General features: G+C 62.2%; 58 protein-coding genes and 1 tRNA gene (1 of these 59 only partly in view). 33 read left to right on the top strand and 26 right to left on the bottom strand.

Features of this window, described 5'->3' with window-relative positions:
* Nucleotides 1-201, top strand: partial view of a DUF6949 family protein gene (locus LB568_RS12655; RefSeq protein ID WP_013895780.1) — the 3' portion only. The gene continues 141 nt to the left of window position 1, outside the view; only the last 201 of its 342 coding nucleotides appear in the window; its start codon lies beyond the left edge, outside the window; the stop codon is at nucleotides 199-201.
* Nucleotides 202-221: 20 nt separating this feature from the next.
* Nucleotides 222-749, top strand: coding sequence for a gamma carbonic anhydrase family protein (locus LB568_RS12650; protein WP_224730295.1), 528 nt, complete (start codon nucleotides 222-224; stop codon nucleotides 747-749).
* Between the two features lie 43 nt (nucleotides 750-792).
* Here LB568_RS12650 and LB568_RS12645 read toward each other — a convergent pair whose 3' ends face one another.
* The 4 genes from LB568_RS12645 to LB568_RS12630 all read right to left on the bottom strand — a co-directional run bounded on the left by LB568_RS12645 (nucleotide 793) and on the right by LB568_RS12630 (nucleotide 3891).
* The gene (locus tag LB568_RS12645; RefSeq protein WP_224730294.1) at nucleotides 793-1398 is read right to left on the bottom strand and encodes an ankyrin repeat domain-containing protein; all 606 of its coding nucleotides are present in this window, start codon (nucleotides 1396-1398) and stop codon (nucleotides 793-795) included.
* A 234-nt stretch (nucleotides 1399-1632) separates the two neighbouring features.
* Nucleotides 1633-2241 (bottom strand): transglutaminase-like cysteine peptidase, encoded by a 609-nt coding sequence (locus LB568_RS12640; RefSeq protein ID WP_013895777.1) that lies wholly within the window; start codon nucleotides 2239-2241, stop codon nucleotides 1633-1635.
* Nucleotides 2242-2522: 281 nt separating this feature from the next.
* Nucleotides 2523-3140: a PilZ domain-containing protein gene (locus tag LB568_RS12635; protein ID WP_013895776.1), complete on the bottom strand. Its 618-nt coding sequence runs from the start codon at nucleotides 3138-3140 to the stop codon at nucleotides 2523-2525.
* Nucleotides 3141-3258: 118 nt separating this feature from the next.
* Nucleotides 3259-3891 (bottom strand): PAS domain-containing protein, encoded by a 633-nt coding sequence (locus LB568_RS12630; RefSeq protein WP_140573532.1) that lies wholly within the window; start codon nucleotides 3889-3891, stop codon nucleotides 3259-3261.
* 393 nt (nucleotides 3892-4284) lie between these two features.
* Here LB568_RS12630 and LB568_RS12625 point away from each other — a divergent pair, with 393 nt between their 5' ends.
* Both LB568_RS12625 and LB568_RS12620 read left to right on the top strand, forming a co-directional pair.
* On the top strand, nucleotides 4285-5040 hold the full coding sequence (locus tag LB568_RS12625) for a rhomboid family intramembrane serine protease (protein WP_224730293.1): 756 nt from the start codon (nucleotides 4285-4287) through the stop codon (nucleotides 5038-5040).
* Between the two features lie 87 nt (nucleotides 5041-5127).
* The gene (locus LB568_RS12620) at nucleotides 5128-5559 is read left to right on the top strand and encodes a CBS domain-containing protein (protein WP_013895773.1); all 432 of its coding nucleotides are present in this window, start codon (nucleotides 5128-5130) and stop codon (nucleotides 5557-5559) included.
* A 46-nt stretch (nucleotides 5560-5605) separates the two neighbouring features.
* On the opposite strand, the gene LB568_RS12615 is transcribed toward LB568_RS12620, so the two are convergent.
* Complete coding sequence (locus tag LB568_RS12615) at nucleotides 5606-5863, bottom strand: YjhX family toxin (RefSeq protein WP_013895772.1); 258 nt, start codon at nucleotides 5861-5863, stop codon at nucleotides 5606-5608.
* Between the two features lie 281 nt (nucleotides 5864-6144).
* Between LB568_RS12615 and gatB the strand changes: the two genes are divergently transcribed.
* From gatB to LB568_RS12600, 3 genes are all read left to right on the top strand, one after another.
* Complete coding sequence (gene gatB, locus LB568_RS12610) at nucleotides 6145-7644, top strand: Asp-tRNA(Asn)/Glu-tRNA(Gln) amidotransferase subunit GatB (protein ID WP_224730292.1); 1500 nt, start codon at nucleotides 6145-6147, stop codon at nucleotides 7642-7644.
* A gap of 4 nt (nucleotides 7645-7648) precedes the next feature.
* Nucleotides 7649-8140 (top strand): GNAT family N-acetyltransferase, encoded by a 492-nt coding sequence (locus LB568_RS12605; protein WP_224730291.1) that lies wholly within the window; start codon nucleotides 7649-7651, stop codon nucleotides 8138-8140.
* A gap of 156 nt (nucleotides 8141-8296) precedes the next feature.
* A complete protein-coding gene (locus LB568_RS12600) occupies nucleotides 8297-8995 on the top strand; it encodes an AIM24 family protein (protein ID WP_224730290.1) in 699 nt (232 codons plus the stop codon).
* Nucleotides 8996-9083: 88 nt separating this feature from the next.
* Here the strand turns inward: LB568_RS12600 and panC are convergent, their stop codons facing one another.
* Nucleotides 9084-9935 carry a pantoate--beta-alanine ligase gene (gene panC, locus LB568_RS12595; protein WP_224730289.1) on the bottom strand — a complete coding sequence of 284 codons (852 nt, stop codon included), beginning with the start codon at nucleotides 9933-9935 and terminating at the stop codon, nucleotides 9084-9086.
* Nucleotides 9932-10798, bottom strand: a complete 867-nt coding sequence (gene panB, locus LB568_RS12590; protein WP_224730288.1) for a 3-methyl-2-oxobutanoate hydroxymethyltransferase — start codon at nucleotides 10796-10798, stop codon at nucleotides 9932-9934. The genes panC and panB overlap by 4 nt, the downstream gene beginning before the upstream one ends.
* A 232-nt stretch (nucleotides 10799-11030) precedes the next feature.
* Here panB and LB568_RS12585 point away from each other — a divergent pair, with 232 nt between their 5' ends.
* The 3 genes from LB568_RS12585 (at nucleotide 11031) to LB568_RS12575 (ending at nucleotide 12631) form a co-directional block, all read left to right on the top strand.
* Nucleotides 11031-11429: an NADH:ubiquinone oxidoreductase subunit NDUFA12 gene (locus LB568_RS12585; protein ID WP_224730287.1), complete on the top strand. Its 399-nt coding sequence runs from the start codon at nucleotides 11031-11033 to the stop codon at nucleotides 11427-11429.
* A gap of 158 nt (nucleotides 11430-11587) precedes the next feature.
* Nucleotides 11588-12166: a DUF2155 domain-containing protein gene (locus LB568_RS12580; RefSeq protein WP_140573548.1), complete on the top strand. Its 579-nt coding sequence runs from the start codon at nucleotides 11588-11590 to the stop codon at nucleotides 12164-12166.
* Nucleotides 12167-12241: 75 nt separating this feature from the next.
* Nucleotides 12242-12631: a hypothetical protein gene (locus LB568_RS12575; protein WP_224730406.1), complete on the top strand. Its 390-nt coding sequence runs from the start codon at nucleotides 12242-12244 to the stop codon at nucleotides 12629-12631.
* A 3-nt stretch (nucleotides 12632-12634) separates the two neighbouring features.
* Here LB568_RS12575 and aat read toward each other — a convergent pair whose 3' ends face one another.
* The 6 genes from aat to LB568_RS12545 form a co-directional block, all read right to left on the bottom strand.
* A complete protein-coding gene (aat, locus tag LB568_RS12570) occupies nucleotides 12635-13252 on the bottom strand; it encodes a leucyl/phenylalanyl-tRNA--protein transferase (RefSeq protein ID WP_224730286.1) in 618 nt (205 codons plus the stop codon).
* A 12-nt stretch (nucleotides 13253-13264) separates the two neighbouring features.
* Complete coding sequence (gene accC, locus LB568_RS12565; RefSeq protein WP_023764297.1) at nucleotides 13265-14608, bottom strand: acetyl-CoA carboxylase biotin carboxylase subunit; 1344 nt, start codon at nucleotides 14606-14608, stop codon at nucleotides 13265-13267.
* 10 nt (nucleotides 14609-14618) lie between these two features.
* Nucleotides 14619-15077: an acetyl-CoA carboxylase biotin carboxyl carrier protein gene (gene accB / locus LB568_RS12560; protein ID WP_013895761.1), complete on the bottom strand. Its 459-nt coding sequence runs from the start codon at nucleotides 15075-15077 to the stop codon at nucleotides 14619-14621.
* A 26-nt stretch (nucleotides 15078-15103) separates the two neighbouring features.
* Nucleotides 15104-15538, bottom strand: coding sequence for a type II 3-dehydroquinate dehydratase (gene aroQ / locus LB568_RS12555; RefSeq protein WP_015318037.1), 435 nt, complete (start codon nucleotides 15536-15538; stop codon nucleotides 15104-15106).
* Nucleotides 15539-15683: 145 nt separating this feature from the next.
* Nucleotides 15684-16505, bottom strand: coding sequence for a DsbA family protein (locus LB568_RS12550; protein WP_224730285.1), 822 nt, complete (start codon nucleotides 16503-16505; stop codon nucleotides 15684-15686).
* A gap of 64 nt (nucleotides 16506-16569) precedes the next feature.
* Nucleotides 16570-17961 (bottom strand): M48 family metalloprotease, encoded by a 1392-nt coding sequence (locus LB568_RS12545; RefSeq protein WP_224730284.1) that lies wholly within the window; start codon nucleotides 17959-17961, stop codon nucleotides 16570-16572.
* Between the two features lie 147 nt (nucleotides 17962-18108).
* Here LB568_RS12545 and LB568_RS12540 point away from each other — a divergent pair, with 147 nt between their 5' ends.
* The gene (locus tag LB568_RS12540; protein WP_224730283.1) at nucleotides 18109-19257 is read left to right on the top strand and encodes a pyridoxal phosphate-dependent aminotransferase; all 1149 of its coding nucleotides are present in this window, start codon (nucleotides 18109-18111) and stop codon (nucleotides 19255-19257) included.
* Nucleotides 19258-19261: 4 nt separating this feature from the next.
* A complete protein-coding gene (locus LB568_RS12535; RefSeq protein WP_224730282.1) occupies nucleotides 19262-20263 on the top strand; it encodes a glutaminase in 1002 nt (333 codons plus the stop codon).
* 104 nt (nucleotides 20264-20367) lie between these two features.
* Here the strand turns inward: LB568_RS12535 and LB568_RS12530 are convergent, their stop codons facing one another.
* On the bottom strand, nucleotides 20368-23361 hold the full coding sequence (locus LB568_RS12530) for an Rne/Rng family ribonuclease (protein ID WP_224730281.1): 2994 nt from the start codon (nucleotides 23359-23361) through the stop codon (nucleotides 20368-20370).
* A gap of 651 nt (nucleotides 23362-24012) precedes the next feature.
* Here LB568_RS12530 and LB568_RS12525 point away from each other — a divergent pair.
* From LB568_RS12525 to LB568_RS12505, 5 genes are all read left to right on the top strand, one after another.
* The gene (locus tag LB568_RS12525; protein WP_224730280.1) at nucleotides 24013-25272 is read left to right on the top strand and encodes an N-acetylmuramoyl-L-alanine amidase; all 1260 of its coding nucleotides are present in this window, start codon (nucleotides 24013-24015) and stop codon (nucleotides 25270-25272) included.
* A 213-nt stretch (nucleotides 25273-25485) separates the two neighbouring features.
* The gene (locus tag LB568_RS12520) at nucleotides 25486-27930 is read left to right on the top strand and encodes a penicillin-binding protein 1A (RefSeq protein ID WP_140573560.1); all 2445 of its coding nucleotides are present in this window, start codon (nucleotides 25486-25488) and stop codon (nucleotides 27928-27930) included.
* A gap of 150 nt (nucleotides 27931-28080) precedes the next feature.
* A protein-coding gene (gene prfB / locus LB568_RS12515) for a peptide chain release factor 2 (protein WP_150111225.1) occupies nucleotides 28081-29212 on the top strand; the annotation gives its coding sequence in 2 pieces (ribosomal slippage) (nucleotides 28081-28146 and nucleotides 28148-29212; 1131 coding nt in all).
* A 33-nt stretch (nucleotides 29213-29245) separates the two neighbouring features.
* Nucleotides 29246-29668, top strand: a complete 423-nt coding sequence (locus LB568_RS12510) for a GFA family protein (RefSeq protein ID WP_224730279.1) — start codon at nucleotides 29246-29248, stop codon at nucleotides 29666-29668.
* Nucleotides 29669-29980: 312 nt separating this feature from the next.
* Nucleotides 29981-30358: a hypothetical protein gene (locus tag LB568_RS12505; RefSeq protein ID WP_224689758.1), complete on the top strand. Its 378-nt coding sequence runs from the start codon at nucleotides 29981-29983 to the stop codon at nucleotides 30356-30358.
* Between the two features lie 76 nt (nucleotides 30359-30434).
* On the opposite strand, the gene LB568_RS12500 is transcribed toward LB568_RS12505, so the two are convergent.
* Nucleotides 30435-31304 (bottom strand): NmrA/HSCARG family protein, encoded by an 870-nt coding sequence (locus LB568_RS12500; RefSeq protein ID WP_224730278.1) that lies wholly within the window; start codon nucleotides 31302-31304, stop codon nucleotides 30435-30437.
* A 104-nt stretch (nucleotides 31305-31408) separates the two neighbouring features.
* Here LB568_RS12500 and LB568_RS12495 point away from each other — a divergent pair, with 104 nt between their 5' ends.
* From LB568_RS12495 to LB568_RS12480, 4 genes are all read left to right on the top strand, one after another.
* Nucleotides 31409-32299: a LysR family transcriptional regulator gene (locus tag LB568_RS12495; RefSeq protein ID WP_224730277.1), complete on the top strand. Its 891-nt coding sequence runs from the start codon at nucleotides 31409-31411 to the stop codon at nucleotides 32297-32299.
* A gap of 106 nt (nucleotides 32300-32405) precedes the next feature.
* On the top strand, nucleotides 32406-32774 hold the full coding sequence (locus LB568_RS12490) for a GFA family protein (protein WP_013895747.1): 369 nt from the start codon (nucleotides 32406-32408) through the stop codon (nucleotides 32772-32774).
* A gap of 154 nt (nucleotides 32775-32928) precedes the next feature.
* Nucleotides 32929-33579 carry an OmpA family protein gene (locus LB568_RS12485; protein WP_013895746.1) on the top strand — a complete coding sequence of 217 codons (651 nt, stop codon included), beginning with the start codon at nucleotides 32929-32931 and terminating at the stop codon, nucleotides 33577-33579.
* 239 nt (nucleotides 33580-33818) lie between these two features.
* Nucleotides 33819-34424: a hypothetical protein gene (locus tag LB568_RS12480; protein ID WP_013895745.1), complete on the top strand. Its 606-nt coding sequence runs from the start codon at nucleotides 33819-33821 to the stop codon at nucleotides 34422-34424.
* A gap of 84 nt (nucleotides 34425-34508) precedes the next feature.
* Here the strand turns inward: LB568_RS12480 and LB568_RS12475 are convergent, their stop codons facing one another.
* The 3 genes from LB568_RS12475 to glf form a co-directional block, all read right to left on the bottom strand.
* Nucleotides 34509-36119, bottom strand: coding sequence for a DEAD/DEAH box helicase (locus LB568_RS12475; RefSeq protein WP_224730276.1), 1611 nt, complete (start codon nucleotides 36117-36119; stop codon nucleotides 34509-34511).
* A 192-nt stretch (nucleotides 36120-36311) separates the two neighbouring features.
* Complete coding sequence (locus tag LB568_RS12470) at nucleotides 36312-37085, bottom strand: NAD kinase (RefSeq protein ID WP_041164248.1); 774 nt, start codon at nucleotides 37083-37085, stop codon at nucleotides 36312-36314.
* Between the two features lie 598 nt (nucleotides 37086-37683).
* Entirely contained in the window at nucleotides 37684-38868 is a 1185-nt protein-coding gene (gene glf / locus LB568_RS12465; protein WP_224730275.1) for a UDP-galactopyranose mutase, read from the bottom strand.
* Between the two features lie 249 nt (nucleotides 38869-39117).
* On the opposite strand from glf, the gene LB568_RS12460 reads away from it, so the two are divergent.
* From LB568_RS12460 to LB568_RS12445, 4 genes are all read left to right on the top strand, one after another.
* Nucleotides 39118-40041 (top strand): hypothetical protein, encoded by a 924-nt coding sequence (locus LB568_RS12460; protein WP_013895741.1) that lies wholly within the window; start codon nucleotides 39118-39120, stop codon nucleotides 40039-40041.
* Nucleotides 40042-40440: 399 nt separating this feature from the next.
* Nucleotides 40441-41475 carry an extracellular solute-binding protein gene (locus LB568_RS12455; RefSeq protein ID WP_224730274.1) on the top strand — a complete coding sequence of 345 codons (1035 nt, stop codon included), beginning with the start codon at nucleotides 40441-40443 and terminating at the stop codon, nucleotides 41473-41475.
* A 111-nt stretch (nucleotides 41476-41586) separates the two neighbouring features.
* The gene (locus LB568_RS12450) at nucleotides 41587-43014 is read left to right on the top strand and encodes an amidase (protein ID WP_224730273.1); all 1428 of its coding nucleotides are present in this window, start codon (nucleotides 41587-41589) and stop codon (nucleotides 43012-43014) included.
* 46 nt (nucleotides 43015-43060) lie between these two features.
* Nucleotides 43061-43777, top strand: a complete 717-nt coding sequence (locus LB568_RS12445) for a TetR/AcrR family transcriptional regulator (protein WP_224730272.1) — start codon at nucleotides 43061-43063, stop codon at nucleotides 43775-43777.
* A gap of 18 nt (nucleotides 43778-43795) precedes the next feature.
* Here LB568_RS12445 and LB568_RS12440 read toward each other — a convergent pair whose 3' ends face one another.
* Genes LB568_RS12440 through LB568_RS12420 form a run of 5 tightly spaced genes read right to left on the bottom strand, consistent with a single transcriptional unit; the run spans nucleotide 43796 to nucleotide 48355 of the window.
* Nucleotides 43796-44557 carry an MBL fold metallo-hydrolase gene (locus LB568_RS12440; RefSeq protein WP_013895737.1) on the bottom strand — a complete coding sequence of 254 codons (762 nt, stop codon included), beginning with the start codon at nucleotides 44555-44557 and terminating at the stop codon, nucleotides 43796-43798.
* A gap of 2 nt (nucleotides 44558-44559) precedes the next feature.
* Nucleotides 44560-45624, bottom strand: a complete 1065-nt coding sequence (locus LB568_RS12435; protein ID WP_013895736.1) for an ABC transporter ATP-binding protein — start codon at nucleotides 45622-45624, stop codon at nucleotides 44560-44562.
* Nucleotides 45621-46403 (bottom strand): ABC transporter permease, encoded by a 783-nt coding sequence (locus LB568_RS12430; protein ID WP_013895735.1) that lies wholly within the window; start codon nucleotides 46401-46403, stop codon nucleotides 45621-45623. Before LB568_RS12430 ends, LB568_RS12435 begins: the two co-directional genes overlap by 4 nt.
* A gap of 2 nt (nucleotides 46404-46405) precedes the next feature.
* The gene (locus LB568_RS12425) at nucleotides 46406-47257 is read right to left on the bottom strand and encodes an ABC transporter permease (protein ID WP_013895734.1); all 852 of its coding nucleotides are present in this window, start codon (nucleotides 47255-47257) and stop codon (nucleotides 46406-46408) included.
* A gap of 6 nt (nucleotides 47258-47263) precedes the next feature.
* Nucleotides 47264-48355 (bottom strand): spermidine/putrescine ABC transporter substrate-binding protein, encoded by a 1092-nt coding sequence (locus LB568_RS12420; RefSeq protein WP_013895733.1) that lies wholly within the window; start codon nucleotides 48353-48355, stop codon nucleotides 47264-47266.
* A gap of 90 nt (nucleotides 48356-48445) precedes the next feature.
* Between LB568_RS12420 and LB568_RS12415 the strand changes: the two genes are divergently transcribed.
* Both LB568_RS12415 and LB568_RS12410 read left to right on the top strand, forming a co-directional pair.
* Nucleotides 48446-49060, top strand: a complete 615-nt coding sequence (locus tag LB568_RS12415; protein WP_013895732.1) for a TetR/AcrR family transcriptional regulator — start codon at nucleotides 48446-48448, stop codon at nucleotides 49058-49060.
* Between the two features lie 127 nt (nucleotides 49061-49187).
* The gene (locus LB568_RS12410) at nucleotides 49188-49757 is read left to right on the top strand and encodes a DUF2569 family protein (RefSeq protein ID WP_013895731.1); all 570 of its coding nucleotides are present in this window, start codon (nucleotides 49188-49190) and stop codon (nucleotides 49755-49757) included.
* 62 nt (nucleotides 49758-49819) lie between these two features.
* On the opposite strand, the gene LB568_RS12405 is transcribed toward LB568_RS12410, so the two are convergent.
* Nucleotides 49820-49895, bottom strand: a tRNA-Thr gene (locus tag LB568_RS12405).
* Between the two features lie 157 nt (nucleotides 49896-50052).
* Here LB568_RS12405 and LB568_RS12400 point away from each other — a divergent pair.
* From LB568_RS12400 to LB568_RS12390, 3 genes are all read left to right on the top strand, one after another.
* A complete protein-coding gene (locus LB568_RS12400; RefSeq protein WP_224730271.1) occupies nucleotides 50053-50220 on the top strand; it encodes a hypothetical protein in 168 nt (55 codons plus the stop codon).
* 209 nt (nucleotides 50221-50429) lie between these two features.
* Nucleotides 50430-50630 carry a hypothetical protein gene (locus tag LB568_RS12395; protein ID WP_224730270.1) on the top strand — a complete coding sequence of 67 codons (201 nt, stop codon included), beginning with the start codon at nucleotides 50430-50432 and terminating at the stop codon, nucleotides 50628-50630.
* A 202-nt stretch (nucleotides 50631-50832) separates the two neighbouring features.
* Nucleotides 50833-51144, top strand: coding sequence for a BA14K family protein (locus LB568_RS12390; protein WP_140573598.1), 312 nt, complete (start codon nucleotides 50833-50835; stop codon nucleotides 51142-51144).
* 69 nt (nucleotides 51145-51213) lie between these two features.
* Here the strand turns inward: LB568_RS12390 and LB568_RS12385 are convergent, their stop codons facing one another.
* On the bottom strand, nucleotides 51214-51672 hold the full coding sequence (locus LB568_RS12385) for a hypothetical protein (RefSeq protein WP_224730269.1): 459 nt from the start codon (nucleotides 51670-51672) through the stop codon (nucleotides 51214-51216).
* A 115-nt stretch (nucleotides 51673-51787) separates the two neighbouring features.
* Between LB568_RS12385 and LB568_RS12380 the strand changes: the two genes are divergently transcribed.
* A complete protein-coding gene (locus tag LB568_RS12380; protein WP_224730268.1) occupies nucleotides 51788-52147 on the top strand; it encodes a hypothetical protein in 360 nt (119 codons plus the stop codon).
* Here LB568_RS12380 and bhcR read toward each other — a convergent pair whose 3' ends face one another.
* Nucleotides 52148-52969 (bottom strand): HTH-type transcriptional regulator BhcR, encoded by an 822-nt coding sequence (gene bhcR / locus LB568_RS12375; protein WP_224730267.1) that lies wholly within the window; start codon nucleotides 52967-52969, stop codon nucleotides 52148-52150.
* Between the two features lie 213 nt (nucleotides 52970-53182).
* Between bhcR and gcl the strand changes: the two genes are divergently transcribed.
* Both gcl and otnI read left to right on the top strand, forming a co-directional pair.
* The gene (gene gcl / locus LB568_RS12370; protein WP_013895724.1) at nucleotides 53183-54964 is read left to right on the top strand and encodes a glyoxylate carboligase; all 1782 of its coding nucleotides are present in this window, start codon (nucleotides 53183-53185) and stop codon (nucleotides 54962-54964) included.
* Between the two features lie 10 nt (nucleotides 54965-54974).
* On the top strand, nucleotides 54975-55755 hold a 781-nt coding region (gene otnI, locus LB568_RS12365; RefSeq protein WP_224730266.1), incomplete at its 3' end, for a 2-oxo-tetronate isomerase.

The following is a 55755-nucleotide window of genomic DNA, read 5'->3' as shown; positions in this document are numbered from 1 at the left end:
TCGCTGGCGGCGACCGCCGGCGCCGGGCCATTCATGTTGGTCAACGATGCCCTGGATGCCCGACGCCAGAACCGCATTTCGACAGTGGCGCTCTTGTCGTGCGGTTGCACCGCGATTGCCTGGTCCCTGGCGCTGGGCATCGTCGTGCTTGCCATTGCCTCATGGACGATCCGTCTCCTAGGGTCCGGCATTCCAGCTTGAATGCGATTCGGAGGCCGACAATGCCGCTTTATGCGATCGATGGAACGGAGCCCAGTTTCGTGGACGCCGGCTCGAACTGGATCGCACCCGATGCGACACTGATCGGCAATGTCAGGGTCGGCCGCAACGCAGGGTTCTGGTTCGGCGTCGTCATCCGCGGCGACAATGAACCTGTTGTCATCGGCGCCGACACCAATGTGCAGGAACATACGGTCATGCACACCGATCCCGGCTTTCCGCTGACCATCGGCGAAGGCTGCACGATCGGCCACCGGGCGGTGCTGCATGGCTGCACGATCGGCGACAACAGCCTGATCGGCATGGGCGCCATCGTGCTGAACGGAGCGAAGATCGGCAGGAATTGCCTGGTCGGTGCCGGCGCGCTGGTCACCGAAGGCAAGGAATTCCCGGACAATTCGCTGATCGTCGGCTCACCGGCCAAGGCGATCAGGGTGCTGGACGACGCGGCAGTCGCCAGGTTGCGCGGGTCGGCCGCGCACTACGTCGCCAACGGCAAACGCTTCAAGGCAGGGCTGAAGAAGGTTTGAGGCCAGTCTGGCTTGTTCCTGTTGCCGACAGTCGCAGCCCAATTCACCGTCCGCTAGAGCCGCGCCCGGCTATCGCACCACGCAACAATGAGGCGCCGGCTTTAAAGCCTGCATTGTCGGCCTCCTCGATGGCTGTCGTATAGTTGTCGATGCGGGTTTCGAGCATCGGGTCGGCGCCTGCCGCCAAAAGCAGGCGGATTGCGTCGGCGCTACGAATGACCACTGAATAGTGAAGCGGTGTCCAGTCGTTCACGCCCCGCATGTTGGGATCGGCGCCACCGTCGATCAACAGTCTGACGATTTCCAGTCGGTCGGTGCGGTCGGTGGACAGCGCGGCAATGATTGCCGGAAAGCCACCGTGATCCTGATAATTCGGATCGGAGCCCGCATCCAGCAAGGTCGAGATGAAGCCGACCGGGCTCCAATAGATCGCATATTCCAGCGGGTGGCCGAGGCCGAGTTCAAACGGCATGCGTTCGTTGAACCAGCGCGGCGAGTCGCCCAGGGCTTTGCCAAGGCCATCGAAGTCACCGGCCTTGAACGCGTCGCCGATCGCCTTGAACAGACGATGGCGCTCGCATCGATCTTCCGGGATTTCCAACATCACCGTGATCCAGGTGGCGAAATCAATGGCGTATAGTGCCTCCACCTGCTGCTCGTGGAAAGGTGGGTCGGGATGACACCATTGGCTCGACCGATCTTCAGGGCCGCCAAAGGTGATGGGTTGCTCAAGCGACCGCCAGAAATGGCGGAGCCGGCCCGGGGACGGGGCCGGCTCCTATAACCCGGTCGTTGGGGACGGGGAGGGTGGGGACTCGACCGGGTTTCTCCTGAAGCGCGTCCCATTCGTGCGACGCGCTTGATCTCTGTTCTCTGTGCGCCCTTAGCGGACGCTGGCGACCGCGTCGGAGCGGCCGTCGTTGATCGTCACCCAAACGCCGGAATTCTCGGTCGATTGGCGCTTGAGATAGGTGTAGTCGGTGTCCGTCCAGGACAGCACCTTGGTTTGCAGATTGTCGAGAATGAACTCGCCGAGGCTGGTGCGCACGGTCAGCACGGCATGGCCGTCGCCGTTCGGCTGGCGGGCGACCGTCATCAGCAGGTCGCCGGCCGGCACGCCGATATCCATCAGCGCGCGGCGCTTTTCCAGCGCGTAGTCCTCGCAGTCGCCATAGCCATTGTCGGGATAGGCCCAGTATTCCTCGACACCGTAGTTTTCCATGTCGGTGCGCGGCTTGACGCGGGTGTTGACCGAATTGTTGATGTTGATGATCGTTGCCCAGAGCTTGCGGGTCAGGTCGACCGGCGCTCCCTTGGGCGTCTTCTCGTTGCATTCGCCGGGAATGCGCTGGCAGAATTCATAATGGCCAACAGGCTGTGTGGTGCGGCCGCCGGTGTGCATATAGGCCGGTCCCGCGGCATATGCTGATCCCCAAGCGGAAAGCTGCATCGCCATTGCCAGCAGCAATAGCTTGCCCCTCGTTTTTTTCATTTTCTAGTCTCCCCGTTCGAAGGAGACATTGCCACAGGTGGATTTATTTGACGCAAAGGCGCGAAGTAGATATTAAGTAAAACGCCTATAGAATAAACATAAAATTTGAATCATTTGAGTATTGAATTGTTTGGATTGCGGAAACCTGTCTTTCGGGGGCGCAGGCTGTCGACAACCGCGATCTTGGGCTGTCCGGCAGGATCTCAGTTGCTGTGGCGCTGAACAAAAAACCGGCCGCGAAGGGCCGGTTCGATTGGGGCGTCCTGGCCTGGCCGACCCGGTCAGGCGCGCGGTGTGTTGAATTCGGAATCGAGCGTCTCGGGGCGCTGGATGACGGCGAATTCGATGGCGACGCCATCCTCGAAATGGCGAACGATCTGCCCGCGCATGGTGCCGAGCGTGACCTGGACGCCGATCGCCGGTTTGACGTCGATCTCGACCGCCGCACCCGACAGCGACAGGTCGATGATCCGGCACTGATACTGGCGGCCGTCGGTGAGCTGCAGCACGCTGGTCGGATTGCGCGGCGCGACGCGCTCGTGGCGGCGGTCTTCCGGCAGGTCGAGCTCGTGCTTGTTGGCAAGCCAGGTCAATTGCGCGGCAAGCTTGTCCTTCTTGCGGTCGGACGCAATCACCGTCATCGCAAAGCCGTCCTGCAGGGTGCGGGTCACGACACCTTCGATGCGGCCGATATGGTCGATATAGGCAATGACTTTCTCGCCGGGCATACCGATGCGATCGGTGCGAAACGCGACGTTGCCGGGCGACATGTCGACGACCTGGCAAGGGTGTTCGGTGCGGTCTTCCAGCATGAAGCGCCCGTATATCTTTACCCGGACGCGCTGAAAGTTACGCCTTTCAGCTTGGGACGGCGCGTAGTCGACCGCCGCTGACCTCATGTCTGCCTACACCCCGTTTGGCATTCCGCGCGTCGATGCGAGGAACTTCATCGTAGAACTACAACAAAGCGGGTTAACAAAGGGGAAAAGTGAGCCCGTCGGGCCGGCAGATCGTCAACTATTCCTCACGTCCGCCGTCGAACACGACGAGATGGCGGATGCGGCGCGCGCGGCCGAGTTCCGAGATCGTTTCGGGCGTGTCGATCTCGTCGGGAACGAGCGACGGAACGCTGATCGCAGGGCGGTTGTTGAGGAGTTCCTTTTCCGGGTCGATGACGCGGATCGAATCGATCAATGCGTCGGTGATCGGATCCGCGCCCAGCCAGAACGGCTTCTCCACGGCGCTGATCACGCCGAGGCAACGCGGGTTTTCGACACCGCCGTCAAGCGGCAGGGCAAGCAATTCGAACTTGTTGGAGCGGCCGTTGCGGCTGAAGCCCTCGAAAGCGATCAGCACGACCGATTTCTGGTCGAAGACGCCATGGATCAGCCGCGATACCAGCCGCTGGTCCTTTTCGCGCCACAGCGACGGGAACGAGAACCCTTTGAGTTCGCGGCCATAACAGGCGCACAGCCTGGTGCCGGCCAGGCGAAACACGGGTTGCCCGCGCGTGTCCCGTTCCAGGATGAACGTATCGGCAAGCAGCGCTTTGATGTCGGCCGGCTCGACCTCCGACCGCTTCGGAGCGGGGCGTCCGTCACGCAGGCGGTTCCAATAGTGGAACAGCGTGATCGATCCGTTCTGGTTCATGCTATGCAGCTCCGCGCGTTCTGTCGTCTGATGTCCCATCGGTGAACAGAAGGGCGCCCTCCGATGACCTACATGCGTTGCCGAGCAGGAAGCGTGCCAGCGTCGTTAACACTTGTTCACGGGTCGGGGCCGTTAAGGTTAACAAGTGGTTTACGTTGCGCCCGGGCGAGCCCTGTGGCACACCAAAACCACTCCAGAAGCGGTCGTTTCGCGACGATCGGCAGCACTTCAGTCAAGAGTTTTAGGGGAGCAGGGGGCTCGACCGGCCGTTCAAGGGAAACCTTGGACGGCTTCTTTTTTGATTCGCGCTGGGGCGATTCGCCCTTTGTGAGTTGGCTGCCAGTGGTCTAGATGCTCGCCCGACTGAATTCCCTGGATCGAGTGCTGGCGCTTATGAGCGAACCCGAAAGTCCCCCCGAAATGGAACAGGCCGGCCTGGAGCCGGAGCGGCGTCGCGAGCCGGTGTTCAACCTGCCGCCGGTGGTGCTCGCGATCATCGGCATCTGCGCGGCTGTCTTTCTGCTGCAGCAGTATGTGCTGAACGACACGCAGCAGATGACGCTGTTGTATGACGGGGCCTTCATTCCCGTCCTCTACACCGGACAATACGGCTTCGACTGGTTCCTGTTCACGCGGCCCTTCACCTATGCCTTCATGCATGGCGGCTTTGCCCATATCGCCATCAACATGGTCTGGCTCGCGGCTTTCGGCTCGCCGCTGGCCAATCGTCTGGGCGCACTCAGGTTCGCGCTGTTTTTCGCCGTGACAGGGCTGGCTTCCGTGGGCCTCTTCTGGGCGATGCATCCCTACGGACAGGCGCCGCTGGTCGGCGCTTCCGGCGCCATATCGGGCATGATGGGTGCCGCGGCGCGTTTTGGCTTCCACACCGACCGTTCGGCCGGCAAGGCGGCTTTCGCGGGCCCGGTGCTGCCGGTCTCGATCGTGCTGCGCTCGCGCGGCGTCGTCATCTTCCTTGCCATGTGGATGATCATCAACCTCGCCACCGGCCTTCTTGGCTTCGCGCCGGGAACAGATGGCCAGATTGCCTGGGAGGCTCATATTGGCGGCTTTATCGCGGGCTTTTTCGGCCTGCGGTGGTTCGACAGAGGATGGCAGGCACCGGAATGGGAGAGCCTCGACCGCACTTGAAATGCAACCGATCACGGCGCACGATGTTCACTCTTGCGTGAGGCCGGTCTGGGCAGGGAACCGGCAGGCGAAGCAGAGGAGGACGCCATGACGGTTAAGGCAATTCTGGAAAGAAAAGGCCATGACGTGTTGACGCTCGGGCCGAACGAAAAGCTGAGCGAAGCCATCCGCATCCTGGCCGAACACAAGATCGGCGCGTTGGTCATCACCAACGGCGATCACAAGATCGTCGGCATCCTGTCCGAACGCGACATCGTGCGGGTGGTCGCCAGGGAAGGTGGCGCCGCGCTCGACATTCCCGTGCGCTCGGCCATGACGCCGAAGGTGAAGATCTGCAACGAGAACCACACCGTCAACGAGGTGATGGAGATCATGACCAGGGGGCGTTTCCGCCACCTGCCGGTGGAAAAGGACGGCCTGCTCGATGGCATCGTATCCATCGGCGACGTGGTCAAGCGCCGCATCGAGGATGTCGAGCGTGAGGCCGAGGAAATACGCGCCTACATCGCCACCGCCTGAGCGGCGAAGGAAACCGCCGGTCGGTATTCCGGCCGGCGGCACAAGGCTACCTGTTGTCGAGTTCGGAGCGGACGAGTTCAAGTCCGCGCCTTGTGATGCGGTAGGGACCGCCACCCGACGACGAAACCGCCTTCTTGCGTTTCAGTTTTCGAAACAGGTCGAGATCGACGCCCGGATAATGCCAGCCGTCACGGGTCAGGCATTTGACGGAGGCGATCCGCTTCTTCTGGTTCTTTTCGATTTCAATGCGTCCGCCCTGCGCAAGCAGGTGCAGGATGCGCTGTTCAGTGCGCGAAATATCCATGGGAGAGTTTTCCGGGAAAACAAAAAAAGCCGCCGCCGCGGAGCTTCGCGGCACGGGGTTTCAGGTTTTCTGCCCTGCCTCGCTACGAGGTCAGGGCCTTACCGGGACTGAGCGTAAGTGGACATCCACTCTCCATTGGAATGGGAGTCCCATAGGCGAACAGGTCAGAAAAGGCCAGCCTGCGGCTTTGCGCTTGTCTCGCCGGGCGGTTTGCACTAGCGAAGGCCAACACCCAAATTCGCGAAAATCGCAATATTCGCGAGCTAGAAGCGCAGGCTACCATGACACTCATCGATACCCGCACGCCCGACGCAAAACGCCTGATCCCCGGCGCTATCGGTGACTGGGAGATCATCATCGGCCTCGAGGTCCATGCGCAGGTGACCTCGGAAGCAAAGCTGTTTTCCGGCGCCTCGACCACTTTCGGCGCGGCCCCCAACGCCAATGTCAGCCTGGTCGATGCGGCGATGCCCGGCATGCTGCCCGTCATCAACGAGGAATGCGTCAAGCAGGCGATCCGCACCGGCCTCGGCCTGAAGGCGCAGATCAACCACAAGTCGGTCTTCGACCGGAAGAATTATTTCTATCCCGATCTGCCCCAGGGCTACCAGATTTCGCAGTTCAAGCAGCCGATCGTCGGCGAGGGCACGGTGATCGTCTCCGTCGGTCCTGATCGCCAGGGCGAATTCGAGGACATCGAGGTGGGCATCGAACGCCTGCATCTGGAACAGGATGCCGGCAAGTCGATGCACGACCAGCATGCAACGATGTCCTATGTCGATCTCAACCGCTCGGGCGTAGCCCTGATGGAAATCGTCTCCAAGCCCGACATGCGCTCCGCCGACGAGGCCAAGGCCTACGTCACCAAGCTGCGCACCATCGTGCGCTATCTCGGCACCTGCGACGGCAACATGGACGAAGGCTCGATGCGCGCCGACGTCAATGTCTCCGTGCGCAAGCCCGGCGGCGAATTCGGCACACGCTGCGAGATCAAGAACGTCAACTCGATCCGCTTCATCGGCCAGGCCATCGACTACGAGGCGAGGCGCCAGATCGCCATCCTCGAGGATGGCGGCAAGATCGACCAGGAGACGCGCCTGTTCGATGCCGTCAAGGGCGAGACGCGCTCCATGCGCACCAAGGAAGAGGCGCACGACTACCGCTATTTCCCCGATCCCGATCTTCTGCCGCTCGAGTTCGACCAGGCCTATGTCGATGCGCTGGCCAAGGAGTTGCCGGAATTGCCCGACGCCAAGAAGGCGAGGCTGATCGCCTCGCTCGGCCTCTCGACCTATGATGCCTCGATCCTGGTCTCGGAAAAGCCGATCGCCGACTATTTCGAGAAGGTGGCCGCCGGCCGCGACGGCAAGCTCGCCGCCAACTGGGTCATAAACGATCTGCTCGGGCAACTGAACAAGGCCGGCCAGGATATTGAAAACGCTCCGGTTTCGCCCGACCAGCTTGGTGCTGTCATCGACCTGATCAAGGACGGCACGATCTCCGGCAAGATCGCCAAGGATCTGTTCGAGATCATCTGGAACGAGGGCGGCGATCCGCGCCAGCTGGTCGAGAGCCGCGGCATGAAGCAGGTCACCGACACCGGCGCCATCGAGAAGGCCGTCGACGAGGTGATCGCAGCCAATCCCGACAAGGTCGAGCAGGCGCGCGCCAAGCCGACGATGGCTGGCTGGTTCGTCGGCCAGGTGATGAAGGCAACGGGCGGCAAGGCCAACCCGCAGGCGGTCAACGACCTCGTCAAGGCCAAGCTCGGCATCGAGTAGGGCCATGTTCGTTCGCACCGCAGGGGATCGTGACCTTGCTGCCATCCGGGCGTTGCTGGTCGAAACCTGGCACGCGACCTATGACGCCATCTACGGCTCCGCGCGGGTCACCGCGATAACCGAGGAATGGCATTCGATCGCCGCGCTGAAGGCGCGGCTGATCAAGCCGAACAGCGAATTCCTCGTCGCCGATGACGGCAAGCGCATTGGCGGCGTGGCTTTTGCCGAAAGCGTCGATGGCGGAGAACTGGTTGTCCTGAAACAGCTCTACGTGCTTCCAACCCTGCAGGGCAGGGGCATTGGCGGCATGCTCCTCGACGAGGTCATCGAATGCTTCCCCGAAGCCCAGGCCGTCCGTCTGGAGGTGGAGAAGCGGAACACGCACGCCATCGCCTTCTACGAGGCGAATGGCTTCGTGCGGTCCGGCGATGCCGGCGAACGCGCACGCGCCACTGGTGAGGCGACGCTCGTGTATCACCGGCCGCTCGCCGGCTGATTCCTTCCGGCGGACCGGCCTGGATCACCTTCGCGCGAGCGGCGTTGTGGAGGGGCTGTTTTCGTTTGACGCCCCTTGGCTCCGGCCCCAAAGCTGCCTCAGCTGACCGTGCGGAAGCCGGAATGAACCGGCACGCAAGGCGGCGTTGGGGGGATCATGCCAAGCTTGCCGGAACTGATGCCGACACAGGTGTCGGACGAAACTTTTGGTGGCGTCACCTATCATATAGCGGGCGAGCTGGTGCCCGTGCTTTCCGTCGATGTGACGCAGATGCCGGTCTATTTCGAGCACCACATCCTTTTGTGGAAGAACTCCACCATCACCATCGGGCTGAAATCGCTGAAGGGCGCGCTGAAGCGCATGATGGCCGGCATGCAGATCTTCGTCACCGAGGCGTCGGGGGCGGGCATCATCGCCTTCAGCCGCGACGGGCCAGGCCACATCGTGCCGATCCATCTCAGGCGCGGCGAGGAGATCCAGGTGCGCGAACACCAGTTTCTCGCCGCTACCGGCAATGTCGACTACACGTTCGAGCGGGTGCGCGGCCTGGCGACGATGCTGTTCGGACAGAGCGGTTTTTTCATCGACCGTTTTCGCGGCGATGCCGGCGACGGCATCGTCTGGCTGCACGGCTACGGCAATGTCTTCGAAAAGACGCTTGCACCAGGCGAGACCATCGACATCGAGCCGGGCGGCTGGCTGTTCAAGGACACCTCGGTCAAGATGGAAACCAAGATCGACCGCCTGTCGAGCGGCTTCTTCGGCGCCAACGTGAATTTCATCGTCAACCGCTTCACCGGCCCGGGCCGGGTGGGAATCCAGTCGATGTACCTGCATATGCCGACCGAGGAATAGGCGGCGATCGGAGTTTCAGGCCCCGCAGCGTGAGCGCAAGGGCGGCGACAATTCGCGGATCATGCCGCACTGGCCGTCGGTTGTTACATCAGGCGGAGGCAATTTCCACATTGTCGATCAGCCTGGTTTTTCCAAGCCAGGCGGCGGCCAGAACGCGGCCCGCGCGGTCGCGCCGCCATGGCCCGAGCGTCAGGCTCTCACGGGCCTCGACATAGTCGACCGTCTGGAAGCCGGCGGCGATCAAGGTGCTGCGGGTTTCGGCGATTGTGTCTTTCTGGCCGGCGCCCGCCGCCAGCGCCGCTGCTGTCTTGCGCAGGACCACGTTGAGCTGGCGAGCGATCTGGAGTTCGGCCTCGCCGAGATAAGCGTTGCGAGACGACATGGCGAGGCCATGCGGATCGCGTATGGTCGGTGCGCCAATGATTTCCACGGGCAGGTCGAGGTCTCGGCAGAGCTGCCTGACGACGCAAAGCTGCTGATAGTCTTTTTCGCCGAAGACGGCAAAGTCGGGCGCTGCCTGCAGGAACAGCTTGGCCACTACGGTGGCGACGCCATCGAAAAAGGTGGGGCGAAAATCCGATTCGAGCCCGGCGGAAGGGCCGCCGACCGAAATCCTGGTGGCAAAGCCGGCGGGATACATCGCATCGACAGTCGGTGTGAAGGCAAGATCGGCCCTGGCCGTCGCCAGCATATCGAGATCGCGGGCGAGCTGGCGTGGGTACTTGTCGAGATCCTCGCTCGGTGCGAACTGCGCCGGGTTGACGAAGATCGACACCACGCAGCGCTCGGCTCTTTCGCGTGCGATCCTGATCAGGGAGAGATGCCCTTCATGCAATGCGCCCATGGTCGGCACCATGGCGACGCGAAGCCCATCGCGCCGCCAGTCACGGATCCGCGCGCGAAGGGCGGCAACGCTGTCGACGACGTCAGGCCGGCTCATGCGTCATCTCCGCCACTTGTGTTCGTGCGGGAAAAGAGTTTTGAACTCGAAAAGACATGGGCAGGACCGGGAAATGTCCGGCTTCGCACCTCTAATGCGTAGCGCGCGGCGGCATGCGCGATCACGCTGCGCAGATCGGCATATTCCTTGACGAATTTCGGCACGCGATCGACGGTCAGCCCGACCATGTCGTCGATGACCAGGATCTGGCCGTCGCAGTCGGCGCTGGCGCCGATGCCGATGGTCGGAATGGCGATGCGGCGCGTGATGTCGGCGGCGGCCGCCTCGATGGTGCCTTCGATGACCACCGAGAACGCACCGGCCTTTTCGACTGCCAGCGCGTCCGCCACCAGCGCCGCGACATTCTCGTCAGTGCGGCCCTTGATCTTGTAGCCACCCTCCTTCTCGACCGATTGCGGCAGCAGGCCAATATGGCCCATGACCGGAATGCCGGTGGCCACGATCGCGGCGATCCGTCCGGCCATGTCGACGCCGCCTTCCAGCTTGACTGCCTGGCAGCCGGTTTCGTCGACGATGCGCCGCGCCGAGGCAACGGCCTGTGCAGCTGAATCCTCATAGGTGCCGGCCGGCATGTCGACGACCACGCAGGCCCTGGCGGAGCCGCGCATCACGGCCTGCCCATGCGCGATCATCATCTCGAGCGAGGCGCCCAGCGTCGTCTGATGGCCATGCAGGACCATGGCGACGCTGTCACCGACCAGAAGCAGGTCGACATGGGGATCAAGCAGGCGGGCGACGGGATAGGTGTAGGCCGTGAGGCAAACGAGAGGCGTACCTCCCTTGCGCTGGCGAATCAGGCTTGGACTGATGCGGCTGTCGGTGGTCGGCAATTCCGTGGCCAATCGTCACCTCCGTTGGGCTCGCGGTCAGTTTGGATACTGCCGCGCGGACCGCGCCGAGCTTTAGAAACACCGGGAAGACTTGGCAAGCGCGCATCCCGTTATGTGGAAAGATCACAAGTCGGTGTCGATCCCGGGCGCGCCATTTGCGCGCTCTGCGTGGCAAAACCCTTGCCTTCCCGAAGGCCTGACGCCATAAGCAGGAAACAGGCGCCGCCAGCGCGAGGGTTCTGAGATGAAGACTTTCCTGACGCAATTTTTCACCTGGTGGAACAGCCAGACGCTGGGAACGCGCCTGCACACCTGGCGGTACGGCAAGAAGGTCGGCCAGGACGAGACGGGCAACGTCTATTACGAAGGCGGTATCGATTCGGAAGGCCGTACGCGCCGCTGGGTGATCTACCGCAACTATTCGGAAGCTTCGGCCATTCCGCCCGGCTGGCACGGCTGGATCCATCACCGTGTCGACGTCGCGCCCTCTAGCGAGGACTACAAGCCGCGCGATTGGCAGAAATCGCATCAGTCCAATCTGACCGGAACGCCGGCGGCCTATCGCCCGAAGGGCTCGGTGTTGACCAACCAGCACCGCCCGCAGGTTACCGGCGACTACGACGCCTGGACGCCCGGGTCGTAACGGCCCGGCTCGTAACGGCGCCCCGACTTGTCACAGCACGAAGTGCAGGCCGGTCCTTTATCGCCACAATTGGTGTTTAGCTGCTTGCTCATCAGAAAACGGCGAATAGCCTTGGCGATCGACGGAATCACCTGGGCGCGAACCACCGGTACCCTTGCATGAGCTTTTTCAACCGAATCTCGACAGGCGGTCTGACGGTAGCCGCCAGCCTCGCCGTCAGCACCGCCGCCTTTGCCGCTTCGCCCGCACCCGCGGCACCCGCGCCGGCTCCGCCCGCGGGATCGGACCGCATCACCAACCCGGTTGCCGAGTTCGCCGGCATCGACAAGATCACTGGCCGCATCATCACCTTCGATGTCTATATCGACGAGACGGTGCAATTCGGCGCTTTGCAGGTGACGCCGCGTGTCTGCTATTCCCGGCCGCAGAACGAGGAGCCGAAGACGGACTCCTTCGTGGAGGTCGACGAGATCACGCTGGACCGCAAGATTCGCCGCATCTTCACCGGCTGGATGTTTGCCGAAAGCCCGGGTCTTAACGCCGTCGAACATGCCGTCTATGACGTCTGGCTGAAGGCGTGCAAGCAGAAGTCCGATGTGCCGGCGCCGGATGCCACTAAACCGGACGCCACCAAGGCCGACGCTTCGAAGCCGGCTGCCGCCAAGCCGAACGCTGAGGTCAGCCCGGATGTGGAACAGCCCGATCCCACGGAGCCGGACACCACCGACACAAACTGATCCCCGGGAACCGTCATGGTCATCATGCGTTGGGCCACGGACGACCGCGCATCGATGCGCCCGGAGGACAGTCCGATGTCGGACAGCAAGCGGATCACTGCCAGCAAGAAAGAGTTGCTCGAACTCGAAAAAGGCTTCTGGACGGGCGATGCCGCTTATTATGCGGCCAATGTCGACACGGAGTGCCTGGTGGCATTTCCGCGGATGGCACGAGCGATGGACAATGCCGATCTGGCCAAGACGGCGACCAATCCCAACCGATGGCGCGACCTCGATATCGAGCTCAAGGGCATAATCGAGCCGGGCAGTGACGTCATCATGCTGACCTACGAGGCGCATGCGACGCGGGAGAATGGCGAACCCTATGCCGCGCTGGTCAGCACCGGCTACGTCCATCGCGTCAACGGCTGGAAGATGATGTTCCATTCGCAGACCCCGATCGAGGCCACGGCCGATAAGGCTTGATCCCTACGGAAAGAAGACCGCTTCGCCCTTCAGGGCCTCGGCCAGCATCTTCTCGTATTTGCCGCGCGGCACGTCGACGGCGCCGAAGCGCTTGAGGTGCTCGGTGGTGAACTGTGTATCGAGCAGCGCGAAGCCGCGCGTCTTCAAGCGTTCGACGAGATGCACGAGGCAGGTCTTCGACGCGTCCGTCTCCTTGGAAAACATGCTTTCGCCGAAAAACACCCGCCCCAGCGACACGCCATAGAGGCCGCCGACCAGCCGCTCCTCGCGCCAGGCCTCGACCGAATGGCAATGGCCCATGCGGTGCAGTTGTACATAGGCTTCGCGGATCGGCGCGTTGATCCAGGTGGAGCGGCGCTCTTCGCGCTTTTCGGCGCAGCCGTCGATCGTCGCCTCGAAGTCGAAGTCGAAGCGGATGTCGAACAGGTTTTTGCGGACTGTCTTCCTCAGGCTCTTCGGCGTGTGGAATCCATGCAGCGGAATGATGCCACGCGTTTCCGGCCGCACCCAGAACACCTCCGGGTCGGCAGCGCTTTCGGCCATGGGAAAGACGCCCGAGGCGTATGCCTTGAGCAGGAGGTCCGTGGGGATGCGATAGCCAGGCGCGTAAGGGCGGGTCATCGCGTCCCCGGACTACTCTTCCTTGGCCAGGTATTTTTCCAGCCAGTGGATGTCATAGTCGCCATTGGCGATGTCGGCATTGCCGACCAGATCGCGAAACAGCGGCAAGGTTGTCTTGATGCCGTCGACGACGAATTCGTCGAGCGCGCGGCGCAGCCGCATCATGCACTCGACGCGATTGCGGCCATGCACGATCAGCTTGCCGATCAGGCTGTCGTAGTAGGGTGGGATCCTGTAGCCGGAATACACGCCGGAATCGACGCGGATGCCGAGGCCGCCAGGCGTGTGGAAATGCGTGATGGTGCCTGGCGAGGGCGTGAAGGTACGCGGATCCTCGGCATTGATGCGGCACTCGATGGCGTGGCCGTTGAACTTGATGTCTTCCTGCTTGACCGAAAGTCCGCCGCCGGAGGCGACCCGGATCTGCTCGTGGACGAGATCGATGCCGGTGATCGCTTCCGTCACCGGATGCTCCACCTGCAGGCGCGTGTTCATCTCGATGAAATAGAACTCGCCGTTCTCGTACAGGAATTCGATCGTTCCGGCGCCCGAATAGCCGAGATCGGCAATGGCCGTGGCGCAGATGCTGCCGATACGGGACCGCTCCTCGGCGTTGAGAGCCGGCGAATTGGCCTCTTCCCAGACCTTCTGGTGGCGCCGTTGCAGCGAGCAGTCGCGCTCGCCGAAATGCACGCCGCGGCCAAAGCCGTCGCCGAACACTTGCACCTCGATGTGACGCGGCTTCTGCAGGTATTTCTCTATGTAGACGGCGTCGTCGCCGAAGGCGGCGCCCGCTTCCGAGCGCGCCGTCTGCAAGGCGACCTCGAGGTCGGCCTCGGTATGGGCAACCTTCATGCCGCGTCCGCCGCCGCCGGCCGATGCCTTGATGATCACCGGATAGCCGATCTCCGCGGCGATGCGCTTGGCTTCCTTTTCCTCGGTCACGGCGCCATCGGAACCCGGCACCACCGGAATGCCGAGGCGCTTGGCGGTGCGCTTGGCCTCGATCTTGTCGCCCATGATGCGGATATGGTCGCCGGACGGGCCGATGAAGGTGATGTTGTGGGCAGCCAGGATATCGGCGAACTTGGCGTTCTCCGACAGGAAGCCGTAGCCTGGATGCACGGCGTCGGCGCCGGTGATCTCGCAGGCCGCGACGATCTGGTGGATGTTGAGATAGCTGTCGCGCGACGGCGGCGGGCCGATGCACACGCTCTCGTCGGCAAGCCTGACATGCATGGCGTCGGCGTCGGCGGTCGAATGCACCACCACGGTCTGTATGCCGAGTTCCTTGCAGGCGCGCAGCACCCGAAGGGCGATTTCGCCGCGATTGGCAATGAGGATCTTTTGGAACATCCGGCCCGCTCTACTCGATCACGACAAGCGGCATGCCGTATTCGACCGGCGTCGCGTCCTCGAACAGGATCGCCGTCACCGTGCCGGCGCGCGGCGAGGGGATCTGGTTCATCGTCTTCATCGCTTCGATGATCAGCAGCGTCTGGCCTTCCTTGACCTTCTGGCCGATCTCGATGAACGGCTTGGCGTCCGGTGAGGGCGCCAGGTAGGCGGTGCCGACCATCGGTGAAGCCACCGCGTTCTTCGACACATCCGCGGCCGCCGGGGCCGAGGCCACGGGCAGAGCGGCTGCCGCTGGCGCATAGGCGGGTTGGGGGGCCGCAATCGCGTGGACGGCGGGCGCCTGCCGCGACACGCGCACCTTCAGGTCGCCCAGTTCAACCTCGATCTCGGTCAGGTTGGTGTCGTTCAGTATGCCCGCCAGATCGCGGATCAGCTGCTGGTCAACACCGGTCTTCTTTATCGACATTTTCGAGCCTTCTGTTTGTGGGCCGGTCATAGGCGCGCGGCCAGCGCCTGCAGCGCCAGCGTGTAGCCGAGCGGCCCAAAGCCACAGATCATGCCGACGGCGACCGGCGCGACCATGGAGACATGGCGGAATGGTTCCCGCGCGTGGATGTTGGAAAGATGAACTTCGGCGACCGGCAGCGGCGCGATCGAGCGGATGGCGTCGTGGATCGCGATCGAGGTGTGGCTGTAGGCGCCTGGATTGATGACGATGCCGGCAGCCTTGTCTCCGGCTTCCTGGATCCAGTCGACGAGGTCGCCCTCGTGGTTGGACTGGCGGAAATCGATCTCGATCCCAAGCGACGCGCCCGCCTGCTTGCAGTCGTCGGCGATCGCGGCAAGCGTCTTGCCGCCATAGATGCCCGGCTCGCGCTTGCCGAGCGCGTTGAGATTGGGACCGTTCAGGACGAAAACCGTTTTCAAAAAAGCCGACCTTTTTCGGCGCCGGCGTCAAGCCGGCGCGCTGGGCCTCTATACCGGGCATAGTCGCCCGCGGAAAGAGCGCAAGTGCGTTCTTTCACTGTCCACAACAGGCCGAAATGCACCCGTGATGAAAATCGGCGGCGGATCAAAGCGCGGCTTTCGCCGCCTCGATCTTCTCCGCCAGCACATCCTGTCCGAGAGCCCCGAACACGACCTCGTTGCCGACGACGTAGGACGGCGTTCCGGTGATCGACAGCTTGTTGGCCAGATCGTAGGTCTTGGAGAAGGCTTCGGGGATCGAAGGATCCTTCATCTTCTCGCGCAACGTCGCCTCGTCGGCGCCGAGCGAAAGCGCGATCTTGATAGCGGCCGCCTCGGTGGCGCGTCCCTGGCCACCAAGCAGCGCATTGTGGAACTCGCCGTACTTTTCCGGCATCATCAGGTGGAACGCCATCGAGACGACGCTCGCCTTCTGCGAATCCGGGCCGAGGATCGGGAACTCCTTGAGCACGAAGCGCAGGTCCGGATCGGTCTTGGTCAGCGCCCGCATGTCCTCGATGGCGCGTTTGCAGAAGCCGCAATTGTAGTCGTAGAACTCGACGATCGTCACCTTGCCGTTCGGATTGCCGACGACGCCGTCGAAGGCGGAGTTGAAGATCTGGTCCTTGGCGTTCTTGATGACGCCGAGATGGGCGATGCGCTGCTCTTCCTTCTGCTTGGCCTCGAGCGCGTCCTGCACTTCGAGCAGCACCTCGGGGTTCTTCAAGAGGTAGTCGCGGATGATGCCTTCGACCTCGGCGCGGTCGATCTTGGTGTCGGCGCCCGCCATCTGGACAGGCTCAGCCGTCTGAGCAGGCTGGGCCGTGCCGGCCTTGGCGATCTGCGGGTTGCCGGCGACGAAACCGAAAGCGAGCATCGCAAGGGCTACAGCGATTCCCGTGGTGCCCAACAGCAGTGCCTTTTTCATTGTTCTCGTTCCTTTTGCCTGTTTCCCGGTCTGGCTATGTCGCAGCGCATGGCCGGAGGGTTCACTAGATCTTGCCTGATGATTTGTAGTTTATGATGTCCTGGGCGCGAATCCAGCGCGGCTCGCCGCGCTTCATCTGCTGTTGTGCCCGCATGGCGAATATCTTCGCATCCTTGTAGTTACCGGAATAGAAATGACCTTCGGCAGTGGCGAGCTCGGCGCCCGGTATGTCCCCCAACTCGCCATAGGCCTGTGCCAGATAGCGGTATCCGATGGAATTTTCCTTGTCGCGCCCCAGACCATTGTTGATCTGCGCGACGGCTTTCCTGAGCGAATCGGGTGTGCCGATGGCCATCAGCGCCTGTCCTAGCGAGACCGGCAGCAAGCCGGACCGCGCCGAATCGAGGCTGACCGCCTTGGCGTAGGCTTCCGCCGCATCCTTGGGGTTGTTCGCCTTCATCAGTATGTCGCCGCGCAACTCCTGGAAGTAGGCATTCCTGGGCTGCGCCTTGATCAGGGCGTTGGTCTTGGCGAGCGCTGCGGCGATATTGCCGTAAAGGTAGGTTGACTGGGCATCGCCATATAGCCCGGCCAGCGTTCCTTGCATCTTTCGCATCAGCCGTGACCCAGCCGCCTGGCCTTCCATGTAAACGGCAATCTTGATCCGCATCATGTCATGGCGCTGCTGCAGCGCCGGCGGATCGACCTTGCCGACATTGGGGCTCTGCTTGACCAGCACTTCGAGATTGGCGATGCGTTCCTGCGGCATCGGGTGGCTGATACGATAGGGATCGACCTGCGTGCCGGACAAGGACAGCGCGCTCTGGAAGCGGGCAAATGTCTTCAGCATACCCATGCCGGACTGGCCGGTGGCGTTCAGATAGGTGATCGCCGAGCGGTCGGCGGTCGTCTCTTCGGTGCGCTGATAGGCGAGGATGCTGCGCTGCGCCATCTCGCCGCCGCCAGCCGCCACGCCCATGCCGGCGCCGGCAAGGCCGCGGCTGTTGGTGGTGGCGCCGGCAACAATGGCGCCGGCGCCGAGCAAAGTGGCTATGATGGCCATGGTCTTGGCGCGTTCGAGCTGGTCGCGCAGTTTCTGCTGGTGGCCGCCGGCGATGTGGCCGGCCTCGTGGGCGATGACGCCAATGATCTCGTTCGGCGTTTCAGCCATCATCAGCGCGCCGGTGTTGATGAACAGCCGGCGTCCGGTAACGAAGGCGTTGAAGCTGGAATCGTTGACCAGAACGATGTCGATGCCGTCATTCGCCAGCCCGGCCGCCCTGAAGATCGGCCGCGCATAGTCGCGGACCAGGGCCTCGATCTCGGCGTCGCGCACCACCGGCACGGACTGGGCAAAGGCGGTGACCGAACTCGCCACCGCGACAGCGAGGCCGAGCGAAAGTGTCGCGAAAACACGCGCCACCTCTGCAATGGTCGATCTGGGTCGGCTCAACATGACGTGTCAACTGGTAGACGAGCGGGCGAAAGATGAAAAGTCGGCACCGGAAAAACTTCCTCAACTTGTGATCCTCACACCAATCGGGCATTTGTGCGGCGCATGCGTCCAGGGCATGCCGTGCTCAACCGTCGGGATAGGGATAAAATGGTCGTTTCGCTCTCACGCCGTGGCAATGTCGAGCCGTTCCACGCCATGGATGTGCTGGCCGAAGCCAACCGGCTGAAGGCCCACGGCGCGCCGGTGATCTCCATGGCGGTCGGCCAGCCATCCGATCCGGCGCCCGCACGGGTTCGCACCGCAGCGGCCAGGGCCCTGCAGGAAGGCCGCATCGGCTACACCGACGCGCTGGGTCTGGCCGGTTTGCGCAAGGCGATCGCCGGGCATTACGCGGATCACTACGGGCTCGATGTCGAGCCGGGGCGGATCGCGGTAACCACCGGATCGTCGGCGGCCTTCAATCTCGCCTTCCTGGCGATGTTCGATTCGGGCGACCGCGTTGCTATCGCAGCACCAGGCTACCCCGCCTATCGCAACATCATGGCGGCGCTCGGCATCGATGTCGTCGAGATCGAGCTTGGAGACGCGGCTTACCTGCATGCCGGCCATCTGGAGGCCGCGCATCGCCAGAAGCCGCTGAAGGGCGTCCTGTTTGCAAGTCCGGCCAATCCGACCGGCGCCGTCATACCGGCCGGCGAACTGTCGGCGCTGGTCAATATGGCCGAGACACTGGGGATCGCCGTCATTTCCGACGAGATCTACCACCGGCTGACCTATGGCGCCCCCGACACCACGGCGCTCGCCTTCGGGGACAGCGTGACGGTGATCAACTCGTTCTCGAAATATTATTGCATGACCGGCTGGCGTATCGGCTGGATGGTGCTGCCGGAGGAGCTGGTGCGGCCGGTCGAGCGGATCGCCCAGAGCCTCTACATCTCGCCACCGGAGCTGTCGCAGATCGCCGCGATCGAGGCCTTTGCCGCGACGGAAGAACTGGAGGCGGTCAAGGCCCGCTATGCCTGGAATCGCAAGCTGCTGATGAAGCGCCTGCCGGAGCTCGGCTTTCCGCTGGCCGCCCCCATGGATGGTGCCTTTTATGCTTTTTGCGATGTCACCCGGCACAGCAACGACAGCATGGCGTTCGCGCGCAAGATGCTGGCGGACGCCCATGTGGCGGCGACGCCCGGCCGCGACTTCGATACCCAGGCGGGGCACCGCACGATGCGGTTTTCCTATGCCGGCAGCCATGACGACATGGTCGAGGCCATGGCGCGCCTCGAACGCTGGTTGAGGTAGCGCCATGCCGGAACTCGAACAGGCCCCCAAACTTGATCAGGCCCTCAAACTTGATCAGGCCCTCAAACTTGATCAGGCCCCCAAACTTGATCAGGCATTGGCCGAGGTCGCCGCCGAAATGGCCGAGCGCACCGACCGCGGCGATGTCGCGACCTACATTCCCCAACTGGGCAAGGTCGATCCGAGGAAATTCGGCATTGCCGCCGTCACCAATGGTGGCCGCGTGCTGGTGGCGGGAGATGCCGACCAGCCGTTCTCGATCCAGAGCATCTCGAAGGTCTTCACCTTGACCCTGGCGCTCGGCAATGTCGGCGATGCGCTGTGGAAGCGGGTGGGGCGCGAGCCGTCCGGCAATCCGTTCAACTCCATCGTGCAGCTCGAGCACGAGAACGGCATTCCGCGCAATCCGTTCATCAATGCCGGCGCCATCGTCATTTCCGACATCCTGCTCGCCGGCCACCAGCCGCGCGAGGCGATTGGCGAGATCCTGCGTTTCATCCAGTTCCTGGCCGACGACGAGACCATCATCATCGACCGCGAGGTCGCCGCGTCCGAGCGCGCCACCGGCTATCGCAACTTTGCGCTCGCCAACTATATGAAATCCTTCGGCAATCTCCATCATGCACCGGAGCTTGCGCTAGGCGTTTATTTCCATCACTGCGCCATCGCCATGAGTTGCCGGCAACTGGCGATGGCCGGCCGCTTCCTCGCCAATGGCGGCAAGAACCCGGCGACGGGGCATTCCGTGGTGTCGGCCGAGCGAGCACGGCGCATCGGCGCCATGATGCTGACCTGCGGCCATTATGACGGCTCCGGCGATTTTGCCTTCCGTGTCGGCATTCCCGGCAAGAGCGGCGTCGGCGGCGGCATATTGGGCATCGTGCCGGGTGTCGCTTCGCTTGCCGTCTGGTCGCCCGGCCTCAATGCCAACGGCAACTCCAAGCTCGGTTCGATCGCACTGGAAAAGCTGGCCAGGATGATGAACTGGTCGATCTTCGCGCCTTAGCGTTTCCCGCTCTATCGGAACACCGGATGTGAAAAATCCCGCGCCATCTTTTCGATCGCGCGGGATTTTTCTTGTCAGAGAATCAGCTCAACTAATTGAAAGGCCTAGAAAAAGCCCTTCCGCTGCCACCAGCCGGCACGCTTCGGCTTTTCTTCGGTCTTGGCCTCATCGGCGACGCTCGAAGAGACTACCGGCACGACCGGAGTATCCGCAGCCACCGCCTTGCGCCGCGACGGGCGGGCCTTCGCCGGCTCCTCTTCGGCAACGGGCGGCTCGGCAACGACGGTCGCATCGGCCACAGGAGCGGGCTCGACGGCAGCTTCCGGAGCTGCCTCGGTCACCGCCTCGGCGGGGACTTCGGCCGCGGCCTTCTTTGCCCTTGAAGCGCGCTTCTTCTTCGGCTTTTCGGCTGGAGCGTCGTCGTTCGACGGTGCGGAAGCCGCGGCTTCTTCAACCGCTACGGCTTCGCTAGCGACCGTCTCAGCTTCAGCGGCATCGACCACCGAGGCGTCGGCGGCTTCGCCGGCCTCGGCCTCGGTCTCGCCTTCACCGTCCTCGCGACGATTGCGCTTGCCGCCGCGCTTGCCGCGCCGGCGCTTCTTGCCCTGGCTGTCATCGGAAGCCTGTACCGCCTCGTCGGACGCGCTGGCAGAGATCGCAGCGGCATCGTCCGTTTCGGTGTCGTCATTGTCCGCCTCATGTGCCGATTCGGCGAAATCGCCGGCCGGTGCGGAGATGGACGAGCCGTCCGTCGGGGTGCCATGTTCGCGGTCGCGATCCTTGCCGCCGCGCCGTCTGCGGCGCTTGCGGCGCTTGCGGTCGCGGCCTTCGCCGTCCTCGCCCGACCTCGGCTCGCCCGTCCTGGGTTCGCCAGACCTTGGCTCACCCGACCTTGGCTCACCCGACCTGGGCTGCTGGTGCTGCGATGGCTGGGCGTGCCTTGGCTGCTCGGCCTGAGCCGGTGCTTCCTCGTCTTCCTCGATGACGACCTCGTCCTCGGGTTCTTCCGGCTCGACATAGGCCGGCAGGCTGCGCAACTCGACAAAGCCTTCGGGCTTTTCGGCCAGCGCGCCGCGGAAGATCGCATAGTGCTGGGCGCCAACCGCATCGTCGGCCTCGATGGTGATGGTCAGGCCGAAGCGGCTTTCGAGTTCCACCAGCGTGCCGCGCTTGTGGTTGAGCACGTAGAGTGCGGTCGCCGCCGGCGTGCGTACCGTGATGTGGCTGCGCGAATCCTTGAGCAGGAATTCCTCGATCGCCCGCACCACCATCAGCGCGACCGAAGAATCGGAGCGCACATGGCCGGTGCCACCGCAATGCGGGCAGGGCTTCATGGTCGATTCCAGCACGCTGGCGCGGATGCGCTGGCGCGACATTTCCATCAGGCCGAAATGCGAGATGCGGCCGACCTGGATGCGCGCACGGTCGTTCTTGAGGTGATCCTTCAACCGCTTTTCGACGGAGCGGTTGTTGCGGTTCTCCTCCATGTCGATGAAGTCGATGACGATCAGGCCGGCAAGGTCGCGCAGCCGGAGCTGACGCGCGACTTCCTCGGCCGCTTCCAGATTGGTGTGGAGCGCCGTATCCTCGATCGAGTGCTCCTTGGTGGAGCGGCCCGAATTGACGTCGATGGCGACCAGCGCTTCGGTCTGGTTGATGATGATGTAGCCGCCGCTCTTCAGCGTCACCTGCGGCTGCAACATGCGGTCGAGCTGCGCCTCGATGCCGTTGCGCACGAAGATCGGCGTCGTGTCGCGGAACGGCTGAACCACCTTGGCGTGGCTCGGCATCAGCATGCGCATGAAGTCCTTGGCCTCGCGGTAGCCTTCGTCGCCGGAGACGAGAATCTCGTCGATATCCTTGTTGTAGAGGTCGCGCACCGAGCGCTTGATCAGGCTGCCTTCCTCATAGACGAGGGCAGGGGCGGTGGACTGAAGCGTGAGATTGCGCACGTTCTCCCAAAGCCGCATCAGATATTCGTAGTCGCGCTTGATCTCGGCTTTGGTGCGGCTTTCGCCGGCGGTGCGCAGGATGACGCCCATGCCTTGCGGCACTTCGAGATCGGCAACGACCTCCTTGAGGCGCTTGCGGTCGACCGCGCTGGTGATCTTGCGGGAAATGCCGCCGCCGCGCGCCGTGTTCGGCATCAGCACGGAATAGCGACCGGCAAGCGACAGATAGGTGGTGAGTGCGGCGCCCTTGTTGCCGCGCTCTTCCTTGACGACCTGCACCAAAAGGATCTGCCGGCGCTTGATCACTTCCTGGATCTTGTACTGGCGGCGCACCGGCTTGCGGCGGTTGCGCACTTCTTCCAGCGCATCTTCGGCACCGACCGATTCGATCTCATGATCGTCCGGGTGCGAGGACGACACCTCTTCGAGCATGCCGCGATCATTGTCGGCGGAGGTGGCTTCGCTGCCCTGGTCCGCCTGCGAGACGGGCTCGGAAATCACATCGGCTTCGACGGAGGCGGCGATCGAAGTGGGGCCGCCTTCGCGGGTTTCACTTTCCTCCTGCTCGGCAGAAGCCTCGTCATGCGAGGATGCATCGGCATCCGCCGACGTATCCGCCGCGTGTTCGACGGTCTCGGAAACGTTGGAGGTGTCCTCGGCGACGGCATCGGCGCCATTGTCGCCGTTTTCTCTTGCCTCGTCAGCGGCTTCGTTTGCCTCGCCGGATTCGGCTCCGCCTGCATCGCGCGGGTGCTCGCCGCGGTCGCGGCTCTTGCCGCCGCGCCGGCGTCCGCGCCGGCCGCGATCGCGGCTCTGGCGATCCTCGCCTTCGCTATCCTCGTTCTCCTCGTCCTCGGCCTCCTGCGCTTCCGCGCGCAGCAGCGCCTGACGGTCGGCGACCGGGATCTGGTAGTAGTCGGGATGTATTTCACTGAAGGCGAGAAAACCGTGACGGTTGCCGCCATATTCGACAAAGGCTGCCTGAAGGGAAGGTTCGACGCGCGTTACGCGGGCGAGGTAGATGTTTCCTTTGAGCTGCTTCTTGTCCTGGGATTCAAAGTCGAATTCTTCGATACGGTTACCGCGTACAACGACAACTCGTGTTTCCTCCGGGTGGGAGGCGTCTATCAGCATTTTGTTGGGCATTATTTCGTTTCCCCCCGGCAGCCGTCAGCCGCAGCTGGCGGGGCAACGCCCGCTGCTGTGTGTCTGGATGAATATGGGTGCCGGATAATTGAACGTCCGCCGGACGCTGCCTGCGTGTCATGGCGGTGCCGCCCGCTGCCATATTGGCGCGGTTTGATGCGGACCTTTCCATGATTGCGCTTGAAGCCATCGTCACCAGCAGAACCTTTGAACCAAAGCCCGGAAACCGGACCAGCTTGTTTGCTCGTACAGAGCCGGCGCGGGAACAAACCCGGCCGTTTTCCTCACGCAGGCGATTCCCCCGCCACGGGCGCACACCTGCGAAATTCGTCGCGATCACCTGAAGCCTTTTCGCGTGAAGCGAAAGGAGCCGCCTTTCATCTGACCCTGTAGCAGGAAGCTGCGGAGGAGGGCGGTTCCAGGATTGCAGTGATCCACTATCGCTTTTATGATTTGGCGGGGTGGAAGGCAACCCCGATTTCCGATGCCGGCAAAAAGCAGTTCCGTAGCGTAAACCTGGCTCCAGCCCTGCATGAAAAGGCTTGGTTAACCTTCTCTGGATACCAATCGTTAATCGAGTTCGCGGCCTAACCGGCACTTCGACGAAACGAGCGGGCGCCGGGCGCCAAACCGGGAGCGACTGGAAGAGAGATGGGACTGGCAGACCTCGCAGACAAGGGATGTCGTGTCGGCGGCCGGATTCTCGGCGCCTTCTGTTTCTTGCTGCTGGTGGTTTGTTCCCCCCTTTCCCCAGTCGCCAATGCCGCCGATGCGCCGCTGGTGGCGAAAGGCTACAAGATGGCGGGCGATGCCACCAAGATGCGCATCGTCATGGAATTCGATCGCGAGCCTGACATCAAATGGTTCCTGCTGCGTGCTCCCAATCGTCTGGTCATCGACCTGGCGAACACCAGACTGGCCATCGATGCCAAGGATCTGAAGCCGCGCGGTCTGGTCAGGGGTGTGCGCCTGGGCGAACTCGGCGACGGCGTTTCGCGGCTGATCCTCACCGGCAAGGGGCCGTTCGCCGTCGACAAGCTCGATGTGCTCAAGGACGAGGACGGCACCGGCTACCGCATAGCCATCGACATGTCGGCGGCCTCCGCGCGCGAGTTCGATGCAGCCCTTGCCAACCAGGCGCTGACCACCGGCTCCACGGTTTCGACCGACAAGGGCGGGCGGGTCGGCACCGGGCCCGTCTCCAATCCCGGGCACCGCTTCACGGTCGTCATCGATCCCGGTCACGGCGGCGTCGATGGCGGCGCCGAGGGCCTGAATGGCACCATCGAGAAGAACGTCACGCTCGCCTTCGCCACGGAGTTGCGCGACAAGCTCGCCGCGGCCGGCAAATACGATGTCTTCATGACCCGCGACAGCGATGAATATTTGCGCCTGGACGACCGAGTCCGCATTGCGCGGCAGCATGAGGCCGATCTGCTGATTTCGATCCACGCCGACACCATCAGCGTCAAGGGCATCCGCGGCGCCACCGTCTATACGGTTTCCGACAAGGCGTCGGATCCCGAGGCGCAGGCGCTGGCCGACCGTGAAAATCTCTCCGACCAGTTCGCCGGCATGGTGATCAAGGACGATAAGAAGGAGGTGACGGACATCCTGATCGACCTGATCCGCCGCGAGACGCACACCTTTTCAATGAGTTTCGCCCACACATTGGTCGGCCAGCTTTCGACCAGCGTCGGCCTCATCAACAATCCGCAGCGTTCCGCTGGGTTCAAGGTGCTGAAGGCGCCAGACGTGCCATCGGTGCTGGTCGAACTCGGCTATCTCTCGAACGCCAAGGACGAGGCGCAGCTGCTCAACGCCGATTGGCGCGACAAAGCCGCGCAAAGCATCACCAACGCCGTCGCGCTTTTTGCTTCCGCCCGTGCCGGAACCGGAACCGGAGGCTGACATGCCTGGCCACGCCTGCAACCAGAGGCGGCGTTGCTGTATGACAACACCCGATGCCTTTATTTCCAGCACGCGGCCACGAAACAAGGCCTTGCCGTATTTTGTCCACATGGCGGCGACATGGGTTTTCGATTACGGTTTGGGCCCGGCACGAAAGCTTGCGCGGAAGGCGGCTTCGTTTAGGAAATTCCCGAACCAAGGACTGGAGCGGGTATGATTCGTCTCATTGGCTATTTCTTCGGCATCGGCACGACGCTGGCCCTTCTGGTCGCGGCGGGCGTTGCGATTTACATCGGCCATGTGGCAAAGGATCTGCCTGACTACGAAGTGCTGGCCAAATACGAACCGCCGGTGACCACCCGCATCCATGCCTCGGATGGCTCTCTGATGGCGGAATATGCGCGCGAACGGCGCCTGTATTTGCCGATTCAGGCGATCCCCGATCGCGTCAAGGCTGCCTTCCTGTCCGCCGAGGATAAGAATTTCTACAATCACCCTGGCGTGGACATAACGGGATTGGGCCGGGCGGCGCTCACTTACGTTTCGGGTGGACCGATGCAGGGCGGTTCGACGATCACCCAGCAGGTTGCCAAGAACTTCCTCCTGACCAACGAGCGCTCCCTGGAACGCAAGGTCAAGGAGGCCATCCTTTCGTTTCGCATCGAACAGGCCTATTCCAAGGATCGCATCCTTGAACTCTATCTCAATGAGATTTTCTTTGGCTTCAACGCCTACGGTGTCGCTGGCGCCGCGCTGACCTATTTCGACAAGTCGGTGAACGAATTGACCGTGGCCGAGGCCGCTTATCTGGCATCGCTGCCGAAAGGCCCAGCCAACTACAATCCCTTCAAACATGCCGATCGGGCGCTTGAGCGGCGAAACTGGGTCATCGGCCAGATGGTCGAGAACGGTTACGTGACTCCCGAAGAGGGTGCGAAAGCGAAGGCCGAGCCACTTGGCGTTGCCCCGCGCCGCACCGGCTCCTACCTTTTCGCCGGCGAGTATTTCACGGAAGAGGTTCGCCGGCAGATCATCGCCCGTTACGGCGAGAACGCGCTCTATGAGGGCGGCCTGTCCATTCGCACCACCCTCGACCCGAAGGTCCAGCTCATTGCCCGCAAGGCGATGCAGAACGGTTTGATGAAATACGACACGCTGCGCGGCTATCGCGGGCCGGTGAAGACAATCGACGTGTCTGGCGACTGGGGCGCCTCGCTGGGCGCCGTCAAGGGGCTGGAGGACGTTCCCGAATGGTCGCTTGCCGTCGTGCTCGACAGTTCGGCGACTGGATTGTCGATCGGCCTGCAGCCCGCACGCCAGGCGTCGGGCGAGATCGTCAAGGAACGCGTCGAAGGCACCGTCAGCAAGGACGACATGGGTTTCGCCATGCGCCATTTGGTCGATGGCAAGACAGTCAGGGCCAAATCACCGGCCGACGTGCTGAAGCCAGGCGACGTCATCTTCGTGCAGAAGAACGAAGGCTCCGACAACACCTACAGCCTGCGCCAGGTTCCCGAGGTGGAGGGTGGCCTGATCGCCATGGATCCGCACACCGGCCGCGTACTGGCCATGGTCGGCGGCTTCTCTTATTCGCAGTCGGAATTCAACCGCGCCACCCAGGCGATGCGTCAGCCGGGCTCCTCGTTCAAGCCGATCGTCTATTCGGCCGCGCTCGACAATGGCTACACGCCGGCCTCGGTGATCATGGACGGACCGATCACCATCCAGAGCGGCAACACGACCTGGACGCCGAAGAATTATGACGGCACCGTCGCCGGTCCGGCGACGCTGCGCTCCGGCATCGAGAAGTCGCGCAACCTGATGACCGTGCGGCTTGCCAACGACATGGGTATGAAGCTCGTCGTTGAATATGCCGAGCGCTTCGGCGTCTACGATCATCTGGCGCCGTATCTGCCGATGGCGCTTGGCTCTGGCGAGACCACCGTCATGCGCATGGTTTCGGCCTATTCGATCATGGCCAATGGCGGCAAGTCGATCAAACCGTCGCTGATCGACCGCATCCAGGATCGCTACGGCAAGACGGTGTTCAAGCAGGATGAACGTGGCTGTGAAAGCTGCAACGCGCCTGAATGGAAGAACCAGCCGGAGCCGGAACTGGTCGACAATTCCGAGCAGGTTCTCGATCCGATGACCGCCTACCAGATCACGTCGATGATGGAAGGCGTCGTCCAGCGCGGCACCGGCGCCACCATCGGTGAGCTCGGCCGCCACATTGCCGGCAAGACCGGCACCACCAACGACGAAAAGGACGCCTGGTTCATCGGTTACACGCCGAACCTCGTGGTCGGCCTCTACATGGGCTACGACACGCCGCGCGGCCTTGGCCATGGCGCCACCGGCGGCGGTCTCGCGGCCCCGATCTTCAAGGATTTCATGCGCGTGGCGCTGGACGGCACGCCCAATGTCGACTTCAAGGTTCCCGATGGCATGAACCTGATCGCCATCAACCGCAAGACCGGCATGCGGGCGGCATCGGGCGATCCGGGCACCATCGTCGAGGCCTTCAAGCCGGGCACCGGCCCCGCCGACAGCTATTGGGTGATCGGCATGGGCGCCGACGGCTCCAATGCCTCCGGCGGCGCCTTGTCGCCACAGGCCAACCAGGCCATCCAGGACGGCGGCGGCGGACTCTACTAACGGGTCCGGTCGTCGGCACGGCTGGCCTTGGGGTTGGCCCTGGGGCCGGCCCATTCGCTTTGCACATGTTCGCTTTACACATGGCGGCGCCGTCCCTATGTATCGCGCCGACCGAAGTGTCACTTCAGCAACAGGACAAAATACCAGGCCATGCGCGCGGAAACGCAGAATATTGTCGACGAGATCAGGCAGGCGATAACCCTGCTGAGGAGGCATCTTTGACTGGGATCAGGCCATAAAGCGGCTTGAATACCTGAACGTTCGCGCCGAGGACGCCAGCCTATGGAACGAACCGCTGGAAGCGCAGAAGCTGATGCGCGAGCGCCAGGGCCTCGAGGAAGGCATTGCATCGGTCAAGGGCCTGACGCAGGCGCTGGAGGACAATATCGGCCTGATCGAGCTCGGCGAGGAAGAGGGCGACGAAGGCGTCATCGCCGAGGCCGAGGCCGCGCTCCGCTCCATGCAGGGCGAGGCGAAAGCCCGCCAGGTCGAGACACTGCTGTCGGGCGAAGCCGACGCCAACGACACCTATCTCGAAGTCCACGCAGGCGCGGGCGGCACCGAAAGCCAGGACTGGGCCTCGATGCTTTTGCGCATGTACACGCGCTGGGCCGAGCGCCGCCGCTTCAAGGTCGAGGTGCTGGAAGTGCATGACGGCGAAGAAGCAGGCATCAAGTCCGCGACTTTGCTGATCAAGGGCCACAATGCCTATGGCTGGCTGAAGACGGAATCCGGCGTCCATCGCCTGGTGCGCATTTCGCCCTATGACAGCAATGCGCGCCGGCACACCTCCTTCGCCAGCGTCTGGGTCTATCCGGTCATCGACGACACGATCGAGATCGACGTGTCCGAATCCGACGTCCGCATCGACACCTATCGCTCGTCGGGCTCGGGCGGCCAGCACGTCAACACCACCGATTCGGCCGTGCGCATCACCCATATCGCCACGGGTATCGCGGTTGCCTGCCAGGCCGAGCGTTCGCAGCACAAGAATAAGGCCAAGGCTTGGGAGATGCTGCGCTCGCGCCTCTATGAGGAGGAACTGAAGAAGCGCGAAGCCGTTGCCAACGCGACCGAAGCGTCCAAGAGCGATATCGGATGGGGCCACCAGATCCGCTCCTACGTGCTGCAGCCCTATCAGCTGGTGAAGGACCTTCGTACCGGTGTCGAAAGCACCAGCCCTTCCAGTGTGCTCGATGGCGACCTCGACGATTTCATGGAGGCTTCGCTGTCGCAACGCATCGAGGGCGGTGCGGGTGAAGTGGTGGCGGATCTGGATTAGAGCAGCCGCTTGAACGACGGAGCTGAACCGACGATGGCACGCAGGCTCTCGGGAAAATGCCTCTGCGGAGCAGTGCGCTACGACGTCGCCGACGAATTCGTCTACGCGGCCAACTGCCACTGCTCGAATTGCCGGCGGACCACCGGTTCGGCCTTCAAACCTTTTGCCGGGATCGAGCGAGACAAGTTGGCCCTCGTCAAGGGCGAGGACAAGCTCCTGATCTTCGGCGATCAAAGCGGCGCTCATGACGCCCACTGCGGACTGTGCGGCTCATTGCTCTATTCGCTCGTCCGCGAAGGAACCTTTTTCCATGTGCCGATGGGAACCCTTGTCGACGATCCTTTCATCCGTCCGACCGCGCACATTTTCGTCGGCTCCAAGGCGGCCTGGTTCGACATCACCGACGACCTGCCGCAATATCAAGAGCACGTGATCGTCGGCTCCGACGCTCGATAGGCTGGAACCGATTCGGGCCGATCGCCGTTATTTCGTTGCTCGCCCGTTAGTCGAAACTCGCATGCCGGGAGTGGAACCTGGCCTGAATCTCGTCAGCAATCGCAGAGGGTTGGCGCCTGCACGGCGATATCGCCGATAGCAGCAGCTTCTTGCGCCTACCAGGGAATCAGCCCAGCATCCAAAGGCTGGGAGAGAAAAAGCATTTATGGCCGGACGCGGCATATCTGCGACCTGACGATCCGGCCACTGGGAAGACACGTTCCGGGAACGGGCAAGCGAAACGCTTGATGCTCGTTTGAAAGGAACGTTTCCATGTCTGCTGCCACATTCCGATCGGCCAGAGCCGTTCAGCCGGCTGGCCGACTTATGTTTTCCCTGCTCGCCATCGGTGCGCTCGCGATGCTTACGCCAGCTGCCTTTGCCCATGACGCCAAGCCCACGGCGGCAAAGCCGCAAGGCTGGAGTTATCCATTCGCTTGCTGTGCCAACTATGATTGTCGTGCCACACACACCGGGGAAGTGCTGGAGAAACCCGAAGGCTATGTGATCGCCGGCACCGGCGAGGTCGTTCCCATGACAGACAAGCGCATCAAGGACAGCCCTGACGGCGAGTTTCACTGGTGCGCTCATCAAGGCGGTCTCGATGCCGGCAGGACGATCTGCCTGTTCGTCCCGCCGCGCTCTTTTTAGGTTGTGACAAATGCATCGGAAGACCAGCCATCGTTCCACAACCTTGCTGAGATGGCTGGCCTGTGACGTTGTTGCCTCACGCGGAGGCCGCGACTGCTGAGGCGAAGTCGCGATATGGGCGCAGTGGGCGGCCCAGAAGCGCGGTCAGGCGCTCGACGTCACCGGCTTCCGGCAGCATCCCGTCGGTGAAGAAGCGCTCGCCCATCAAGCGCATGTCGTAGGCCATCCAGGCGGGCAGGAACTGCTTGAGGTTTTGCTCGAAGCCCTCTGTGTTGTCGCCGCTATAGTTGATCGGCCGGGCAAGCACGTCTGACCAGATTGCGGCGATATCCGTCCCGGTCAGTGTCTGCGGACCGACGAGGTTGATCCGTTCGATCGCAAGTGGCTCCGCGGACTGTTCGCGGCGCAACAGCTCAAGGGCGGCGATTTCGGCGATATCACGGGCGTCGATCATGGCAAGACCCTTCGTGCCGATCGGCATTGGGTAGGTGCCGTAGCCGGTGATGGTGTCTTCGACCATCAGATCGTTCTGGATGAAGTAGGCCGGGCGCAAGATCGTGGCCTTGAAGTCCATCTGCTCGATCATCCGTTCGACGCCGAACTTGCCGGCGAAGTGCGGCACGTTCACGTAGACGTCAGCGTGGATCACCGACAGATAGACGATCCGCTCGATGCCGGCCGATCGGGCGACGTTCAGCGCGACCAAGGCCTGGGTGAACTCGTCCGGTACCACGGCGTTCAAGAGGAACAGAGTGGAAACTCCAGACATGGCTTTGCGCAGCGAATCGACATCGAGAAAGTCGCCTTGCACGATGGATACGCCTGCCGGGAAGCTGGCTTTCGACGGATCGCGGACGAGGGCACGTACATCGGCGTTGCGCTTGACGAGGTGGTCGACGACTTGGCGCCCAATGTTGCCCGTGGCGCCGGTAACGAGAATGGTCATGAAATTTCTCCTGTTGGGGTGCTTGACGCCTCCCATATGTGTGGCTCACAAAGCGCCAAATAGGCGGAAAATTTAGACGCATCGTCTCACTGGTGGAACACGCCATGGATCTTCTTGCCCTCACGGATTTCAATCTCGTTGCCCGCCATGCTGGCTTCGGCAAGGCGGCAAGGGCCACCGGCCGGCCCAAGGCAACGCTGTCCCGGCGCGTTGGAGAGTTGGAAAGCAGTCTTGATCTGCGCCTGTTTGAACGGGGCGCGCGTGACTTGAAGCTGACCGAGGAAGGACGGGCCCTCTTCGAGCGGACGGGGACGTTGCTTGCCGAACTGGACGAGACGGCGGCGGCGATTGCCTCGGGCGGTCAGAGACCCAAGGGCAGATTACGGATCAGTGCACCTCTCCATTTTTCTCAGACCGCAATGGGGAGGATAGCCGCGGGATTTGCCGTTAAGTATCCGGAGGTTAGGCTGGAGGTCACGACCGAGGATCGGTATGTGGACATGATCGAGGAAGGTTATGACCTGGCAATTCGAGTCAATCCAGATCCCGACGAAAGCCTGGTCGGACGGGCGTTTCTGCGCGACCGTCTGGTCGTGGTGGCAAGCCCCGGCCTTCCTCGCACGACAGATGGACTCGCCGCTCCTAGCGTTGCCCGCGGCCCAGGCGATCGGCAAACATGGCACGTGAAGACACAAGCTGGCCGCTCGACGATTACAGTCGAGCCTGTCCTCACGCTGTCAACGCTCATCATGGTCCGGGACGCGGTGCGAGCCGGCGTCGGTGCGGGACGGCTTCCCATTTCATTGGTGACCCACGACTTGGCTGACGGCACATTGGTGAATTGGGGAGATATCGACGGCCCCGAGATCTCTCTATGGGCGCTCTACCCATCTCGGCGGCTGCTCAGTGCGCGCGTATCGGCGTTCTTGGACTTCCTGAAACAGGCTTTCCCAAATGGGACGCCGGACGAACTGGCCGCCTATATTGGCAGGTGAAGGCCGAGGTTGCCTTCAGCCGTAGCCTGCTGACGGACAGTTGTCAGCATCGCTTCTTTATGGTGCCCTGTTGCAGGGGCGGCGGCCAACGGAGAGGTGATGTTTCATGACCATCAAGGGAAGCTGCCACTGCAAGGCGACAATGTTCGAGGTCTCGCAGGCCCCACAAACGGTGACGCAATGCACCTGTTCGTTCTGCTCGAAGCGCGGTTCGCTGTGGGCCTACTACATCCCCTCGCAGTTCAAGCTCATCACGCCGCCGAACAAGGTTTCCTTCTATCAGTGGGGATCGAAAACCGTAAAACATGGGTTTTGCGCCATCTGCGGCTGCGGCACTTTCACCGAAACACCGGACTGGTCCACCGGCGAGCCGGATTTCGACAATCCGAAGATCAGCGTCAATTCACGGCTGTTCGATGATTTCGATCTCGACAAAGTCGAAGTGGTGGTCATTGACGGCAAGAATCTCTGGTAGCCAGCCAACACGGTTCGTTACCCGACCGGCTCCAGGGAAAAAGCCGTTGCAGGCGATTTTTCCCGTTCCGCTTTTCGCCGCATTTCATGGTACAAGTCGCGGCAAGGGCTGATTTGGCGCCGTCGAAAAGGCGCGACTTGGAGAGGGACCATCTATGAAGAAGACCGTGCTCGTCGTCGTGGCGACGGCTTTGCTCGTGAGCGCCTGCACCACTACGGATCCATATACGGGCGACCAGAAGATTTCCAACACGGCCGCGGGTGCCGGTCTTGGTGCCCTGGCGGGTGCCAGCCTCGGTCTGCTTGCCGGCGGCAATGACCGTCGCAATGCGCTGATAGGCGCCGGCATCGGCGCGCTGGCCGGCGGCGCCATCGGCGCCACGATGGATCAGAACGAAGCGGAGTTGCGTCGGCAGCTCGAGGGCACTGGCGTCAGCGTCACCCGCAGCGGCGACCAGATCATCCTCAACATGCCGTCCGACATCACCTTCAATTCGGATCAGGATGCGGTGAAGCCGGGCTTCTACCAGGTGCTGAACTCGGTTGCGCTGGTGCTGAAGAAGTTCAAGCAGACCACGGTCGACGTTTTCGGCCACACCGATTCGACCGGTGGCGACCAGCACAATTTCGATCTGTCCCAGCGTCGTGCGCTGGCGGTCGCCAATTATCTGGCCGGCCAAGGCGTCGATCAGCGCCGCTTCGCCGTCACCGGCTTCGGCAAGACGCGTCCGGTCGCTTCCAATGCGACGTCCGAGGGCCGCGCCCAGAACCGCCGCGTCGAAATACAGCTTTCGCCGCTCACCTGATCTGTCCGGTAAGCGCCCCGACCTGTTCGGCAAGCCAATACAAAACGGCTCCCACGCGAGCCGTTTTGTTTAAGTGCGCGCTCTATTTTAGCGATTTCTAATAAATTTCTTTCCCGCGACAATGGAAAGGAATATCATCCTCGCTGTTCCGGAGGGGATGAGGCGGTACAACCGGCCGCGCAATCAGCATTTTTCCGCCTCGGTCTTGCACGGCCAGATCAGAAGTCTGGGAGGAATGCATGACAAGAACAGCCACCCTTGGGCGCTGCGGCGTCCTTGCTTTGACAGGCATTGCAACTTTATGGCTGGGCCTCGCCGCGGCGAGGGCCGAGGACGCCAACAAGGCCGACATCGATGCCTTGAAAAAATCGCTCGCCAAATATGAGGATTACACCGCCGCCGTCCGCGACCTCTATCTGTCGACGGTCGGCTGCGTCTACTACAGCGGAGAAAAGATAGCGGGCTCGATGGATTACCCGAAGGGCGCCATGGGCATCCATTTCGTCAATGTCCCGAGTGTCGGCCAGAAACTCGACCCGATGAAGCCCAACGTCCTGATCTACGAGCCGACCAAGAAAGGCCTGAAGTTGGTCGGTGTGGAATGGCTGGTGCCGCTGACGCCGGACGTCAAAGCGCCGCCGAAGCTGTTTGGACAGACCTTCATGGGCCCGATGGAGGGGCACTATCCGCTCATCCCGAGGGAGTTCGTCCACTATGACCTTCACGCCTGGCTGACGGACAATCCGAACGGCATGTTCAGTCCGACGAACCCGAAGGTGAAATGCAACAAGGCCGAGTTTCCGATGCTGGAGAAGCCGACCAAGATGATGCCAGGCCCGATGTAGCAGGCACGCCAAGCCGAGGCCCGTCGATATCCATCGGTGCGTCTACCGAGGGCAAGCCGGATCGCTGGCTTGCCCGCCCGGGAATCAGACCTTGGCGACGATTCGCATGAAGGCCGGCATGTCGTCGCCGAAGCCGACGGTGGCGTCGTTGTCTTCCTGGTGGCGTTGACGGCCAGGGCGGTTGTTGTCGCCGCGCTGCGGCCTTGTATCACCGCGCTCCGGTGCGCGCTCATTGCGATCGGAGGATTTACGCTCGGTGTTTTCCGAGCGGATTGCATCCTTGCGCGCGCGCCGTTCGACAACGTCGGCGACCGGCGTCTCTGCCGCATCGGACTGCTCCTGCTGCTGGGCAGCCACGGCCGGGGCGTCTTCCTCGCTGTGTCTGGCGCGACGTTCGCCGCCCTTCTTGCGCTCGCCCCCGTCCTTGCGCTCGCCCCTGTCCTTACGGTCGTCATCCTTGCGGCCGGCACGGCGCGGTGCGCCTTTGCCACGGCGCGGCGCGTCGTCCTCGCCTTCGCTGGCGACCACCGTCGACAGATCGCCGTCATGCCACTCGATCTTGGTGCCGATCAGCCGCTCGATGGCGTCGATATACTTGGTGTCGGATTTGGTCGCGATGGTGAAGGACTTGCCCGAGCGCCCGGCGCGGCCGGTACGGCCGATGCGGTGGACATAGTCCTCGGCATGGATCGGGACGTCATAGTTGAAGACGTGGCTGACATCGGGGATGTCGAGGCCGCGCGCGGCGACGTCCGAAGCGACGAGGTAGCGCAGCTTGCCATCGCGGAAATTGGCCAGCATCTGCATGCGGGCGCGCTGGTCCATGTCGCCATGCAGCGCACCGGCGTCGAAATCATACTTCAGCAGCGAGCGGAACAGTTCCGACACCTCGACCTTGCGGTTGCAGAAGATGATGGCGTTCTTCAGTTCGGCATCTTCAGCCTTGATCAGGTTGCGCAGCGTCTCGCGCTTGTCCCAGGGTTTCGAGCCCGACTTGACCAGCCGCTGGATGATGTTGGTCGCGGCCGACGCGGCCTTGGAGACCTCGACACGCACCGGCGCGTGCAGGAATTTTTCGGTAAGCTTGGTGATTTCCGGCGGCATCGTCGCCGAGAAGAACAGCGTCTGCCGGGTGAACGGGATCATCTCGCAGATGCGTTCGATATCGGGGATAAAGCCCATGTCGAGCATGCGGTCAGCCTCGTCGATGACGAGGATTTCGACGCCGTTGAGCAAGAGCTTGCCGCGCTCGCGGTGGTCGAGCAGGCGGCCGGGCGTCGCGATCAGCACGTCGGCGCCACGCTCCAGCTTCTTGTCCTGTTCGTCGAACGACACGCCGCCGATCAGGAGCGCGATGTTGAGCTTGTGATTCTTGCCGTACTTGATGAAGTTTTCCTCGACCTGCGCGGCAAGCTCACGCGTCGGTTCCAGGATCAGTGTGCGCGGCATTCGGGCACGCGCGCGGCCCTTTTCCAGCCGGGTCAGCATCGGCAGCACGAAGGAAGCCGTCTTGCCGGTGCCGGTCTGGGCAATGCCCAGCACGTCCTTGCCGAGCAAGGCGTGCGGAATGGCGCCGGCCTGGATCGGAGTCGGCTGCGTGTAGCCGGCATCGGTAACTGCGGAAAGCACCTTCGGCGACAGGCCGAGGTCTGAAAAGGTCAACGCTTCTTGAGCGGTCGTGGTGTCTGAGGACAAGTGTTGCTGTCTTTGGCTGGTTCGGGGAAGCGCAACGTTGTTCGTCGCGGCAAGCGCCACGCGCCTGCAAGATTGGTATTGCGATTAGGCGCAAGCCCGCGATTTGTCAACAGAAACGGGTGGGATTGGCGCGATTGTGAAGTCGTAACCTTAATCGCGATGCTTAATCCGGCTGCTTGTGTCTGTACCGGCTCAATACCGGAACTGTTCGGCCAGGATGCGCTCGTTCCAGGAGTGGTTGGGATCGAACAGCAAGGTCGCCGTCGCCGTCGGCGACTCCCGCACCGTCACGGTGGTCACCGCCTTGACTTCCGTATGGTCGGCGGCGGCGTTCACCGGCCGCTTTTCCGGCTCCAGAATGTCGAAGCGCACGGTCGCCTTGTTGGAGAGCAATGCACCGCGCCAGCGGCGCGGACGGAACGGGCTGACCGGGGTCAGCGCCAGAAGCGGCGCGTCGAGCGGCAGGATCGGGCCGTGCGCGGAGAGATTGTAGGCCGTGGATCCGGCCGGCGTCGCGATCATGACGCCATCGCAATTCAGCTCTTCAAGCCGTATCTGATCATCGATGCTGATGCGAATCTTGGCCGTCTGATAGGATTGGCGCCACAGCGCCACTTCGTTGATCGCCAGAGCCGAGACCGTTTCGCCTTCCGAGGTGACGGCCAGCATCTCCAGCGGGCGGATCGTTTCGGCGACCGCTGCCGCGATGCGCTCGGTGAGCCCACCGGAACGGTACTCGTTCATCAGGAACCCGATGGTGCCACGGTTCATGCCGTAGACCTTCTTTCCCGTCCCCATCGTGTCGCGCAAGGTCTGCAGCAGGAAGCCGTCGCCGCCCAGGGCCACGACAACCCCTGCATCCGCGACTGGACATTGGCCATAGCGCGCCGACAGGCTTTCCAGCGCCGCCTTGGCGTCTGCTGTGTCGGACGAGACGAAGGCGATGCTGTTGGCGGCTGTGCTCATGGCTTCCCGATCGCGACCGATTGGCGGCAGTTCCGACCGCGCCAGCGCCGGGGTAGCATGGGGCGGGCAGGTCTGCAAAGAGAGCCGTTGTGTCGGCCGCGAAGCGATCGCGCCGCGGTCTGCCGAGGCCGGCCGGTCGCGGTTGATGTCAAGGCACCAACGAATGTGATGGTTAAGGCCGGGCGTAACCTCTCGTAAAGCTGGATCGATCATGTTAGCCGGCATGGGTGGCGTGGGGCGCCCGCAGCATTGCCGGATCCTTCGGGACATCAAAAGGACGCTGCGGCACTTTTGATCTGTGTGCATGATCCCTCGAGAATATCCTGATGTTCGGGGATGTGCGCGCCAACCAGACGAGGCCGACATATTGCCGGTAGCACGCCTGATCATCGTTTTTGTCATCCTGGGAAGCTTTGCGCTGGTCTTCGCCGCGCTGGTTCGCCAGTCGGAAGAAATGAGCAACAGACCAGTACCCACCGCATCTCGCTGTGGCGATGCCGCCGGAATGCCTTGCCCGCAAAGGGCGGAGCTGTAAGCCGTACGGCCTCATTCCGATCGTTAAGTCATTTCCGACCGTGAAGTCGTTGCGACCGTGAAATCATGCCGATCGCGGAAGTGAATCGAGCTTGCCTGTGAAATGGGGGGCAAAGACGGTTTCGAAGGCCTTGAGGGCCGCGCCGATCGCCTGGTGCATGTCGAGATACCGGTAGGTGCCCAGCCGTCCCCCCAGATGCAGGTTTTTCTTGGCCGCCGCCCTTTCGAGGTAACGACGGTAGATCGCTTGGTCCTTGCGTGTGTCGATTGGATAGTAAGGTTCGTCGGCGCGGCCGGCGAAACGGGAATACTCGCGGCCGATGAGTGTCTTGTCGCTTCCGTGCTGGCGTTCCGGATTGAAATGCCGGAATTCGACCACGCGGGTGTAGGGCACGGCTTCGTCGGCATAGTTCATGATCGCCGTGCCCTGATGATCCGGTGTGTTCACCACCTCCAGATCGATATCGATGGTCCGCCAGCCGAGTTCGCCCTCGCAATAGTCGAAATAGCGATCGATCGGGCCGGTATAGACGACCGGCAGGTCCTTCGGCAGCAGGGGCTTGATGTCGAAGAAGTCGACGCCAAGCCGTGTTTCGATGAGGTCGTGTGCAAGCATCTTTTCGAAGATCGCGGTGTAGCCATCCACGGGCTGACCCTGGAAACGGTCATTGAAATAGCCGTCCTCGAACGTGTAGCGGACCGGCAGGCGCGCGATGATCTGCGCCGGCAGTTCGCGCGGGTCCGTCTGCCATTGCTTGGCGGTGTAGCTCTTGATGAAGGCTTCATAGAGGGGACGGCCGACAAGGGAGATCGCCTTCTCCTCGAGATTGGCCGGCGGGCGGTCGCCAAGCTCCGCAGCCTGCTCGGCGATCATGCCGCGTGCCTCGTCCGGGCTCAGCCGCTTGCCGAAGAACTGGCAGATCGTGGCGAGGTTGATCGGCAGCGGATAGACCTTGTCGCGATAGGTCGAGAATGCGCGATGGCGATAGGACGTGAAGCCGGTGAAACCCTGCAGATAGTTCCAGACCTCCTCGTTGGAAGTGTGAAACAGATGCGGCCCGTAACGATGGATTTCGACGCCGGTGACGGGATCCTGCTCGGTATAGGCATTGCCGCCGATATGCGTGCGCCGATCGATCACCAGCACCCGCCGGCCGAGTTGGGTGGCGATACGCTCCGCCAGCGTCGCGCCGTAGAATCCCGCGCCGACGATCAGGATGTCGGCTTTGCTCAGCAGGTTCTTGTCCATTCGGCCGATCCATCCAGCGTTTGAAGTCCGTGCCTTATTGGCTGCTGCCGCTCACGACACAAGCGAAAAACGACATGGGGTTGAAGTGTTTGGAACACGAGGTGGCAGTCCGAATGGACAGAAATATTTTTTGGCAAGCTACATCAGCTTTGTTGTAGCCTGAAAGAAACTTCAGTATTCGACCACCTGATTTGTCATCGTTGGTCAATCGGCCGAGTAAACCATCGCCATCACAGGATTGTACGTTTCATGAAGCTGATCGTTGTGACTCCGGCAGGGCGCGAGAAATATCTTCGCTTGCTCAGCCATCACGTTTTGAAAAGCCCCGACGTGCACGAATGGCACCTGTGGGACAATTGCCGCAACGAAGCCGATCGCGCCTACCTTCAACGGCTGGCCGCCTCCGACCCGCGATGCCGGATCAAGAAACTTCCACACGCCGATGGCGGGTTTAACGTCATCGGTGACTTCTATCGCTTCTGCGATGATGCCGAGGCTTTCTACCTGCGCCTCGACGACGATGTGGTTTTTGTCGAGGATGGCTTCTTTCAAAAGTTCATGACGAGGGTCATGGCCGAGAGAGGATCGGCCATCTGGTACGCGCCGCTGATCATCAACAACGCCATCTGCAATTCACTGATCAAGCAGCTTTCCAGGGTCCTGGTGGACGGTCCGCTGACTTGCCAGGCGTCATGCGAATTCTCCTGGGCTCATGCCAGCTTTCCACAGGCGCTTCATCCGGTCTTCATCGAGGCCGTCCGCGCCAACCGGCTTGATGACTTCCGCGTGCCGGACAGGGAGATCAGGCTGTCGCGCTTTTCGATCAACGCACTCGGCTTTTTCGGATCGGATATTGTCGGCCTGGGAGAGAGTTTCCATCCGCCGTCGGGCGATGAGGAGGAGTGGCTTTCGGCGACCTTGCCTACCAGACTGGACCGGCCGGGCAAGATATTTGGTGACCTGATCGTGGCGCATTTCAGCTTCTATCCGCAGGAACGCCAATTGCTGCGTACCAACATCCTCGATGGCTATTACGAACTCGCTGGCCTTGCTCCTCCGATCTACGAGAAGCCTCCAATCCGCCTGAGAGATCGGTTTAAGCAGTGGAGGAGAGGCCGGAAGGCGTCGACACCACCGCGCTATACGATCTCGCTTCCACCCGTAACAACCTGAAGGTTGGCATCGCCGTCGAGCGTCCAGGCAAGGTCTGTCGGGTCGTGGACTTCGTGGCTGCGCCTGCCGGGGCCTTGCATGGTCTCACCAGGTAAGCCGGGCCGTCCTTCAACCAGTCGCTGACGTCCCTTTGGAAATCGCTCGGGAAGGCAGCGGCCGCGCACGCCGATGAAGTCGGCCGCGTGGCAAAGCTTGTGAAAACATATTGACTGTATGGTTAGTTATAATTATTCCTGGCATTAAGAGTTGGCCAGTCGGCATGCGCCGGTGAATGGCCGCGAAAAGGGGAATATCGTGACGCCCATCCGGCCCGCAATCGGGGGTGTCATCAGGCTTGTTCATCAGCAGGAAATGGACCTGAGGCGATACGCTGCCGGTCCCAACAATGGGAGCACTCGCATGAACTGGAAATTGACCGCGGCAACCGTCGGGCTGTCGCTGCTCGCCGTAACCGGCGTCGCCCGCGCCGATGGCGAACTCAACATCTATAACTGGGGCAATTACACCAACCCGGACCTGATCAAGAAATTCGAGGAGACCTACAAGGTCAAGGTCACCGTCACCGACTACGATTCCAACGACACCGCATTGGCCAAGGTCCGCCAGGGCGCTTCCGGCTACGACATCGTCGTGCCCTCCGCCAGCGTCGTGCCGATCTGGATCAGCGAAGGCCTGCTGCTCGAAACCGATCCCAGCAAGATGGAGAATTTCAAGAACGTCGATCCCAGATGGGTAGACGTTCCCTTCGATCCGGGCCGCAAATATACCGTTCCGTGGCAGTGGGGCACGACAGGCATTTCGGTGAACAAGTCGGTCTATGCCGGCGACCCCAACACCTCGGCGCTCTTCCTCGACCCACCGCCCGAGCTGGTCGGCAAGATCAATGTCGTCCCCGAAATGGGGGACATCATGTTCCTCGCCATCGCCTATGAAGGCGGCCAGTACTGCACCAACGACATGCAGGTGCTGAAGAAGGTCCACGACAAGCTGGTCGAGGCCAAGGCGAAATGGCTTTCGCTCGACTACGCGGCCGTCGACGGCCTGGGCAGGGGCGACATCGCCGCCGGTGTCAACTGGAACGGCATTTCGCTGCGGCAGAGACTGCAGAACGACAAGATCGTCTACGGCTATCCCAAGGAAGGCTTTCCGATCTGGATGGACAATGTCGCCGTTCTCAAGGACGCCAGGAATGTCGAGAATGCCAAGCTCTTCCAGAACTTCATCATGGATCCGCAGAACGCTGCCATGATCTCGGCCTTCGCGCGCTACGCAAACGGCATAAAAGGTTCGGAAGCCTTTATGCCTAACGACATGAAAAACGCACCGGAGGTCAACGTTCCGGCCGAATTCGCCGCCAAGGGCCAGTTCATGCCGGCCTGCCCATCGGATGTGCAGGCGCTCTATACGAAAATCTGGACAGACCTGCAGAAGTAGCGCCGCCGGCCGAACCGACGAACAGCCACCGGACCGCAGCGCGCGGTCCGGCCACCCTCATATCCGACCCTTGATGCCAAGTGCGGTCTCGCGATCGCGGGGAGATTTCCGATGTCCGATCTCGACCTATGCTACATGCCGGCCCATGAGGCACTGCGGCTGTTCAAGGCGAAGAAACTGTCGCCCGTCGAATTGATGCGCGCCACTATCCGCCGGGCCGAAGCCACCAAATCGGCGATCAACTGCCTCACCTTCACGCATTTCGACGAAGCGATGGGGCTGGCCGCCAGGGCCGAGGCAAAATATGCCAAGGGCGCCCGCACCGGTGCGCTCGAGGGCCTGCCGATCGGCATCAAGGACGAGAGCTACATCAAGGGCAAGCCGACATCGCACGGCTCGCTGCTGTCGAAGGACGCCATTGGCGGCCACACCTCGACGATGAACGAGCGCGTCATCAAGGCTGGCGGCATCGTCCATGCCCGCACGGCGACGCCCGAGTTCAGCTGTGCAGGCTACACCTGGTCGAAGCGCTGGGGCGTCACCCGCAACCCGTGGAACCGCGACTTCACGCCGGGCGGTTCGTCCGGCGGTTCGGCGGCCACGCTTGCCTCCGGTACGTCGTCGATCGCAACCGGCTCGGACATTGCCGGATCGATCCGCATTCCGGCCTCGGCCTGCGGCCTCGTCGGCTTCAAGCCGCCTTACGGGCGCAATCCGGACGAGCCGCCGTTCAATCTCGACTTCTATTGCCACACCGGTCCGCTGGCGCGAAACGTCAGGGATGCGATCCTGCTGCAGAACGTCATGGCCGGACCGAGCCCGCTCGATATCGCCACGCTGCGCCCGAAGCTGCGTCTGCCGCTCGACTACAAGCCGATCAAGGGCTGGAGGATAGCCTTTTCCATGGATCTCGGATCGTTTGAAGTCGACCCTGACGTGCGCAAGAACACACTTGCCGCATGCGATGTGTTCCGCTCGCTCGGCGCTACGGTCGAGGAGGTCGATCTGCGCTGGGGGGATGATGTGCTCAAGGCCGGCATGGCCTACCTGGAGCATCTTTTCGGCGCATCGCTGTCGCAACTGCTCGGGAAGCACGGCAAGGACATGACCAGCTATGCCCGGCAGTTTGCCGAGGATGGACAAAAATCCAAGGCGACGGATTTTGTCGCAACGCTCGATGTGGCGGCCAAGATGTACCAGACGCTGGGTCCACTGCTGGAGACCTATGACGTGCTGATCTGCCCGACCAACGCGCTTCCGGCGGTGCCGGCGGAGTTCGACCAGACCAGGGACAGGGTCGAGATCAATGGCAAAGAGGTGAACCCGTCGCTCGGCTGGGTGATGACGACGCCGTTCAACATGATGAGTCGCTGCCCGGTTCTGACCATACCTTCAGGCCATGCGGCCAGCGGCGTGCCGACGGGCATCCAGATCGTTGGCCGTACCTATAGCGATGCCGATGTCTTCCGGGCTGGGCTGGCCTATGAAACGGCCCGGGGGCAATGGTATGGAGACGCCGGGAAACGCCCTTCGCTCTGAGTGATCTCTGGAGCGAGCGAAGTACTAAGGGGCGGGATATTCCGCCGTGGGTCCGAAAGGCCTGACGAAAATGGCGCAACGCAAGGCAACCGCAAAGCCGGAAAAACGCGGAGTTGTAACGGCCAAGGGCAGGGGCGCGGCAAACGATGCTCCCCCCAAGGACCGTCGGCGCGAGCGCGGCGAAGCGAGCGTGCAGCGCATCATCGACGCCACGATCGAGCTCATCGCGGAGGAGGGCCTGGCGAGCGTCACCATGCAGCGCATCGCCGAACATGTCGGCTCGTCCAACGCGCTGGTCGTCTTTCACTTTCGCAGCAAGGAAAACCTGTTCCGGGCCGTCCTGCAGTATCTCAGCGATCGATATGACGAGCTGTGGGTTACCTTGGTGCGGGCGCCCGGACTGTCGCCGGTCGAAAGATTGCTGGGCGCCGTCGATTGCGCGCAGCGCTTTGCCCGGCAGCATCCGAAATGGGTTTCGGTCTTCGTCGTGTTCTCCAGCGACCGCAAGAGCATGCAGATCTACAATGAAATCGGCCTGCCGAGCGATCTCGCCTACACCGCCGAAGCACGCGAACTGCTGATCGAGATTTCGCGCAGCGGTGGTTACACCGGCGTCGACATACACACCCTGTCGGAAAGCCTGAATTATCTGGTTCATGGCGCCTGGTACTGGGACCATTTGAACCCTTCCAGCCGTGACACCGATGTGCTGCGCAAAACCATGCTGCTGCTGCTGCATCAGGCATTTCCGCAACATTTTTGAACTGATGCGTTAAGGTCGTCAGGGGCTCTTGTGCAGATGGCAGCCGACCTGCCGTTTTCGCGCCAGGTATTCATCGATCAACTGGCGATAGCGGACCTTGCCGAAGCTCGGGAAATGGCCGCCATGCACGACCGAGACGCCGAGGTCGCGCAGGGCGGCGAGTGTCTCGACATAGTCCGGGATGTCCGAGTGATAGACGTCGTCGATCAACGGACCGTCATAGACGATGTCGCCGGACAGCAGGATGCCGGTCTTCTTTTCATGCAGCGCTATGCCGCCGGGGGAATGGCCGGGTGTGTGGATCACCTCGAAGGCGCGGTCGCCGAGATCGATGACATCGCCATGTTCGAGCAGCCGGCCGGCCGGCGCGGCTGAAATGCCGTAGCGCGCGGTGTCCCAGCCTTTCGGGATGCCATCGAACATCTCGTCGGTCGCATAGCGGTCGGCCACCGTCCATTCGTTGCGCGGATCGGCGAGGATTTCCCCCTCGGCGCGGTGCACGCAGCGGTCGGGAAATTCGTGATGGCAGCCGATATGGTCGAAATGCGTGTGGCTGGCCACGCAGGTCAGCTTGCGCTCGGCCACCAGCGGCACGTGCTGCCTGAGGCTGAAATGGCCGAGCCCGGTGTCGAAGAGAAGATCGCGGTCGCGGCCGCGCACATGCCACATGTTGCAGCGGAAGAACGGTTTGATCCACGGCTCATGGATCAGCGTCACGCCGTCGGCCATACGGATGGTCTCGTACCAGTCGGGTGCGTCGATGACCGCAAGCATGCCCATGTTCAATCCGTCAGCAGGATGATCTGGTCGGTATCGCACGAAGCCGCGACCGTGTCGCCCGGCTGGACCGTGGCCGCTGCGGGCAGCTTGGCGATGAACCGCACCGAAGGGTCTTCGACGGACATCGCGAGCACACGCTTGAAGCTGCCCTGGAAGACGACGTCGCTCACCTTGGCCGTGCCCAGCCTTGTGGCGCCTGAGGCCGCGCCCAAGGTCAGATGTTCCGGCCGTATGGCCAGCGCAACGGCCGAGCCTGCCGGCAAAGCACCGGGCAGCGAGACCGCCCCGACCGGCGTCGCGACAGTGCTTGTCTTGTCCTTGGCCTCGGTGACCGTGCCAGCGAGGATCGTGCTTTCGCCCATGAAGGTGGCGGAAAAGCGCGTCGCCGGCCGGGCATAGACGCGCTCGGGCGGTCCTTCGTCCTCGATGCGGCCGTCATTCATCACCACGCAGTGGTCGGCAAGCGCCATCGCCTCTTCCTGGTCATGGGTGACATGGATGAAGGCGGTGCCGACGCGTTTTTGGATCGCCTTCAATTCGTCCTGCATCTGCCGGCGCAGCTTCAGGTCGAGCGCGCCAAGCGGCTCGTCGAGCAACAGCACCGCCGGCTCGATCACCAGCGCACGCGCCAGCGCCACGCGCTGCCGCTGGCCGCCCGAGAGTTGATGAGGCTTCTTGTCGAAGGCCGAGGCAAGTCCAACCAGAGCCAGCGCCTCGCGCGCCCGGGCGGCACGGGTCGCACCGTCGACGCCCTGCATGCGCAGCCCAAAGCCGACATTGCCGCCGACGCTCATATGCGGAAACAGCGCATAATCCTGGAAAACGGTAGTGGTCGGGCGCCTGGCCGGCGGCACCGAGGTGCAATCCTTGCCGCTGATGAACACCTTGCCTTCGCTGGGCGTGACGAAACCCCCAAGGATGGACAACAGCGTCGTCTTGCCCGAACCCGACGGTCCGAGCAGGATCGTGTAGCTGCCGGGCTCGATCTGCAGCGAGACATTTTTTAGCACGGCCAGTTGCCCGAAACGGTGCGAGACGCTGCGTATGTCGACCAGGGGCGCGATCATGTCTTTCTCCTGCGCAACAATGTCAGTTCGAACGCCACGACCAGCACGATGGAAACGGCAAAGACCAGCGAGCCGACCGCATTGGTCTTGGGATTGAGGCCGGAGCGCAGCAGGTTCCAGATTTCCACCGGCAGCGTGGTGTCGAAGCGCGTCAGCAGGAAGGAGATCACGAACTCGTCCCAGGAGAAGGTCATCGACAGGAAGAAGCCGGCGAAGATCGCCGGGGCCATCACCGGCACTGTGACCAGCAGCAGCACCTTCCATTCCGGCGCGCCAAGATCGCGCGCGGCGCGCTCGATGTTGATCTGGTGGCCGCCCATCTGGCTGTAGATGATCGCAAAGCAGAGCGGCAGGTTGATCACCACATGGCCGATGCCGGCGGCAAGCAGCGATTTCGGCACGCCGGCCCAGTTGAACAGCACCAGCAGCCCCATGCCGATGATCAGGTAGCTGACCGTCAGCGGCAGCGTGATCAGCCCGCGCAGCAGGCCCGAGCCGGGCAGCACGAAGCGCGCGAAACCCCAGGCCGAGAGGAAACCCAGCGTGACCGCGGCGAGGGACGAGATCGATGCGACCAGCAGCGAATTGATCAGCGCCGAGGTCAGTCGCGTGTCGGACAGAACGGCCTCGTACCAGCGCAGCGACGGGCCGGTGAACGGCGGGATCGGGAATGACGTCGCCTGCAGCGAAAACAGCACCAGCACGACCACCGGCAGGAAGATGAAGCCATAGACCGCAAGCGCGTAGACCAAGGAAATGACGCGGACAATCCTATGCATAGTCAGGCCCGCTCGATCTTCAGCCAGCGCGCGCAGGCGAGGTAGGCGACGGTGACCACGGCCATCAGGATGATCGACAGCGCTGAGGCGAGCGGGAAGTCGCCACGCCGGCCGATCTGCATCATCACCAGCTGCGGCATCAGAAGCTCGTTGTTGCCGCCAAGTATCTGCGGCGTGATGTAGTCGCCGATGCACAGCACGAAGGTGAGGAAGGCGCCGACCATGATACCGGGAAGCGTCAGTGGCAGGACGACGTGCAGGAAGGTGCGCACCGGTCCGGCGCCGAGATCTGCCGCGGCCTTGCGGTAACTCGGGCTGAGCTGCTTCAGATTGGCGAAGATGGTCAGCGTCAACAGCATGACGAAGAAATGCACGAAGCCGGTGACCGTGGCTAACCGAGTGTTGGCGAGCTGCAGCGGCTCGGTGATGAGGCCGGCGCCGGTCAGTGCGCGGTTGATGACGCCGTTCTGCGCCAGCACCAGCAGCCAGGAATAGGAGCGCACGACATAGGAGGTCCAGAACGGCAGCACGGCCAGCATCAGCGCCAGCCGCTGCCAGCGTTCCGGCACCTGTTCGGCCAGGATCCAGGCGAAGGGGTAGGCGAGCAGCACCGAGACCACGGTGACGATCGCCGTCACCTCGAGCGAGTTCACCATGGCCTGCCAGTAGGACGGGTCGGTGAAGAACTGGCTGTAATTGGCGAGCGTGAAGCCGCCGCCCTCATGCACTGTCAGGCTGGAAAACCCCATGGCGATGAAGGGCAGCACGAAGAACAGCAGCGTCCAACCGAGCGCCGGGGTGACCAGCGCCCAAGGCAGGGCATTGCCCCGTCCGCTGCTTCTCACCGAATTCATGAGCACTCACTTCGCCTGCAGCATTTCGGTCCACATATCCTGCATCTTCTTGTCGAGATCCGCGTTCGGCGCCGGATAGGCCTGGGCGCGGGCAAGGAAGCCGGGCTGCTCGTCGAAGCGCAGGATCTTCTTCTGATCGTCGGTCAGTGCCGCCTTGGCGTTGGACGGCATGCCCCAATAGCAGGACGAGGTGGCAAGCTGCGCCTGGCCTTCCGGGCTCATGATGTACTGGATGAACTTCAGCGCCATGTCCTTGTTCTTGGAATCCTTGAACATGGCCAGCGACTGCGACCACAGCACCGCGCCTTCTTTCGGAATGGAAAAGTCGAGCGCCGGGTTTTCCTTGGCCAGCCCCGCCGTCACCCATTCGCCGCCGCCGACCAGTATGTCGACCTCGCCGGTCGCAAGCGCCGTCTGGCTGGCGGTGACTTCGCCGACCAGCTTGGCATTGGCCTTCATCTTGAGCAGCTCTTCCTTGAGGGCGGGAAGATCGGCTTCGGTGAGGTCGGCCGTCTTCTTGCCGATGGCGAGTGCCGCCATGCCGATGACCGGCAGGTAATAGTCGTAGATGGCGACCTTGCCCTTGTACTTGTCGCTGGTCAGCGACGCCAATGACTGCATGTCGGCCGGGTCGACCTTGGTCTTGTTGAAGCCGATGGTGTTGTAGCCGAACTTTTCGGTGATGCCGTAGCGCTTGCCGCCGACCACGGTCGAGCCGTCCATCTTCACCTGCGGGAACAGGTCGGCCAGCGGCAGCTTGTCTTCCGGCAGTGGCTCGAACAGGCCCTTTTCGACGCCGCGCGGCACATCGATACTATCGATCACCATCACGTCCCAGTCACCGGGCTGCGACTGTTCGACGATGGCGAGACCGGCGCCGGTGCCTTCGAATTCCTTGACGTTGACCTTGACGTTGTTGGCCTCCTCGAAGGGCTGCAGCAGCGCCGGATCGGAATGATCGCACCAGATCAGCGCGTTGAGATCGGCGGCCTCGGCGAGACTGCCGGCGCCAAGCAGCAGCGCCGTGGCAGCGCAGGCGGCGCGCAGTTGGTTCTTCAGGACGGAAAGCGGATTCATGGCTTTTGACTGTGCGGACATCGAGTGTTCTCCCTGCCTTCGTGGCTTCTTGCAAAAAATTGAACCAGTTTTAAAATTGAGTCAATTCTATTTTTGTGGCAAGAGGCTGATATGAGCGGATTGCGGGCAAGGCAAAAGGCGGATCGGCACAGGCGCATCATCGAGGCGGCGGCCGCACTTTTCCGCGAGGCCGGCTATGAGGGCGCCAAGATCGAGGCGATCGCCACTCAGGCCGAGGTCTCGGTCGGCACCATCTACAATTACTATGAGAATAAGGGCGACATCCTCGGCGCCATCGTCTCGCTGGAGGTCAACGAAGTGCTCAACGCCGGCCGCGGCGTCGTCGCCAGGCCGCCGGCCAATGTCGGCGACGCGCTGGACACGCTGATCGGCATCTATATCGAGCATTCGCTGCATTATCTCAGCAAGGAGATGTGGCGGCAGGCGATGGCGATCTCGATGCAACTGCCCGACAGCCCATTCGGCCAGGCCTATACGGCGTTGGACCGCTCGCTGACGGAACAGATCCGCGCGCTGATCGCCCGGCTGCAAGAGATTGGGCTGGTACGGCAGGACATCGACGGGGCAGCGCTCGGTGAACTGATCTTCAACAACATGAACATGATGTTCATCGAGTTCGTGAAGCGCGACGACGCAAGAATACCGGAGTTGCGTGCGGCGATACGGAGGCAGAACCGCATATTGGTGGCGGCGATCGGAGTGTGAGCGAGTCAGGAGCAGGCAGGAGAAATCGTCACCTCGGCATATATGTCGTGTCACGCGAGGCTCGTCTCTTGAGTTGAGCTTGAAATCTGGTACAACTTAGAGGAGCATAAAAAAGGGGGAGGGGTAAATGGGGGCGTTTTCCGTCTGGCATTGGGCGATCGTGCTGCTGTTGATCGGCGTGCCTGTTTTCTTTGCTGCTCGATCAGCCGCGAAGCCGTCACAGAATCCTGAGGCTCTTGTGGGCTTCGGCGGTTGGCTGATGCTGCTGGCTATCGGTCAGGCATTATCACCGTTGCGCACACTTGCCGACTTCGCCAACTCGGCCGACGGCTACCAGCAACTCATGGCCCTCTCAAACGGGCCGCTGGCGGTGTATGGCGAGGTTGCTCTCAATCTGGCATTTCTGGCGCTTCAACTGGTTGTGCTCGTTTCCATGCTGCGGAAAAGCCGCCGGTTCCCGCAGTTGTTTCTGCTCCAGTGGCTTGCGATCCCTGTCGTTTTTGTCCTGGACACGATCTGGATTTCTTCAATTCTGGGCGTTCCGGTGAACCAGGTGCTCGCAGGTGATGCGCTGGCGGCACCGATAGCCTCGTTTGTCGCGGCTGGCATCTGGGTTGCTTATGTCTACAGGTCTGTCAGGGTGAGGAACACGTTCAACAAAGCGGGCGCATCAGGGCAAGTCGCCAGCGCCTCATAGCGATATCGCGTTGCGGTCGCGCTCGGAGGGGCTTCCGGCTCTTGACGGATCGTTAGGTGAACTGGTGCCCCCGGACGGAATCGAACCGCCGACCTTCGGTTTACAAAACCGCTGCTCTACCAGCTGAGCTACAAGGGCACGGCGCTCCGGTAGCATATTTGTTGCGCCAGTAAAGACAAAACTCCGTTTTCGTTCGCCCCAGCGGTGGATGAGGGCTCAAAGGCGGGATCCTGAAAATCGCCGGATTGCTTCCTACATATCGGCAAGGTGCAACCGCTTCGGACTGGAGTGTCGCATGATCAGGCTCATCATCATTCTCCCCATGGTCGTCATCGCCTGGATACTGCTGGTGAAGCTCATCAGCGATGTGAAGAAGGCCAATGTCGACTGGACCGGCGTGACCACCATCATCGGCTTCATCGCGCTCGCCTTCTGGCTTCGCCATGTGACGGGCATGGGGTGAACGAAGAGAGTGAGTAGGGAATAGTCAGTAGTCAGTAGTCAGTAGTCAGTAGTGAGCCGGGCGGCTCGCTTCCACTATTCACTATTCACTACTCGCTTCCCCGAGCCTCGCCGAAAAAATCCTCGCCCCTTCGAACCTTTTCCCGCGCCGCGCCGACTGATGTTCGGAGGCGAATGGGTCGCCTCGATCAAAAAATCCAGGAGATCATCATGTTCAAGCGCACTCTCACTTCAGGCCTCGTCGCCATCTTCGTCGCCACCGGCGCGCTCGCCGGCACCGTCGGCACGTCGTCTGCCTATGGCATGCACGGCCATCATCATCACCACCATAAGCACTTCAAGAAGTTCTGGTGGAATCACTACAATCACCATCATCACCACAGGCACGGCAGGGTGATCATTTTCCTTTGATGGAGGGACCCAATTCCTCAATAGGGCGGCTTCGGCCGCCCTTTTTGCGTTGAACGCCGGCAGCCGCCCACCCATGGGCGGAGGACGCGATTTCCCCAGTTCCAAAAAAGACGAAAAAAGATTCGAACCTTTCTTCTTGCCGCAACGACAGATGATCAAGAGGCGGATGGATCGCCTCGGTAACCAAACCAAGGAGATCGACATGTTCACGCGCACACTCGTTTCCGGCCTCATCGCCACCACTGTCGCCGCCACCGCCCTGGTCGGCACCGTTCAGCCTTCGGCAGCCCACAGCCATCACCACAACCATGACATCGGCATCGGCATCGCCGCCGGCGTCGGCGGCTTCGTCCTCGGCAGCCTGCTCGCCCAGCAGCCGCCGCGTACCGTCTATGTCGACGAAGACGGTGGTTCCTGGCACGTCCGCCGCTGTTTCGATCGCTACTCGAGCTACGATCCGGAGTCCGACACCTACATCGGCCGCGACGGCTATAGCCACTACTGCCGGCTCTGAGCGGAAGCCAACCAACGACGTAAAGAGGGGTTGCGGGCAGCCCCTCTCTTCGTTTGAAGGGTCGCGGGTCTAGAGCTTCGCGCCGGCGTCGAGAGCCGGCAAACCGGCCGCGCGGCAGAGGCCCTGAACTCGAAGCCGGGAATCCGCCGACCCATCGCTCATCGCGGCGAGTTCGAAGCTGCTTCCGGCATCCGGGTAGATCTTGGCGACAAAGGCTTTGTCATCGCCGTAAGCCCCGGATGAGATCCTGTTGCTGACGGTGCCGCAGGCCACGATCTCTTGGCGGCCGCCCGACGTCCGCTCGCCGGCCAGCACCGTCCCGAACTTGGCGGAGGCCGGATCCGACAGATGCTGGCGGATGCCGCCGGTAATGATCTCCTCCAGCGCGAGCGAGATCGGAATGGGCGAGATCGGAATGGGCGAGATCGGAATGGGATTGACGCGTTGGTCGCCGGCATCGGGTCGAGGTGCCGCCGCCACGCATCCGCAAAGTGAAGCGACAAGCAAAAGCTGGATCGTTTTTCTCATCCGCGCCCTTTCGCATGCATTCGAACGCCACGGCAAGGCGGTCCCATGCAGCGGGCGCTATACAGCGGTTTTCGGAGCGTCTAGTCTCTTGCGATGGGCATCGAGGGAGCGTGGCTTGGACGAGCAGGACCCGAACGAAGACCTGATCGAGACGGTCTTCCGCAATGGCACCGTCACCACGGTCGGCATCCTGCTGGCGTTTTCGCTGGGTTTCATCACCCATTGGGCCGCCAACCCGATTCCCTGGCAGACCTACCATCTGGTCGCCGTCCTGCCGATCCTGGCCGGTATCGCCTTGCAGATGCGGGCGCTGTCGCTGCTGCTCGACACAAAGTCGCTACAGCGGCGCGTCTATGAACGCGCCAACCGTATCTTCATCGCCGGCCTCGTCTTCACGGCCTGCGGTGTCGGCATGGCGATCCTGCTCGATTTCTTCGATATCGCGACCAGGAGCGCGCTGCCTGGGGCGGGCTGATCAGCCGGCTTGCATGCCGCCGATCATCCTGGTCACTTCGGCCGCGGCATTGCGCACCATCGGCCCGATCTCGGCCAGCCGCTCAGGCGTCACCCGCACGGTCGGCCCCGACACGGAGACGCCGCCGATCGGTTCGCCGAACTCGTTGAAGATAGCGGCCGCCACGCAGCGCATGCCGGGGTGCCGTTCCTCGTCGTCGACCGACCAGCCGCGCAGCTTGATGACAGCCAGGTCGTGCGCAAGCGCCGGGATTTCCGAAAGCGTCTTGTCGGTGAAGCGCTGCAGGCCGGCCTTGCGCAAAATGGTGCCGACGCGTTCCGGTTCGAGATGCGCCAGCACCGCCTTGCCTATGCCGGAGGCATGGAAGGGGCTGCGCGTCCCCGGGCGGAAGAAGGCGCGGATCGCCTGATGCGTCTCGACCTGGCTGACGAACACCACGCAATCATCCTCGGCGACGCCGAGATTGGCGGTCTCGCCGGTCTTTTCCATCAGCTCCTGCATGACGATGCGGGCGCGGTCGACCAGCTTGCGCCGGCGCAGGAATGCAGCGCCCATGCGGTAGGTCTCGACACCGATCGACCACAATTGGTCGCTGGTGTCGAACTCGACCATGCCGTGATTCTGCAGTGTGGTCAGCATGCGGTAGGCGGTGGAGGCGGCAAGGCTGCTTTGCGCGGATATCTCGCTCAGCGACAGGCCACTGCCTTCGGCGACAATGGCCAGGATACGCAAGGCCCGGTCGAGCGACTGCACCGAATTGGCTTCGGATGGCCCGTTGAAGGCGCGCGGCCGGCCGCGCTGGCGTTTTTCGGTCGTGTCCATGGGCGCCATTCTCCGCCGTTTCGCCAAACAAGCAATGAAAAAGTTTTTCACTCGCGCAAGTGGTGGGATTCTTGGAAAACGGAAAATCCAATAAAATCAGCAGATAGCTGTCGTTTTCTAGAAATGAAAAAATATTCTGAAAAAATTGAAAAATAGCCATCTTGCTGACATTCTCGGCCATCCAACAATGACAACCCTGAGGAGGGTCGGAAAATGGCCAGGATGCGCGCTGTCGATGCCGCGGTTCTCGTTCTCGAAAAGGAAGGCATCGCCTGCGCCTTCGGCGTGCCGGGCGCGGCGATCAACCCGCTCTATTCGGCACTGAAGGCGAGGGGCACCATCCGCCACGTGCTGGCCCGCCACGTCGAGGGCGCTTCGCATATGGCCGAAGGCTATACGCGCGCCAAATCCGGCAATATCGGGCTTTGCATCGGCACGTCGGGTCCGGCGGGCACCGACATGATCACCGGTCTCTATTCGGCCGCCGCCGATTCCATTCCGATCCTGTGCATCACGGGCCAGGCGCCGCGCGCACGGCTGAACAAGGAAGATTTCCAGGCTGTCGATATCGCCGCCATCGCGGCGCCTGTCGCCAAGTGGGCGGTCACCGTGATGGAGCCCTATCTCGTCCCCATGGCGCTGCAGAAGGCGTTTCACCTGATGCGCTCGTCGCGGCCAGGTCCGGTGCTGATCGACCTGCCGGTCGATGTCCAGCTGGCCGAGATCGAGTTCGATATCGACGCCTATGAGCCGATGACGCCGTTCAAGCCGGCGATGACGCGGGCGCAAGCCGAAAAGGCGCTGGCGATGCTCAACGCGGCCGAAAAGCCGCTGATCGTCGCCGGCGGCGGCATCATCAATGCCGATGCGTCCGATCTGCTGATCGAGTTTGCCGAAATATCGGGCGTGCCGGTCATCCCGACGCTGATGGGCTGGGGCGCGATTCCCGACGACCACCGGCTGATGGCAGGCATGTGCGGGCTGCAGACCTCGCACCGCTACGGCAATGCGACGATGCTGGAAGCCGATTTCGTCTTCGGCATCGGCAACCGCTGGGCCAACCGCCACACCGGTTCGGTCGACGTCTACACCAAGGGGAAGAAATTCATCCATGTCGACATCGAGCCCACGCAGATCGGCCGTGTCTTCGCGCCTGATCTCGGCGTCGTCTCGGATGCGGGTGCCGCGCTGAAGATGCTGCTCGATGTCGCCACCGAGTGGAAGACCGCCGGAAAGCTGCGCGACTGGTCGTCCTGGGCGAAGGAATGCCAGGCCCGCAAGAAGACGATGAAGCGCAAGACGCATTTCGACCAGGTGCCGCTGAAGCCGCAGCGTGTCTATGAGGAGATGAACAAGGCGTTCGGCCGCGACGTCACCTACGTCACCACGATCGGCCTGTCGCAGATCGCCGGCGCGCAGTTCCTGCATGTCTACAAGCCGCGCAACTGGATCAATTGCGGCCAGGCCGGCCCGCTTGGCTGGACCTTGCCGGCAGCTCTTGGCGTTCGCGCCGCCGATCCGGACCGCACCATCGTGGCGCTGTCGGGCGACTATGATTTCCAGTTCATGATCGAGGAACTGGCGGTCGGCGCGCAGCACAGGCTGCCCTATATCCACGTTGTCGTGAACAACGCCTATCTCGGCCTGATCCGCCAGGCGCAGCGCGGTTTCTCGATGGACTACGAGGTGAGCCTGGCCTTCGAGAACATCAACCGGGCGGACGATCCCGAGGCCGGCTATGGTGTGGATCATGTCGCGGTTGCCGAGGCGATGGGCTGCAAGGCGGTCAGGGTGCGCAAGCCGGAAGAATTCGCCGGCGCCTTCAGGCAGGCGCAGCGGCTGATGAAGGAACACCAGGTGCCGGTCGTGCTCGAATTCATTCTCGAACGCGTCACCAACATCTCCATGGGCACCGAGATCGACAAGATCACCGAATTCGAGGACCTTGCCGAGCATCAGGAAGATGCGCCGACCGCGATCGTGATGCTGGATTAGGAGAAAAAGAATGCCGCGTTTTTCAGCCAATCTTTCGATGCTCTTTGGCGAGCACGATTTCCTGGACCGCTTCGATGCAGCCGCCCGCGCCGGCTTCAAGGGCGTCGAATATATCGGTCCGTACGATCATGCACCCGAGGTGGTGGCCGCGAGGCTGAAGAAGAACGGCCTGACACAGGTGCTCTTCAACCTTCCGGCGGGCGACTGGGGCAAGGGCGAGCGCGGCATCGCCGTGCTGCCGGACCGTGTGGCGGAATTCCGCCAGGGCATCGCCAAGGCGATAACCTATGCGCAGGCGCTCGATTGTCCGCAGGTCAATTGCCTGGCCGGCATCGCGCCTGTCGGCGCCGATCGCAAGGTGCTCGAGGATGTTTTCGCCGAAAACCTCGCCTTCGCGGCGGAAAAGCTGGAGCAGGCGAGCATCCGGCTGCTGATCGAACCGATCAACACCCGCGACATCCCAGGATTCTTCCTCAACCACTCGGATCAGGCGCTCGACCTCATCGACCGTATCGGCTCGAAAAACCTGTTCCTGCAATATGACATCTATCACATGCAGATCATGGAGGGGGATCTCGCCCGTAAAATCGAGGCAAACCTCGACCGCATTGCGCATATCCAGCTTGCGGACAATCCCGGCCGTCACGAGCCGGGGACGGGCGAGATCAACTATCCCTTCCTCTACGACCACATCGACCGCATCGGCTATTCCGGCTGGATCGGGGCGGAATACAAGCCGAAGGCCGGCACGGAAGCCGGGCTGGCCTGGTTCCGGGACCTGGCCGGGCAGG

Origin of the sequence: Mesorhizobium sp. B263B2A (assembly GCF_020165775.1) — a bacterium.
GTDB lineage: Bacteria > Pseudomonadota > Alphaproteobacteria > Rhizobiales > Rhizobiaceae > Mesorhizobium > Mesorhizobium opportunistum.
Note: the sequence above shows the minus strand (reverse complement) of the source record. Positions and strands in the feature narration are given on the sequence as shown.

Coding starts and splice junctions, on each gene's coding strand:
- LB568_RS12470 (WP_041164248.1), bottom strand. CDS start 37,085: ATGAGCACAGCCGCCAACAGCATCGCCTTCGTCTCGTCCGACACAGCA.
- gatB (WP_224730292.1), top strand. CDS start 6,145: ATGACACTCATCGATACCCGCACGCCCGACGCAAAACGCCTGATCCCC.
- LB568_RS12620 (WP_013895773.1), top strand. CDS start 5,128: ATGACGGTTAAGGCAATTCTGGAAAGAAAAGGCCATGACGTGTTGACG.
- LB568_RS12415 (WP_013895732.1), top strand. CDS start 48,446: ATGAGCGGATTGCGGGCAAGGCAAAAGGCGGATCGGCACAGGCGCATC.
- LB568_RS12435 (WP_013895736.1), bottom strand. CDS start 45,624: ATGATCGCGCCCCTGGTCGACATACGCAGCGTCTCGCACCGTTTCGGG.
- LB568_RS12525 (WP_224730280.1), top strand. CDS start 24,013: ATGGGACTGGCAGACCTCGCAGACAAGGGATGTCGTGTCGGCGGCCGG.
- LB568_RS12625 (WP_224730293.1), top strand. CDS start 4,285: ATGAGCGAACCCGAAAGTCCCCCCGAAATGGAACAGGCCGGCCTGGAG.
- aat (WP_224730286.1), bottom strand. CDS start 13,252: ATGACCCGCCCTTACGCGCCTGGCTATCGCATCCCCACGGACCTCCTG.
- LB568_RS12535 (WP_224730282.1), top strand. CDS start 19,262: ATGCCGGAACTCGAACAGGCCCCCAAACTTGATCAGGCCCTCAAACTT.
- LB568_RS12550 (WP_224730285.1), bottom strand. CDS start 16,505: ATGAAAAAGGCACTGCTGTTGGGCACCACGGGAATCGCTGTAGCCCTT.
- LB568_RS12385 (WP_224730269.1), bottom strand. CDS start 51,672: ATGAGAAAAACGATCCAGCTTTTGCTTGTCGCTTCACTTTGCGGATGC.
- LB568_RS12500 (WP_224730278.1), bottom strand. CDS start 31,304: ATGACCATTCTCGTTACCGGCGCCACGGGCAACATTGGGCGCCAAGTC.
- glf (WP_224730275.1), bottom strand. CDS start 38,868: ATGGACAAGAACCTGCTGAGCAAAGCCGACATCCTGATCGTCGGCGCG.
- LB568_RS12580 (WP_140573548.1), top strand. CDS start 11,588: ATGAGCTTTTTCAACCGAATCTCGACAGGCGGTCTGACGGTAGCCGCC.
- accC (WP_023764297.1), bottom strand. CDS start 14,608: ATGTTCCAAAAGATCCTCATTGCCAATCGCGGCGAAATCGCCCTTCGG.
- LB568_RS12635 (WP_013895776.1), bottom strand. CDS start 3,140: ATGAGGTCAGCGGCGGTCGACTACGCGCCGTCCCAAGCTGAAAGGCGT.
- LB568_RS12400 (WP_224730271.1), top strand. CDS start 50,053: ATGATCAGGCTCATCATCATTCTCCCCATGGTCGTCATCGCCTGGATA.
- LB568_RS12615 (WP_013895772.1), bottom strand. CDS start 5,863: ATGGATATTTCGCGCACTGAACAGCGCATCCTGCACCTGCTTGCGCAG.
- LB568_RS12545 (WP_224730284.1), bottom strand. CDS start 17,961: ATGTTGAGCCGACCCAGATCGACCATTGCAGAGGTGGCGCGTGTTTTC.
- LB568_RS12600 (WP_224730290.1), top strand. CDS start 8,297: ATGCCAAGCTTGCCGGAACTGATGCCGACACAGGTGTCGGACGAAACT.
- LB568_RS12575 (WP_224730406.1), top strand. CDS start 12,242: ATGTCGGACAGCAAGCGGATCACTGCCAGCAAGAAAGAGTTGCTCGAA.
- LB568_RS12510 (WP_224730279.1), top strand. CDS start 29,246: ATGGCACGCAGGCTCTCGGGAAAATGCCTCTGCGGAGCAGTGCGCTAC.
- LB568_RS12640 (WP_013895777.1), bottom strand. CDS start 2,241: ATGAAAAAAACGAGGGGCAAGCTATTGCTGCTGGCAATGGCGATGCAG.
- LB568_RS12420 (WP_013895733.1), bottom strand. CDS start 48,355: ATGTCCGCACAGTCAAAAGCCATGAATCCGCTTTCCGTCCTGAAGAAC.
- LB568_RS12440 (WP_013895737.1), bottom strand. CDS start 44,557: ATGGGCATGCTTGCGGTCATCGACGCACCCGACTGGTACGAGACCATC.
- LB568_RS12530 (WP_224730281.1), bottom strand. CDS start 23,361: ATGCCCAACAAAATGCTGATAGACGCCTCCCACCCGGAGGAAACACGA.
- LB568_RS12585 (WP_224730287.1), top strand. CDS start 11,031: ATGAAGACTTTCCTGACGCAATTTTTCACCTGGTGGAACAGCCAGACG.
- LB568_RS12460 (WP_013895741.1), top strand. CDS start 39,118: ATGAAGCTGATCGTTGTGACTCCGGCAGGGCGCGAGAAATATCTTCGC.
- accB (WP_013895761.1), bottom strand. CDS start 15,077: ATGTCGATAAAGAAGACCGGTGTTGACCAGCAGCTGATCCGCGATCTG.
- LB568_RS12485 (WP_013895746.1), top strand. CDS start 32,929: ATGAAGAAGACCGTGCTCGTCGTCGTGGCGACGGCTTTGCTCGTGAGC.
- LB568_RS12495 (WP_224730277.1), top strand. CDS start 31,409: ATGGATCTTCTTGCCCTCACGGATTTCAATCTCGTTGCCCGCCATGCT.
- LB568_RS12425 (WP_013895734.1), bottom strand. CDS start 47,257: ATGAATTCGGTGAGAAGCAGCGGACGGGGCAATGCCCTGCCTTGGGCG.
- LB568_RS12410 (WP_013895731.1), top strand. CDS start 49,188: ATGGGGGCGTTTTCCGTCTGGCATTGGGCGATCGTGCTGCTGTTGATC.
- LB568_RS12480 (WP_013895745.1), top strand. CDS start 33,819: ATGACAAGAACAGCCACCCTTGGGCGCTGCGGCGTCCTTGCTTTGACA.
- LB568_RS12455 (WP_224730274.1), top strand. CDS start 40,441: ATGAACTGGAAATTGACCGCGGCAACCGTCGGGCTGTCGCTGCTCGCC.
- LB568_RS12650 (WP_224730295.1), top strand. CDS start 222: ATGCCGCTTTATGCGATCGATGGAACGGAGCCCAGTTTCGTGGACGCC.
- LB568_RS12520 (WP_140573560.1), top strand. CDS start 25,486: ATGATTCGTCTCATTGGCTATTTCTTCGGCATCGGCACGACGCTGGCC.
- LB568_RS12390 (WP_140573598.1), top strand. CDS start 50,833: ATGTTCACGCGCACACTCGTTTCCGGCCTCATCGCCACCACTGTCGCC.
- LB568_RS12395 (WP_224730270.1), top strand. CDS start 50,430: ATGTTCAAGCGCACTCTCACTTCAGGCCTCGTCGCCATCTTCGTCGCC.
- LB568_RS12505 (WP_224689758.1), top strand. CDS start 29,981: ATGTCTGCTGCCACATTCCGATCGGCCAGAGCCGTTCAGCCGGCTGGC.
- gcl (WP_013895724.1), top strand. CDS start 53,183: ATGGCCAGGATGCGCGCTGTCGATGCCGCGGTTCTCGTTCTCGAAAAG.
- LB568_RS12450 (WP_224730273.1), top strand. CDS start 41,587: ATGTCCGATCTCGACCTATGCTACATGCCGGCCCATGAGGCACTGCGG.
- bhcR (WP_224730267.1), bottom strand. CDS start 52,969: ATGGACACGACCGAAAAACGCCAGCGCGGCCGGCCGCGCGCCTTCAAC.
- LB568_RS12630 (WP_140573532.1), bottom strand. CDS start 3,891: ATGAACCAGAACGGATCGATCACGCTGTTCCACTATTGGAACCGCCTG.
- LB568_RS12540 (WP_224730283.1), top strand. CDS start 18,109: ATGGTCGTTTCGCTCTCACGCCGTGGCAATGTCGAGCCGTTCCACGCC.
- LB568_RS12430 (WP_013895735.1), bottom strand. CDS start 46,403: ATGCATAGGATTGTCCGCGTCATTTCCTTGGTCTACGCGCTTGCGGTC.
- panC (WP_224730289.1), bottom strand. CDS start 9,935: ATGAGCCGGCCTGACGTCGTCGACAGCGTTGCCGCCCTTCGCGCGCGG.
- LB568_RS12490 (WP_013895747.1), top strand. CDS start 32,406: ATGACCATCAAGGGAAGCTGCCACTGCAAGGCGACAATGTTCGAGGTC.
- LB568_RS12605 (WP_224730291.1), top strand. CDS start 7,649: ATGTTCGTTCGCACCGCAGGGGATCGTGACCTTGCTGCCATCCGGGCG.